The following is a 56,217-nucleotide window of genomic DNA, read 5'->3' as shown; positions in this document are numbered from 1 at the left end:
GGCTACATCGTTGAATTGTACGAACAATATGTGGAAGACCCAGAATCAGTCGACGCGGAGACGCGTCAATATTTTGACGAACACGGAGCACCTGAAACGAGCGCACCTGTTGCGCCGGCCGCTTCGTTTGATTTAGAAAAAGTCGTGGCAGCGACACGTTTGGTCAATGACATTCGGGCACTCGGTCATAAAGCGGCCGATATTTACCCGCTCAAAGACCATCCGCGCGAACACGGCTTGTTTGCGTTTGACCGCTACGGATTGAGTGAAGCCGACCTCGAGCAAGTACCGGCCCACTTGTTATCAGAAGATGTACCGAAACAGGGCGCGAACGCGCTCGAACTCGTCCGTCACTTGCTTGACGTCTATACGGGCACGGTCGCCATCGAGCTCCGTCACTTAGACGACATGGAAGAAAAACGTTGGATTCGTCGACGCATCGAGCAAGGCGCACTCCAAACGAAATACTCGAAGAACGAGAAAATCGAGCTTTTCGAGCGTCTAGCCGAGACAGAATTGTTCGAATCGTTCCTTCATAAGACATACGTCGGACAAAAACGCTTCTCGATTGAAGGACTCGACGCGATGGTGCCGCTCCTTGACGCCATGGTCGGGGGTCTCATCTCGAGCGGGTCAGAACATATCAACATCGGGATGGCCCACCGTGGACGCTTGAACGTGCTCGCACACGTGCTCGGTAAACCATACGAGATGATCTTTGCTGAGTTCCAACACGCCCCGAACAAAGAATTGATTCCGTCGGAAGGATCGATCGGGATTAACTTCGGTTGGTCTGGCGACGTCAAATACCACCTCGGTCTCGACCGCAGAGTGTTAGAAGAGAAGAAAGAAGTCCGTTTGAATCTAGCCAATAACCCGAGTCACCTCGAGTTTGTCGGTTCGGTCGTCGAAGGATATACGCGCGCCGCGCAAGACGATCGTTCGGAAAAAGGGATGGCCGTCCAACATGACGATAAGGCCGCATCGATCTTGATTCATGGGGACGCCGCGTTCCCAGGTCAAGGAATCGTCGCCGAGACGCTCAACATGACGAACTTGCAAGGGTATCGTACGGCGGGGACGGTCCACGTCATCGCCAACAACACGATCGGCTTCACGACCGACCCGAGCGACTCGCGTTCAACGCGTTATGCGAGCGATATCGCCAAAGGGTATGAGATTCCGGTGTTCCACGTCAACGCAGACGACCCGGAAGCGTGTGTCGCTGTCGCCAAACTGTGCAGCGAGTATCGCGCCAAGTTTCATAAAGACATCCTCGTCGACTTGGTCGGCTACCGCCGCTACGGTCATAACGAGATGGATGAGCCGATGAACACGAACCCGGTGCTCTATAAGGCCATCAAAGAACACAAATCGGTCCGTCACGTCTATGCGGACGTACTCGAAGCGGAAGGCGTCATGACGAAAGAAGACAAGGCGACGATTGAGCAATCAATCGAGGACCGTCTCAAGTCGGCCCGTGACCTCGTCCCGGCCGAAGAAGAAGATGCCGATATCATCTTGCCGGAAGCGGTCCATAAAGGCTTCCCGTTCGTCGAGACAGGTGTTGAACGTGACGTACTCCAGCAATTGAATGACGAACTGCTCGTCTGGCCGGAAGGCTTTGGCGTGTTCCATAAGCTGCAAAAAGTGCTCGACCGTCGTCGTGACGCGTTCGCGGACAACGGAAAAGTCGACTGGGGTCATGCCGAGACGCTTGCCTATGCGTCAATCATCTCGGACGGCACGCCAATCCGCTTGAGCGGCCAAGATTCGGAGCGCGGGACGTTCGCGCAACGTAACATCATGTTGAACGATGTCGAGACAGGCAAGAAGTTCTCGCCGCTCCATCAGTTGTCGACAGCGAACGCCTCGTTCTCGGTCCACAACAGCCCGCTCTCAGAAGGGTCGGTGCTCGGTTTCGAATACGGCTATAACGTGTTCGCGCAAGACACGCTCGTCTTGTGGGAAGCTCAGTATGGCGACTTCGCCAACTCGGCCCAAGTCATGTTCGACCAGTTCATCTCGGCCGGTCGCGCCAAATGGGGTCAAAAATCGGGCCTTGTCATGCTGTTGCCGCACGGCTATGAAGGTCAAGGACCAGAGCACTCGAGCGCCCGGATGGAACGTTACTTGACGCTCGCCGGAGAGAAAAACTGGACGGTCGCCAACTTGTCGACGGCCGCGCAGTACTTCCACATCTTGCGTCGTCAGGCGAAGATGCTCGGTACGGAACAAGTTCGTCCGATGATCATCATGACACCGAAGAGCCTGCTTCGTCATCCGCTTGCAGCCTCATCGGTCGAGGAATTGTCCGACAACAACTTCCGCCCGATCATCGAGCAAACCGGTCTCGGCGAGAATCCGGACAAAGTCGAACGTCTCGTCTTCTGTTCAGGGAAGATGGCGATCGACCTTCAAGAAGCAACGATGAAGTCAGAGGAGTCACTCGACTTCTTGCACATCATCCGCGTTGAAGAGATTTACCCGTTCCCGGTCCGTGAAATCCGTGACGTGATCAGCCGCTATCCGAACGCGAAAGAGATCGTTTGGGTCCAAGAAGAGCCAAAAAATATGGGAGCTTGGACATATATCGAACCGCGTCTCGAAGCGGTCACGTCGAACCGGTTGAACGTCCGTTACGTGGGACGCCGCCGCCGTTCGAGCCCGGCCGAAGGAAATCCGACGGCCCATAAACAAGAACAAGCACGCATCATCCGTGAAGCCATCTCACGTGACGCCGTCTCGGCTGCTGCCGGCACGAGCACATACCAAAAAGATCGTAAATAAGTTAAGGGGGAACTCATTGTGATCGAAATTAAAGTACCGGAATTAGCAGAGTCCATTACGGAAGGAACGGTCGCATCATGGCTCAAACAGCCAGGTGACCACGTTGAAAAAGGGGAAGCCATCGTCGAACTTGAGACGGACAAAGTCAATATCGAAGTGCCGGCGGATGAGTCGGGCACGCTCGACGAGCAATTGGCGGCTGAAGGGGACACGGTTCAAGTCGGACAAGTGATCGCCCGCCTCAGTTCAGGTTCAGGTGGTGGCACGGCCGTCGCGACGAAGACGAAAACGGAAACAGCCACAGAAGCTGCTCCGGCACCAGCCGAGACGAAAGTCGAGGAAGTCGGTGAAGCGAAAAAAGTCGAGCGCCGTGAAGAACACGTCGCGAGCCCAGGCAAAGGACCGATCGCGACACCGGCGGCCCGTAAATTGGCCCGTGAGAAAGGCATCGACTTGTCAGCGATTCAAACGAACGACCCGATCGGCCGCATCAACGTCCACGATGTGACGAACCACGAATCCAAACCAGCTCCGGCGCAAGCGCAACAGCAACAGGCGCCGAAAGCCCCGGCAGCGGCATCGCAAACGACAGCAAGCGGTAAAGACGAAGAACGCATCAAGATGACGCGCCGTCGTCAAACAATCGCCAATCGCCTCGTCGAAGTACAACAGACGGCAGCGATGCTGACGACGTTCAACGAAATCGATATGTCAGCTGTCATGGCGCTCCGCAAACGTCGCCAAGAAAAATTCATCAAAGACAACGACGTCAAACTCGGTTTCATGTCATTCTTCACGAAAGCGGCCGTCGCGGCACTCAAACGGATGCCTTACTTGAACGCTGAGATTCAAGGCAACGAAATCGTCTTGAAAAAATACTATGACATCGGCATCGCTGTGTCGGCTCCGGACGGCCTCGTCGTCCCGGTCGTCCGCGAAGCGGATCGCAAAAACTTCGGTGAGATCGAGAAAGACATCTTGCACCTCGCTGATAAAGCCCGCAACAACAAGCTTGGGTTAAGCGACCTCACAGGTGGCACGTTCACAATCACGAACGGTGGCGTCTTCGGCTCACTCTTGTCGACACCGATCTTGAACGGACCACAAGTCGCCATCCTCGGGATGCACTCGATCCAACTCCGCCCAATCGCCATCGACGCGGAAACGATGGAAAACCGTCCGATGATGTACGTGGCCCTCTCGTATGACCACCGTATCGTTGATGGTCGTGAGGCTGTGACGTTCCTCAAGCACATCAAAGACATGATTGAAGATCCAGAACAATTGTTGTTCGAAGCATAAGCCAAAAATCCATGTCGCCGATGCGACATGGATTTTTTATGTAAGCGATTCATCGAGCGTGATTTGATGTTTCCCGTTCGCTTTCGAGCGGTAGAGTGCCTGGTCCGCCCGCTCGATGGCAGCGTGCGGCACCGTCTCCGTCTGCCAAAGTGAAGCACCGATACTCACCCCGACGCTTGTCGTCCCACTTTCGATGGCGATCGGCTCGGATAGGGACGTGATGATCTCTTCCCCGATTTGAGTGATCAATCGATCGCTCTTTCCATTCCGTTCGAACATGAGGAAGAACTCGTCACCGCTCAAGCGGACCGGATAGGACCCTTCAAGTGTCACTTGTTTCAGTCGTTTGGCGACCTCAATCAAGACGTTATCCCCGGCGGCATGCCCGTATGTATCATTGATTGCTTTGAAGCCATCAAGATCGATATAGAAACAGACGTATTCGTTCTTCGTCGCCTGCGATTCGTTCAAATAGTGCCGAAGCGCCGTTCGATTGGCGAGACCGGTCAAGACATCGCGATGGGCGAGTGACTCGTAGCGGACCCTTTCCGTCTCGGATTCGGTGAGCGACGTGACGAGTGACTCGAGGGCGAAGGCGAGCGACTCGATCTCATGGATGCCCGACTGATGCGGGAACGTCTTCGCTTTGCCTTGCTCCATGAGCGTCGCGGTCTCCGTGATGCGTTGGAGCGGGCGAGTGATGAACGCGGCGAGCAACCAACCGAGGATGGCTGTCACGACCGAGGCGATGAGTCCGATCGACAAAATGTTGCGTTCGAGTGAGACGACCGGGGCGAACGCGACCTCTGTCGGCTGGCGGACGACGACGCTCCAACCGAGCCCGGCGTAATTCTCATAACCTTCACCTGTGGCGACACCGGTCAAATAGGATTTCCCGTCCGCCCACGTGTCGACGTGCCATCCGTCGTCCAGTTTCGTCGGGAGCGGTTTGCCGACGAGATGGTCCGGACCGAGCAGTACCGTGTTGTCGCGTCCACTGACGACGAACAAATCGGTGTACTCAGACTGGTGGTGAAGTGTCCGGTTGAAGTGGCGGAGCACTTCCTTGCCCCATTCCCAACTGAGGTGAGTCGCGAGCACACCTTGGAACGCACCGTCACGGAACAGCGGGACACTGATGTCGACGAACTGGAGGACTTCGCCATTTGGGTTCGGTAACAGTTCCGCGAGCAATACGGCCTCATGGACGTCCCCAATAAAGGGTTCATCCTGGGCTTCTAAAAAGACAGGACGCTCACTGATCGAAGCGCCTTCTAAAATCCCGCTTGTCGAAGCGACGACGTTTCCTGATGCGTCGGTCACGCCCATCCACGAGAAAGCGGGGATGTTCGTCTGGACTTGGTCGAGCAAGGGCCGGCTCGAGGCTGGGTCGTTCAAAGCTTCGAGTCCTTGGAGTAATTGGATCTCTTGATAGCGCGACCACATATAGAAGTCGAGCTTATCGACGAGCTGGTGCGATGTCATCGATAGCCGTTCCCCGATTTCCGCTTCGAGTGAAGCGGCGGAGCGTTGGCTGGTCATATACGTTAGCGTGATGGTGAGCAAAAAGACAAGTGTGGCGATGCTGAGCGCCAAGATTAGGCCGAGGCGCATCGAAAATGATTTCATGAACAAATTTCCTCCTACAGTGACAATCTCCACTCTGTTCATCGTCATCTTTTCCATGACATGAAGCAAAGTTGTGAAAAACAAGGTCGATTTCGTGGAAACAGATAACGCTTTCGTTATAATGAAAGACGAATCGATACAAATAGAGGTGAGACAGATGAAACAGAATAAACTTTTGGTCGTCGCGACGCTCCTTGCGGTTGCGCTCATTGCTGTCGTGGTCGTTCTCTTGAATCGGCCGGCCGAACAAGCCGAGACGGCTGCACCGGCTAAGGCAGAGCATGTATCAACCGAAGGCCAACCGACGCTCGGCGATGCGGACGCACCGGTCTCGGTCGTCGAGTTTGGGGATTATAAGTGCCCGTCTTGTAAACAATGGGGCGAGACGGTTTATCCGAAGTTGAAGGAAGATTATATCGACACAGGCAAAATCAGTTTCAGCTACATCAACGTCCTGTTCCATGGACAAGAGTCGATTTTGGCATCGCTCGCGTCAGAATCGGTGTATAAACAAGACCCGGACGCGTTCTGGGATTTCCATAAGGCGCTCTACGACGCGCAACCGGCGAGTCAGCAACACGACGAGGCCTGGGTCACGGTCGAGCGCTTGACAGAAATCGCGAGCGAGACGACATCGGTCGACGTAGCGAAGCTCGAGGACGATTTGAGTGAGAACTCGACGGTGCTCGACGAGGTGAGTCTCGATGACGGGCTCGTCAAAGAGCACGGGGTCCAGTTCACGCCATCAATCATGATTAACGGCGTCATGCTCGAAGACCCGTTCGACTATGAGACGATTGAGCGGTTGATTGAGCAAGGTACGCCATGAAGCAGTCGTTCCTGACCCGCTATGGCTTGTATCTCGCTTGGCTCGTCGCTCTCACGGCGACGCTCGGCAGTCTTTATTTCAGTGAGATTCGTGAGTTCGTGCCATGTGAGCTCTGTTGGATTCAACGCATCTTTATGTATCCACTCGTCATCTTGCTCGGGGTCGCCGTGTTCACGGACGACCGGGCGGTGAAGAAGTATGTATTGCCGCTGTCGATGATCGGCGGTCTAGTATCTCTTTACCATTACTTAGTTCAAAAAGTCCCTGGTTTCGCTGACATTAAGCCGTGCGTGCAAGGGGTACCGTGCAACGTGCAGTACATCAATTGGTTCGGGTTCGTGACGATCCCGTTCCTTGCCTTGACGGCATTTACTTTAATCACGCTCCTCGTTTGGCGCGTGAGACGCAACTGACAACGAAGGAGATGGAACGTGTGAAGAAATGGATGCTCATCGGATTGATCAGCCTCATGGCGGTGCTCGCTGCATGCGGCCAAGAGATTGAAGACCCGCTCAACTGGGAGATCGAGTCGTTCAATTATATGAATCAAAATGAAGAGATGGTCAGTCTCGATGATTTGAAAGGGAAGGTATGGATGGCCGACTTCGTGTTCACAAGCTGTGAGACGGTCTGCCCACCGATGACGTACAACATGACGAAACTCAATGAAACGCTCGTCGAGGAAGGCGTCGAGGACGTCCAGTTCGTGTCGTTTAGCGTCGACCCGACCGTCGACACGCCGGACAAGATTAAAGATTTCATGTCTGATTATGATTTGGCACAAGCCGACTGGCAGTTCTTGACGGGCTACTCGCAAGACGAAATTGAAGCGTTCGCGCAACAGAACTTCAAGGCGCTCGTTCGAAAGCCTGATGAAGGCACACAAGTCGACCATGCGACGTGGTTCTATCTCGTCGACCAGAACGGGAAAATCATGAAAGCGTATCAAGGATTCCAAGACGTGCCGATCGAGGACATCGTCAGCGATATCAAGATTTTACAGAAGTCTTAAGACGGCCACGTGCCGTCTTTTTCATATTCAAAAACAGGGGAATCGGTGCGAGTGGAGTATAATGAAAACGTAGAGGAGTGGATGAACTTGAAGAAGACGTTATTATTTTCACTGATGGGCATGGCTGCCGTGACGGGGACTGTGCTCACCCAATATAAACCGCTTGGTAAAAAGCCGAAAGCGCTCCGGTCGCCGAACCTCGTGAACGGCAAGTTCCGGAATCAGCTCGATACACCGATGCGGTTCTCATCGGACGATATGATTTCGATGTCGAAGGAATATTTGAACCCGGACTCGCTCCGGAAACCGAGCGTTGTGTTACCGGTCGTCCCGATCGACTTTAGCGAGAAACTCGGATCGAGCTTCACGCGTGTCTATTGGCTCGGCCATTCGGCGTTGCTCGTCCAAATGGACGGCAAAACGATGCTCGTCGACCCGATGTTCGGGCGAAGCCCGTCACCGCTCCCGTTCGCGAAGAACGAGCGGTTCAGTGAAGACTTGCCATTCGAGCTCAACGACTTACCGGACATTGATGTCGTGCTACTCACGCACGATCATTACGACCATTTGGACTATGCGACGATTCAAGCGATTAAAGACAAAGTTGCCGTCTTCATCGTCCCGCTCGGTGTCGGTAGCCATTTGAAACGATGGGGCGTCGGGGCGGAACGAATCGTCGAACGCGATTGGGGTGAGACGTACAACTTCGGTCCATGGACGTTCGTCTGCACGCCGGCCCGGCACTTCTCGGGCCGATCGCTCACGGACCGCAACGCGACGCTCTGGGCGTCTTGGGTCGTCCTCGGTGAGACGGACCGTCTGTTCTTCAGTGGGGACGGTGGATACGGACCGCACTTTAAAGAAATCGGGGACGAATACGGACCATTCGACTTCGCGGCGCTCGAGTGCGGGCAATACGACGAGCGTTGGCCGGACGTGCATATGCAACCGACTGAGACGGCACAGGCGTTCCGTGACGTGCGGGCCGACAAGATGCTCCCGATTCATTGGGGCGCGTTCACGTTATCGTTCCATGCCTGGTTCGACCCAGCTGAGCAGATGGTGGGGCTGTTGCCACGCGAGGACGTGCTCACGCCGCGAATCGGTGAACGGATCACGCTCGACGGACGCAACGACACGCGTGCGTGGTGGCGTGACATCGAAGACATGAACAAGCGCTGACCGAGTCCGGTCAGCGCTTGTTTTACGACGAGATTCGTTCGGTCTCGTCCGTTTCAATATGCAATTTGTGTTTTCGCGTATAGATGAGGAATGAAGCGGTCATCGCGATTGAGCTGACGCCGAACAAGACGACCATGAGCTGTAAGCCGATCAAGTCGAGGAAGAAGCCGGTGACGAGCAACACGACTTGGAAGACGATGCGGTCGAGCATGTTCCGGAACGAGAAGAAGCGACCGTGATAGTCTTTCGGCATCCGTGTCTGGAAAATCGTCACCGCCGTCGGGAAGAAGCAGCCGACCGAGAAGCCGAACAAGACGAACGCCGCGATCGAGACGGCCGGGATGTCCGCGAAGTAGAGCATGAGCTGGGCGACCCCAATCAAAAACGAGAACGTGAACAAGATCGAGAACACGGAGAACTTCTCACCGATCCGTTTGATGAGGAACGCACCGACCATGAAGGCAATTCCTTCGGCCGTATAAATCCATCCTTTGATCGCCGTCGAGTCCTGTAGCTCGCTAATGTTGATGACGAGCAAGTTGAACCCGCCGATAAAGAGGAGTGGGATGAGCGTCATGACGAGCGTCATAAAGATGACCGGAATCGATTTGATGATCGGGAAGACGTCCTTGAACCCGCCGGACGACTTCGCGTCCACTTTCTTCGCAGAGGGGACGGTCGTCTCGTCGATTTTCAAGAACCACGTCGCGACGGCGAGGAGCAGATAGGCGACGAGGGAGAGTGCATAGACGTCACGGAGCGAGATAAGCGTGAGTAAGATGCCGGCGATGGCCGTCCCGATGACCCGGGACAGTGTCGACACGTTCATATGCACCCCGTTCAAGGCGAGTAACTCTCGTTCTTTGACGATGAGCGGGATGGCCGCTTGGAGCGCCGGGAAATAGAACGCGGCCGACCCTTGCAAAAAGACGAGGAAGACGACCATCCACAGCACGCTTCCTGTCTCGATGGCGACGAACATGAACAGGACGCTTAGCGCCCGGACGACGCTCGAGATGAGCATGATTTTCTTTTTCGAGCCTTGATCGGTGAGGCGTCCCGCGAGCGGCCCGATGGCGACCCCGGCGAGCAACCCGCCAGCGAGGATGAGCGCCTTGACGAAGTCAGACGGCACTTTCTCCTGCATGAACTCCAAGTTGCCGATGATGCCAAGCCAAAGCCCGAGACCGGCCACGAACTCCCCGGTCAAGATGATCCAGACGTTGCGATTTTTCCACATATGGTTAAGTCCTCGATTCTTATTAGGTAATAATAATTATCCTTCAGAACGATTTAGAAAGCTACAAAAAGGAGCCAAGATTTCGAACTGACTGTATGAGCATTTCATTTCGTAATACAATGTGTATAAAGGAGGCTAATCGTGTGGGAATGATATCTGTACGACTCAATGAGGAGGATGAACGCCTCATTAGAGCGTATGCGAGGTCTAACAACCTGTCCCTCTCGACTCTCGTTCGCGATGCTGTCTTGAAACGAATCGAGGATGAGCACGACTTAAAACTTTATAATGAAGCGATAAGCGTGCACCAGAAGCATTCCGAGGCAGTTTCATTTGAAACCATGGTCAAGGACTTAGACAAGTAAATTGAATCTAAAAAGCATTCGTCCATATATGGGCGAATGCTTTGCTTTTATTCGTGTAACGTCAGATATCGCAGTTGTCGTCCGTGTACGTCGCACCGCCTGAGAGCACTTGAAGCGTCGGTGCCGATTCGGCCCACGTCTTCTCAAGCACTTGTGTGAACGCCTCGGTCGGTTGCGCGCCAGAGACGCCATATTTTCCGTCAAAGACGAAGAACGGGACGCCGGTGATGCCGAGGTCGCTCGCACGCTTCTCTTCAGCGCGAACGTCTTCTGTGTACACGTCTGAAGCGAGCACGTCTTTCACGGCGTCAGCATCGAGTCCGACACTTGTTGCAATCTCGACGAGGACGTCGTGGTCGCCGATATGTTTCGCGTCGACGAAGTACGCCTTAAGGAGCGCTTCCGACAAGGCTTTCTCTTTGCCGACCGTCTTCGCATAGTGCGTCAATCGGTGCGAGTCGAGTGTGCCCGTGACGACCATGTTGTCGAAATCGTACTCGAGTCCGACGGTGCGGGCCTGGGCAGCGACTTGTGCCGTCGTGCCTTTCGCCTGCTCGAGCGGCATGCTGTATTTCTTCGCGAGCGCTTCGTAAATCGAACGCGAGTCCGTCGTCGGGGCGTTCGGATCGAGCTCGAAGCTCTTGAACTCCACCTCGACGTTATCCGCATGCGGGAACTGTTCGAGTGCTTCTTCTAGACGACGCTTGCCAATATAACAGAACGGGCAGACGTAGTCTGACCAAACTTCAATTTTCATCATAAATCCCTCCTACAGTCAGTGTAGGATGTCTTTAATTCGAAGTAAATGAATGTGCTCAACAAAAAAAGCCCTCATGAGGAGGACTTAGAAGACATACCAGAACACGCAGACGAAGTGGGCGAAGCTGCCGAACAAAATGAATAAGTGGAACACCTCGTGGAAGCCCCAACCGCGCCAGTTGACGAACTTCGGCTTGAAACCGTAGATGAGTCCGCCAATCGTGTACATGACGCCACCGAGGATGAGCCAGAAGATGCCGGCGTTGCCAATCACGTCATGAAGCGGTCCGATGAAGAAGACCGATAACCAACCCATGCCGATATAGAGCGCCGTGGACAAGAAGCGCGGGGCGTGGAACCAGACGAGTTTGAAGATAATCCCGAACAAGGCGAGTGCGTGGACGGTGCCGAACAATACCCAACGCGTCGGTCCTTCTAGTGCGAGCAACGTGAGCGGGGCATACGTCCCGGCGATCAAGGCGTAAATCATCGCATGATCGATTCTTCGGAAGAAGGCGATGACGTTCGGTGAGGCGATGATGCTGTGGTACAGGCCGGACGACAAGTAAAGGAAGACGAGGCTAATGCCGAACAAAATCGCAGCCATGATGGCGAGCGGTTCGCCGAGCATTGACGCTTTCACCGTCATCGCAATCAACGCGATGAACGCGAGCACGGCCCCGGCCAAATGGGTCAGTGCGTTAATCGGTTCCCGAAAAATCGAATTCATATAAAACACTCCTTATTACGTCATGTAGTATCCATAACTACATGGTAAACTGTATAGGGGGAAACAACAAGGTTTTTGTTTCGACAAATCCGGTTTGTCCGTATACTGAAGGGGAGGTGATTCAATGAAACCGCACGAGATTGTAGAGACGGAAGGGACGCTCCCGAAGCAGGTGCTCCCGACAATCGACTTATATATGGACCAAGTCATCCAGCTGTTCGAGCAACATTACGGCAAGATGAAGCGGACTGACGACGAGACGATTTTGACGAAGACGATGATCAACAACTATGCCAAAGGCAAGCTGTTCCATCCTGTCAAAAATAAGAAGTATACGAACGAGCACTTGATGCTGCTCAGCCTGATTTATGAGATGAAAGGATTACTCTCGATCAATGACATCAAAGAAACGCTCCGGCCGCTAAACGAGTCGGATGAAGGGTTCTCGCTCGAAGACTTCTATGACGCGTATCAGGTCCAGAAGGAGCAGAACATGCAGGCGTTCGAGGCGCAAGCCGAGACGCTCCTCGCCAACGTTCGCACGAACGAGACGAACGGCAGCCAACAGTCGCTCGCCATCGCCTCGGCCGTCCATATGAGCCACTTGTTTCAACGGCTCGCCGAACAGTTGATTGATGAAGGTAAATGAAAATGTCCCCTAGAATCCGATTGGAGTCTAGGGGACATTTCATTTCAGACGTTCGCGTTCGAAGCGTTCACCTTTATTGTACAGTTTGATAACGAGAAGTGGTGCTACGTAACTGATGGTCACAAGAACGAGTAGCGTCCAGAAGAGATTATAATCCAACATGAGGCGTTCATACGCAAACGACAACAACAAGATGACAGCGATATGAATTACCGGGTGGAGGTGCCGGAGCAAGGCGTTGAGCACACTGCTGATGAATACAGTCAAAATCACGAGCATGAACAAGCCGAACGCAATCAACAGCCACATGTAGTCCATACGTCATCACCTAATTAGTTGTTGATGTACTTCTCGAACACGTCACCGAAGTCTTTCCGGTTCCACTCGTGATAGTGGCCTTTGAGCCAGTCGAAGCTCTGCTCGTTCAATTCCTTGAACGTCGAGGCGACGTTCATATCACCTTGGCGCAGCCCGCTCAAAATCGATACCGAATGCGTGAGTGAGGCGTTGGCGTACTCCATCATCTTTCGGCCTTCACGTTGTTTCTCGGCGATGGCGAGGAGCGATTTGTACAAGTCTTTCACATGCTCGATTTGTTTCTTGTTCACGTCAATCGAATACGGCTTGTCGCCAATCGTGAATTTGATCTCGACGTCCATATCGACCGTGCCAGCCGTCTCGAACATGACGTTATTTAATGGGAAGTGGGCATACGGATACCGGTACAAGACGCGTTTAGAACTCATCGCGCTCGTCCCGTCGAGGTGAATCATCGCCAAGTTCGTGAAGCAGTACTCGTCCGATTTCGATTTGATCAAAAAATAAATCTTCTCGTTGTCCTCATGCAGGACGTAATCATCCGAATCCGCTTTATCAAAATCTTTCGGATCGATGACTTCACCGATATCGCTGAAGCCCGTCAAATCAGAAGCTAGTTTTTTGAACATGTACAATCTCTCCTCAGTAGTGGATTTTGTGCATCTCGTTCGGGTCAGACCCGGTCCGCTCGTTTCGGTTGAGTCCGTCGATCGCGTGCATCTCTTCTTTCGTCAACGTGAAGTCGAACACCTCTATATTCTCACGAATTCGACTCGGCGTGACCGATTTCGGGATGACGGCGACACCGTTCTGCAAGTGCCAACGCAAGATGACTTGAGCTGGCGACTTCCCGTGCTTGGCCCCGATCTCAGTGATGACCGGATCCTCAAGAGCCTCGCGTCCTTTCATGAGCGGACTCCACGCCTGGATTTGAATATCGTAGCGCTGGCAGAATGTGATCAACTCTTTTTGGGACAAGTATGGGTGGATCTCGACTTGGTTCACCGCCGGGACGATCGAGCACGACTGGATGATCTGCTCAAGGTGGCTAATCTCGAAGTTTGAGACGCCGATGGCCCGGACCTTGCCTTCCTCATACAACTGCTCGAGCGCTTTATACGTCTCGACGAACTTGCCGAAGCGCGGCATCGGCCAGTGAATCAAGAACAGGTCGACATACTCGAGACCGAGCCGATCGAGGCTGTCTTGGAACGCTTGGAGCGCCTCGTCATAGCCGTGGAACTCGTTCCATAGCTTCGTCGTTACGAAGATGTCTTCCCGCGGCACGTTTGACTCGCGAATCGCTTGCCCGACACTTTCCTCGTTTTGATAGACAGCAGCCGTATCGATCAACCGGTAGCCGGCGTCAAGCGCCGCTTTGACCGTGTCGACCGTCACCGCACCGTCCTCCACTTTGTACACGCCGAGCCCGAGCATCGGCAGTTTCACATCATTGTTGAGTGTTGTCCATTCCATAAATTGATTCCCTCCCTCTCACCTCTTACGTTACAGAAAATCGTCCGGAAGTGAAAGCGAAAGCTACAGTCGAATGCTTTCGCCGTGGGCTTTGATCACGATTTGGTCACGTTCGAGCTTGGCCGCGGCAACGAGTCGCTCATACGGCTCTTCGACCGGTTCGTACGATAAGACGAACGTGTCCCAATGCATCGGGAAGAAACGCTTCGCGCCGCTCTGCTTGAACATCGTCCACGCCTGTTCCGGCGTGCAGTGCGCTTCCTCGAACGACTCCGGTTGATAGGCGCCGATCGGGAAGAAGGCGAGGTCGATCGGTTCTTTGTTCGCGAGCCCGTTGAACGAATCGGTATACGCCGTATCCCCGGCGAACAACATGCGGACCCCTTTATATTTCAAGACGTAACCGTTGTAGCCCATATGTTTGTCCCATGGGAAGCGATTGCCCCAGTGGGCGACGGGGATGGCTTGGACGTGGAGCCCGTTCGCGAGCGTCAATTTATCGTGCGGATGCATCTCGAGTGTCTGCAGGCTCGGATACTTGCGTAATAGCTTGCTCGTGCCGGGGGCCGAGATGACGACCGTGTCGCGAGTGATGAGCCGTTTCAAGCTCTTATGGTCGAAATGGTCCATATGGGCGTGACTGAGCAAGATGACGTCGACGTGTCCAATCTCCTCGATCGAGAGGGCGGGGGCGGTGTGGCGTTTCATCCCGAACGTGACGGGCCCGACATGGACCCCGATCCGGTTCGAGAACACCGGGTCGGTCAAAATCTTTAACCCGTACCAATGGATGAGCACGGTCGAATGGCCGACCCAGATGGCACCGACCATCGTCTCATCGAACGAGGCGAGGTCCGGTTTGACCGTCGGGACTTTGAAGGCGGGGCGAGGCAGTCTTCGTTTGAATCGTGTGTATAGGAACGTACCGACGCTCGCTAGGACAGCGCTCGGGACGAGTAGGTTTCGTAATCGCATAGTAGTCACCTCATCATCTAAGATACTTTCATCATAACGCTCACGGGAGGAGGTTACATCCGCCGGAAGGTGTAGAAAAAATGGGAGATTGTGGGGCATCACTTGCGAATCCGCTTACAATTTGGTACGGTGGCAGTAACTTAGGAAAGGAAGGTACACGGTGCCATGAAAAAGTCACACGCACTCAACTGATGAAACGAATCATCACTGTTCGCACGAACAGTCACGGGTGAAGTGTGTCCAATTTCAGGCTAAGGGGTAACCCTTCTTTCTGCTTGACCGGAACTCTTCACACCATCGCTTTTGGGCGGATGGTGTTTTTTGTTTCATCGCGTATCGGAACAATCAGCGAGGTGAAACAATATGTTATCAATCCAACAAGTCCGGTTCGATCACGACCGGCAACCATTATTGAATGACGTCTCATTCGAGGTGGCGGCGGGGGAACGGGCTGTCTTGTTCGGCCAAAACGGGTCCGGCAAGACGACGTTGTTCAAACTGCTCGAAGGCGTTCTGACCCCGCAGGCAGGCATCATCGACGTCTTCGGTACGGTCGGTGTCGTCGAACAGACGGTGTTTGACGGAGAAGAGACTGTTCTTGACTACGTCATGCAAGGCGACCCACAGCGCTATCCGCTCTACATGGACGTCACATCGGGTGACACGGCGCGGGTGCTCGAGGCGTATGATAAGGCGCTCGTATCCGACGCCTTCGGACTCGAACTTGAAGCGAAACAAGCACTCAAACGGCTCGGCCTTGACGCACACGATTTGACACGACTCCGAGAGTTGAGCGGCGGTGAACAGACGCGGGCCCAACTTGCCCGGCTGACGATGCGACCAGTCGACATCGTCCTGCTCGACGAACCGACGAACCATCTCGACGTCGACTCCATTAAGTGGCTGACGCGCTGGGTGAATGAGTATCCGGGGACGGTGCTCGCCATTTCCCACGACCGCCAGTTCATCGACGATGTCGCGACGGTCATCCTTGAACTAGATGAAGGGAAAGTCGTCCGTTATCCGGGTAATTATACGGCCTATAAACACCAGAAGGCCGAGGAACGAGTGCGCGACGAGCGGGCCCATGCCCGCTATGTGGCTCGGAAGTCGGAACTGCTCGACATGATCGCCCAATATAAAGGCTGGCATTTGAAAGCGAAAGCGACGGCGAGCGTACGGAGTCCCGGCGCCCAAAAAGGAGCGGCAAACCTCGCCATCAAGATGAAGGCCAGGGAACGTAAACTTGAACAGCTCGAAGGGGCGCGACCGGATCGGCCGAAAGACAAGGAATCCATATCGGTCCGCTTTCAAGCCGACCCGCTCGAGGCGAAAACATGGATCTCGGTCGACGACGTCTCGTTCGGTTACGAGGACCTTCTTTTGGAGCGACTCTCGTTCACGGTGAACCGGAGTGACCGTATCTCCATCGTCGGACCGAACGGGAGCGGGAAGACGACGCTCTTGAAACTATTGATCGGTGAGCTCGTCCCGACATCAGGGAAGATTCAGCGTCACCCAAAACTGAAAATCGGCTATTTCTCGCAAACGCTCGCCCGATTGCCAAAAGACGGGACATTGCTCGACGCACTCCTCGCGGGCAGTGAGATTACGGAGACGGAGGCACGGACACTTTTGGCGCACTTCTTGTTCCGTCGTGACGAGGTATATAAGCCGATCCATGACGCGAGCATGGGGGAAAAATGCCGCATCGCCTTCCTCATCCTCTACTTTTCGGATGCGGATCTGCTCGCGCTCGATGAGCCGACGAACTATTTGGACGTGGCCACACGCGAGCAAATCGAAGCCGCACTCGATGTGTACCGGGGCGGGTTGATTCTCATCTCGCATGACCGGACGTTCCACCGCTTGACGAATCGGACGATCGAGCTCGGGGAGACGGTACGTGTCTTTGAAGCGGGAGAGGGTATGCCGCCGGTCGACGTCGATGCGACGCTCCGGACGCTCGAGACGCTGACGAGCGAGCCGCAAATTTTCTTCGACGAGGCAGGAAACGGGATCCCCCTTGCCGAATCCGAGAAGGGACGAAACAAATAGGGGTGGAAGATCATGAAAGAAGAAATACGGGTATCACGGGCGGCATCACGAAAACGGAAACGGTTTTGGCAATCGGTGACGGTGGTGTTATTGATCGCCTCGCTCGTCGGCGTCATCGCTTTCGCGGCGCTCATGGACTCGAAGAAGTCGGCGCTGCCGGAGACGGACGACATCGCGACCGAATCGGTCAACAGTGACACGGAATCGACGGATGAGACCGAGGATGAAGCAGAGGCTGACGAGAAAGATGGGACGTACGTCTATATCATGGCACCATACACAAAAGTGTTCGCCGATGACCGCGTGACGGTCATCTATGAGGCTGACCTCGGCGACCGTTTCGAGCAACTCGAGGCCGTCAGCGGTTTCGTTAAACTCCAACTGAACGAGCAGACGACCGGCTGGGTGACGGAAGAACAAGTGACGGGTGAAGCGACGAGCGTCTCGGATGAGGACCTGGCGGAGGCGTGGAAAGCGGTCGTCCCGTCGGCCGATCCTACGACGCTTGAATGGCTCGGCCAAGACATCGCGAGCGTTCGCGCCACGCTCGGTGCCCCGAAAGCGGTCCAGCGCGACCAAGTGAACGAATATCATTTCTATGACGGTTTCTTCCTGATGGTGCGTGACCAGCAGGTGAAGGCGATCGACTGGGACCGCCAAGTGGTCGCGACGCCGGATATGACGGCGACGAGCGGTCAAAACGCCGGCAGTTGGTATGAAGGGGAGACACGTCAATTGAAATTGTTCCCTTATGACGGGGTCATGCGGGTCCGGGTTGAACAAAAATGAGGTGAATCGTCGAGAGGGTGTTCCTTTCGGCGATTGTTTTAGTTCTTCATTCAAACGAACGTTTGAATGTTAGAGGGGAAAGGTATAGAATGAAAGGGAGAGGAGGGGATGGTATGGGTGCACATCACGACCACCACGGACATGACCATCATCATCATTCGACGAATCAACGGGCATTATTCTGGTCCTTTTTGCTGATTGCGACGTTCATGGTCGTCGAGGTCATCGGCGGATTGTGGACGAACAGTTTGGCATTGTTATCGGACGCGGGCCATATGCTCAGTGACGCGGCCGCGCTCGGACTCAGTTTCCTCGCCGTCCGGTTCGGGTCACGGCAGGCGACACCGGAGCGGACGTTCGGCTATCGGCGGTTCGAGATTTTGGCGGCGTTCGTCAACGGGTTGACGCTACTCGCCATTTCCATTTACATCATCATCGAAGCATATCAGCGGTTATTCGCACCTCCTGAGATTTTAAGCGGCGGTATGCTAACGGTCGCCGTCATCGGGCTGCTCGTCAACGTGCTCGCGGCTTGGCTGCTCATGCGGGGAGAACGCGACAACTTGAACGTTCGCAGTGCGTTGTTGCACGTGTTCGGTGATTTACTCGGCTCGGTCGGTGCCATCACGGCGGCCGTGTTGATCATGGCGTTCGGCTGGACGCTCGCCGATCCGATCGCAAGCCTGTTCGTCGCCGTTTTGATTTTGTTGAGCGGTTATCGCGTGACGCGAGAGGCGATTCACATCTTGATGGAAGGGACGCCTGACCAAATCGACGTCGTGGCGATGCAGCGAGAACTCGGTGGTGTTGACGGCGTCAAGGAAGTCCACGACCTACACGTCTGGTCAATCTCGTCAAATGAACTCGCCGTCACGTGTCACGTCTTGATTGAAGCGGACACGGACGACCAACGCGTCTTGCGTGAGGTGACGAAACGGATTCGTCAGTTCGCCACGTTCAATCGCTCGACCGTTCAAATTGAGCGGGAAGCGCAGTGTTGTGAGGAACGAACGATCTGGTAAACAAACAAGCGGTCCCTGACAGTTGTCGGGGACCGCTTGTTGTTATGGCTTCAAGACGACTTTGACACAGTCGTCCAAATGATCGTTAAAGATTTTGTACGCGTCGGCCGCTTGTTCGAGCGGCAAGCGGTGCGTGATGATGTCGGTCGGATCGAACTTTTTGTCTACGATCATTTGGAACAGTTCGGGCATATAGTGAATGACCGGGGCTTGTCCGGTCTTCAAAGTGACGTTACGTGTGAAGAAGTCACCCATCGGGAACTGGTTATAGTTCATCGGATAGACGCCGGTCAATTGCACGGTCCCGAACTTGCGGACGGCTTCCTTGGCGACTTTGATGGCGCTGAGCGTGCCGCCTTGGACCATGAGTTTCTGCTCGACTTTCTCGATCGGTGATTTCTTCCCGTCAATCCCGACACAGTCGACGACGATATCGGCCCCGCCACCTGTAATCTCGCGGATGTATTTGCCGGTCTCGACCGGGTCTTTCAACAGGACGGTCTCGACGTTGTTCGACAGCTTGGCCCGATTCAAACGATAAATCTCTGGATCGACGGCGATGACACGTTTCGCACCGCGCACCCAGGCGAGCTTTTGCGTCATCAGACCGACCGGCCCCGATCCGAGAACGACGACGGTGTCGCCGGCCTTCATACCCGCGTTGTCGAGACTCCACCACGCGGTCGGGATGACGTCCGATAAGAACAGGAGCGCCTCATCATCGAGCTCACACGACTCGGGGATGACGAGCGGCATGAAGTTTCCATATGGCACTTTTAAATATTCGGCTTGGCCCCCAGGATGGTTCCCGAACTGCTCGGTGTAACCGAATAAGCCACCTGCGTCTGTATGCGGGGCATGGTTCGAGTTGTCGCACTGGCTCTCCATGTCGTTCTCACAATAGAAGCAATGACCGCACGAGACGTTGAACGGCAAGACGACCCGGTCGCCTTTTTTCACTTTCGTCACGTCGGACCCCACTTCTTCGACGATGCCCATCGGCTCGTGGCCGATGATGAATCCATGTCGGGCCGGCATGTTGCCTTGATAGATGTGCAAATCCGAGCCGCAAATGGCCGTCGACGTGATTTTGACGATAATCTCTTCCCGGTTCTCGATCTCCGGATCTTTTACATCCTTGACCTCGATGTTCTTCGTTCCTTGATAGGTGACAGCACGCATATGTCCACTTCCTCCTTTTTTCAAAAACAGGTAAGTCACAACATGAGTACTGTACCCGCACGCCGTGCATGCGAATCCGATTTTTGGGGAAAATAGGAAAAGGGGCTCACTGAGGAGCCCCGGTCCCAGCGACGTCGATGACGACGATCTCCGGTGGATTGAACACACGCGGTACGCTGACGCTGTAGTTGAAGCCGCGCCCGATGACGTGGGTGAACGTCTCATGTTCATACAGCCCGCCGGCGTACTTCGGGAAGAAACCCTGATCCGGCGCGTACAGTCCGTTCAATAGATAAGGGATTCGGACTTGCCCGCCGTGGGCGTGGCCCGAGAGGACGAGGTCGAACGGTAAGGCGGCATATGTGTCGACCTGTTCGGCCCGATGTGACAAGAGCAGGCTGAACGCCGATTCGGTGTCGACATCACCGAGCGAGGTCATGGCCGTCTCTTCCCAGCTCGCATGAATATTTTCGGTGTATGTCCGGAGTGGGTCTTCGAGCCCGCCGACGAGGACGTCGACGCCGTTGACGTTCACTGAGGCCATCTCGTTCTCGAGCACGGTCACGCCATAGGAGCGAAACACGTCTTTGACGTCGTGGCGCACGAAATCGTCCGAGCCGTCAATCTCGTGGTTCCCGGTCACGAAATACATCGGCGCAATCCCTTGCAGTCCCTCGATCAATTCGAACGAGGCGTCGGGTGAGCGGAAGCGGTCGAGGATATCGCCGGGCAGGGCAATCAAATCCGGTTCTTGTTCCCGTACTTTGTCGATCAAGACGCGCTGGTCGTCCCCATACGAGTACCCGTGTAAGTCCGACAACAGGACGACCCGGAACGATTGACCCGTCTCGAGCTTGTCGGACTCGACCGCATAATTGCGGACGGTCAGACCGTTATAGAAAGCGGCGAGGAGAAACGCCACCCCGAGGCCGAACGTCACATATTTACGTTTTCCTTTGAACATCGTCCGCCTCCTCTCATTGCTGTCGTTCGTTTCTTCAGTTTACTCTGTTGATGCTCCGGACGCAAAAAAAAGCCCGCTCGGAAGCGGGCCATCGAATTATGCTGCTTTTGCTGTCAACTTGACGTCGACGTTGCCGCGTGTCGCTTTCGAGTACGGGCAAACTTGGTGTGCCGCTTCGACGAGGCGATCCGCTGTCGCTTGATCGACACCTTTGATCTCGACTTCGAGTTCGACCGAGATGAAGAAACCTTCATCGTTTTGGTTGAGCGTGACGTGACCGGTTACGCTCGTGCCGTCTGTCTTGACGCGTTCTTTGCCGATGACGAGGTTCAAGGCGCTACCGAAACATGCCGCGTAACCTGCTGCGAAGAGTTGCTCCGGGTTCGTCGCTTCGTCAGCGTTTTTAGAACCAGGCATAGAGACGTTCAAGTCGATCACGCCGTCCGTAGATGTGACGCGACCTTCGCGGCCACCGATTGCAGTTGCAGAAGCTGTGAATAATGATTTCATGATTCAATTCCTCCATTTCGTTTTTAGGCAATTAAGTTGTGCACAATTCAATTATAGGGCAGTCAAACAGATAAGCAAATGATATGCTTGTCCTAAGACTATAGCCGGAGGAAATGACATGAAAAGTTCGTTAACATTAGAGCATCAAATCTGTTTTCAGCTCTATACCGCTTCAAAAGAGCTTACACGATTATATCGCCCAATCTTAGCACCGTTAAACCTGACATACAGCCAATACTTGGTCATGCTCGTCTTGTGGGAAGAAGACGGGATCGACATGAAGCAACTCGGCGACCGACTAACGCTTGATTCGGGCACGCTGTCACCGCTCGTCAAGCGATTGATGCAACTCGATTACGTGGAGAAGGTCCGAGCGACCGATGACGAGCGTCGCGTCCTCTTATCGCTCACACCGTCCGGTAGCGCACTGCGTGAGCAGGCCGAGGACGTACCGGTCAAAGTGAGTGGTATGCTGAATATAGACGAAGCGACGTATATCGCTTATATGGAGATGCTCATCGATATAAAGGCGCGACTGCGTGACTTCGGTGAGCGACAGGAGTAGGTTTCTCGAAAGGAGACGCGATGTTTCGTAAACTAGTGATTCTATTGCTCGCGATCGGCATGTACGCGGCCTGGAAATTTGAAGTGCCGAACGTGTCGGCGCCGACGAGCATTCAAGTGAAGTCGACAGAAGTGGCAGAAGAACAGCAGGAACGTTCGACCGACGCGCCACGCTTCACGAGCCAATATGCCGGGCATGACTGGTACTTGCTCGAGAAGAACGGGGACCGTAGCCTCGAGTTGATCGATGAAGATGGTTCAAAGCAAGGCTACTATCAGTTCGAGACGGGAAGCGTCTATGAAGGACTCGTCGTCGGTGAGACGACACGGCAACAAGTCGAGCAGATCGGTTTCGACGAGGTCAAGTCGTACAATAAGGGACTCAAACGCTATTTGATCCCGGATGACCCGTCCTTCAACGTCTATGCGATTGACGACGATTACGTGACGTTCTTCTTCGATCAGCACGATGAGGACAAGCTCAAGGCCGTGCTCACCGTCGACCGTGACGTCGAGGAGTCGAGTGATGGCTACTACGGCGACGTGTCGGAAGACAACCTCGTCGCGAACGAGCAGTTGATGCGGATGCTCATGAACTGGGACCGTCAGAAGTTCGGTTTGTCGGCGCTCGCCGACTATGAACCACTGCTCCCGGTCGTGCGCGCCCATAGCGAGAATATGGCACGAAACAACTTCTTCAGCCATACCGATCCCGAGGGCCGTGACCCGTTCGAGCGGATGGACGAGGCCGGAATCGCTTACTCGCTCGCCGGGGAAAACTTGGCGATGGGGCAGATGAGCGTCTTCCACGCCCACTGGGGACTCATGAATTCGCTCGGTCATCGGGAGAATATTTTGAAAGACGGGTTCACACATGTGTCGGTCGGCCTCGTTTACAACGAAGAGTCGAGTCCGTTCTACACGATCAACTTCATCACGCCACGTTAAAAAAGGATGGCCCGCCGGATTTTGGCGGACCATCCTTTTCCCTTATAACAGGCGTTTGACCGCCGTCTCGATCTCATCCGGTGTCGTCTGTGGCGAGAACCGTTCGATGACGTTACCGTTCCGGTCGACGAGGAACTTCGTGAAGTTCCATTTGATCGTCTTCGAACCGAGGAGACCCGGTGCTTCTTTTGATAAGTATTGGAAGAGCGGGTGGGCGTCTTTCCCGTTCACGTCGACTTTGGCGAACATCGGGAACGTCACGCCATAGTTCAATTGACAGAACTCGCTGATTTCCTCGTTCGAGCCCGGATCCTGATTGCCGAACTGGTTACACGGGAAGCCGAGGATATGGAAGCCTTGCCCCTGGTAACGTTCATATAATTTTTCGAGCCCGTCGAGCTGTGGTGTGAAGCCGCACTTGCTCGCCGTGTTGACGATCAATAGGACGTCCCCTTCATATTTTGATAGCGGTTGGAGCTTGCCGCTCATGTCGGCCGCTTCATATTGATAGATCATGCTGATTCCCCCTTTTTGTATGTATTATACCAAGCAAGCTTTGCAGACACGACTTTGAACCAGTCGTCCGCAATCAAATTGTCACGAAACGATGAAGTCGTTGTTACAATGAAATATGTTGGACGGCGTATAATGAGACTCGTTGTAGAAAGGAAAGGTGTTATGTACATACTGAAAAATGAATTTATATGGATCGGTTTGATCCTGATTGGCTTATTCTTCTCAAGTGCGACCCCATACTCGGACCAGAGTATCGTCTCACCGCTCGAACGGTTTGACTGGACGTGGGCCGAACCGGTGCTGTCGACCGTAGACTTCGAGTACGCCGGGGGAGCGGTGTCGCTCGATGCGAAAGGGAGCGTCGGATTGATTGAATTCTTGATCCGGAAAGCGGCGCACTTCACCGTCTTCTTCGTCCTCGGGGCACTTCTCGTCAAAGCGGTGTCACGGACGCGACTTCATGTCGGACTGACCTTATTGTTTGCATGGGCGCTCGCGAATACGGTCGCCATCTTCGATGAGTTCCATCAAAGTCTGACACCTGAGCGGACACCGCTCATCCAGGACATCCTGCTCGATAGTTTTGGGGCGGCTTGTGGCGTCCTTCTCATCGGCGGTTATTATATGTGGAAACACGGTCGGACGAAACGATCACGGTCGGGCTACGTCTCCCCGAGATGGTAAACAAATGATAGAGGTAGTTATGTGAAAAGCACTTTCGAGAAGTGCTTTTCTTTTTATTTATTACGTATTTGTGACTGAGGTAAATGGAAAATCCCTTTATACCCCCGTTTTTAAACGTATAAAACCTAAATCAGGTCAATGTAACGCGAATGAAATATAAGTGTAAAATAACTTTAGGTTTAGATTGCTATAATGAGTCACAGAGCGATATCGAAATTCGCCTTCTAACTTTAGAAATTATTCGATCTATATGATATAGAAATTCAAAGAACTCAGCGGAGGGAAGCACATTGGTTAACTTGAAGAAACTTGCAGCAACCGTCACTTTAGGAGCTCTTCTCATTAGCGGCACGACACCTGGCTATGCAGCGTCATTGACAGACAAACAGAAAAAGGTGCAGCAGCAACAACAAAAGAATAGCAGTGAACAGAGCAAAGCGAACGCTTCGATCAAAAACCGTGATCAAGCGATTAGCAAAGAACAGCAAGAAATCAACAAGTTAGATGCTGAACTCCAAGACGTCATCAACGACGTCGCGCAAAAGAAAGCTGAGATTCGTGCGACACAAGAAAAAATCGCAGCCCTTCAAAAGCAAATCAAACAATATGAAGCGAAGATGAAGGCACAAGAAGAACTCATGAAAGAGCGCATGGCTACGATGCAAAAAAATGGCGGCGGCTCGATCGACTGGGCAGAGTTCATCTTCGGATCGAAAGATTTCGCTGACTTGCTCACACGCATGATCACTGCGGGTACAATCCAAGAGAACGACAAGCAGATCTTTGAAGAGTACCAAGCGACAAAAGAAAAATTGGCGAAAGCGCAAGCTGAATTGAAAGCTGAGCGCGACGCTCTCGTGAAACAAAAAGAAGAACTTGAACAACGTCAAAAGACGCTCAACAAGAAAATGAAAGAGCGCGCAGCGAAGATCAAGAAACTCAACGCTGAAAAAGTGAAGTTCGAATCGAAATTGGTGAGCCTCCAAGAAATGGAGTCAACACTCAAGTCACAAGAAAAAGCGATCAAAGCTGAAATGGAAGCACAACGTCGTGCGGCCGAAGAAGCGAAACGTGCGGCAGCGGCAGCAGCGGCTGCGAAGAAACAACAGAGCTCGAACTCGTCTGCGAACGCGGTCAGCACGCCGACAGCAGCGCCAACAACTTCAGTACCTGCAAGCGGCGGCATGTTCCAACGTCCGTCAGGCGGTCGTCTCACGCAAGGATGGGGACCGGCGAGCGGTGTGAACGGCTATACGTTCCACAACGGGATTGACTTGGCAGCTCCAGTCGGTACGCCGATCAACGCAGCGCAAACCGGTACGGTCACACGTGCTGGATGGGGCGGTGCCTACGGGAACCACGTCATCATCACGCACGTCTTGAACGGTCAAGTATGGACGACTGTATACGCGCATTTGAGCTCGGTATCGGTATCAGCTGGCCAACGCGTGACACAAGGTCAACACATCGGCGGCATGGGTAGCACAGGCAACTCGACTGGCTCACACTTGCACTTCGAGATTCACCGTGGCGGTTACTCGTACTCATCTTCGAGCGCGGGCAACACGGTTAACCCAGCTTCATTCTTCTAATAAACGTATACAAAAAGTGATCGACGAACGCGTCGATCACTTTTTTGTTGCCCTGTACGCGATAAAGGTCAAGAGGGCGGCGCCGATCACGCTCAACCAGAGCGTGTCCCAGTTCGGGTCGTCGAGCATGCTCCGCCCTCCGAGGAACACCATATAGCCGAGTACGGCGAGCGTGACGAGCGTCAAGGCGGTCACCCGGACCCGGCGCGGGATGCGGAGCCACCAACCGAATAATCTGTTCATCAAAAATCGCCTCCATCTATAGTATAGGGGAGGCGAAACGAATCAGCTAGGCAATCGAATCCATGCCGAAGTGAAGATTTTTTGATAACCTACTTCTTTGTAAATCTTGTTCGATGTCGGGTTACTCAAATCCGTATAGAGCGTACAATACTGTTTCGACGTCAAGAGCTCCCGGCTCAGCTCGGCGACGAGGGAGCGGGCATAGCCGCGCTTCCGCAACGCTTTCGGGGTGTAGACGAACGAGACGGTGACGCCGTTCGCGGTCTCACGCGACTTCTTCGCACACGAGACGACCTTGCCGTCGACTTCCCAGACGTACACTTCATTCTTGTCGAGCATTACGGCGATTTTGTGCCGCGCCTCGTCTTTCGAGGAGGCCGGAAGACCGGTTTCCTTTTCAAACGCGTTATACGCCTTGACGAGGAACGTCTCATCGTCCTCGGTCGCAAGTCGCATCGACCCTTCCGACAGCGGGATGTCGTTGACGTGATCGAGACGATACAGCCCTTGCTCCATGAAGACTTTCGGCTCTCTCGCCGTCAGGATGTACCAGAGTGTGTAGAAATTCATCGCTAGATCAGCTTGCGAGACGACCTCGGTGAATGGGATATCACCATTTAATAGTTCAGGCACGAGCAGACGAAGGACGTCATCCTCTCGCTCAGGCTTCAGGAGCACATAGTTGAGCGGATGAGGCGGAGTCACTTGCAGGATTGCGAGCACATCACCGTTATCTTCGACGGTCAGTTGATGATACGTCTCGTATCGACCTTGCTTGATGGCATCGAGCACGCCAATCATCAAGCTGTTCTCGGCCTCATGTTCGAGTAGGTGGGGCATGACACGTTCTTCAAATCCGGGTAAGTCGTTCCAAGAAATCAGTTCCATGTAAACACCCTTTCAGCGTATGTATGCAAAACGGGCAAACCGTATGGCCTGCCCGTTTTCCTCATTCTATCAAATTTTGGAGCGAATTATGCGATTTCTTCGCGCGCTTTCGCGTCGTCGAGGAGTTTCGTGTTGCGTTTGAAGTAATGAACGATCTTGGCGATGGCCCCGTCTCCCGTGACGTTCGTCGCCGTACCGAAGCTATCTTGTGCCAAGTAGAGGGCGATGACGAGACTTTGCATCGTCGCGTCGAACCCAAGGATCGAACCGAACAAACCGAGTGAGGCCATAACGGCTCCACCTGGTACGCCTGGTGCCGCGATCATCGTGACGCCGAGGGCGAGGATGAACGGGAGCACGATCGCGTAAGACATCGGCATGCCGTTCAAGTACATGAGAGCGACACCGACCGATGTGAGTGTGATCGTCGAGCCTGACAAGTGGATCGTCGCACAGAGCGGGACGACGAAGTTCGCGACGCCCTCGTCCGTGTTGTTCGCTTTCGCTTGACGAAGCGTGACTGGGATTGTCGCCGCTGACGACTGTGTGCCGATGGCTGTGAAGTAAGCCGGCATCATTGTCTTGAGCAGTTTAAGCGGGTTCTCTTTGTTGAGGCCCCCTGCGATCGAATATTGAATCAAGAGCATCGTCAAATGAAGGACGATGATTGTGACGAAGACGAGCGAGAACACGGAGAGAATCTCAGCGACTTGTCCGGCGTACGTCATGTTCATGAAAATTCCGGCGATGTGAATCGGTAATAGTGGAATGATGACTTTGCTGATGAGTAGTTCAATGATATCGCGGAAATCCATAGCTAGGTCGAGCGAGCGCTTGCTTTCGGTGGCGGCAATCCCGATGCCGATGACGAATGCGAGCACGAGTGCCGTCATGACGCCGAATACCGGTGGAATCTCGAATCCCAAGAAACCTTTCAAGAGAGCCTCTTCCGGACTTTCGGCTGACGCGTTCGTGCGTGTCAAAATTTGTGGAAACAGGTTGCTCGTCGCGAAGTAGGCGAGCGTCCCGGCGACGATTGTTGATACATAAGCGATGGCGGCCGTCAAACCGACTAATTTCCCGGCGCCTTTTCCAAGTTCCCCGATTCCTGGAATGATGAAGGCGAGAATGATGAGTGGGATGGCGAAGCCTAGGAACTGTCCAAAGACCGTATTGAACGTGACGAATGTCCGGACAATCCAGTTCTGGCTTTCTGGTACGATGCTACCGAGTAAAATCCCGAATGCGATAGCAATGATGATGCGACCTAGAAGGCCAATGCGTAATTTCAAAAAAATCATCCTTTCTTAATGTTTGAATTGTTGCTATTTTCGCACATTTCATGCGAGGTTGCCACCCTATCTTTCATTTTTCAATGAAGATTGACGTTTGACAACTTTGAAATAGGGTATCACAAAATGTTGGAGTGGAAAAGGGAGGGACCTTCTTCTTTTCCTAATATACAAACGATGTTATGATTAATTTTGAATAGACGGAAAGGAGGGGTGACGCGTGCAGGTACAACGAACAACAATTCATATCGCGGGTCAAGACTATACGATCGTTAGCGAAGAGCCAGCCGATCATGTGAGGGAAGTGGGCTTTCTGGTCGATAGCAAGATCCGCGAGATTCGTGAACAGTCCCCTCATCTAGACGCTCGTCAGGCGGCGGTGCTCGCCGCTATCCAAATTGCGAGCGATCACGTCAAAACTAAACGAAATACGGGAGAATAAATCACTCTATGGTTACTCTACTTATACTGTTTTTCTTGTTCATCGGGATCGTCAACGGATTCCGTCGCGGGGCGATTTTGCAGCTCGGCCATTGGGTCGCGCTCATCATCAGTTTCCTCGTCGCCAATGCATACTATCGTGATCTTGCCGAAGCGTTCAAGCTTTGGATTCCATATCCGTCGCAACTCGATGGGACGCTTCCGAAAGGTGTCATCGATTTAAATGCGCTCACAGGTCTCGAGATGACGTTTTATAACGTCTTTTGGTTCGTCGTCTTGTTTGTCATCACGAAACTCGTCCTGCATCTCATTTTGTCGATGCTCGATTTCTTGACGGACTTGCCGATCTTGCGCCAATTGAAAGGCATCATCGGTGCCGTCCTCGGGTTCTTCGAGGCGTACGTGATCACGTTCTTCATTTTGTGGGTCATTGCCTTCGTACCGATGGCCAGCGTCCAAAGTGCGGTCGACAACTCGTCACTCGCCACGTACATCATTCAAGACACGCCATATCTCTCTGAATGGTTCTCGAATAAGATGTTGTAACACGACAGGCCGGAATGCAAGCTAGTGCTTGTATCTCGGCCTTTTCTGTATGGAAAAGGGGGAAGCATGATGAATAAAGTCGAAGCAATGATGCTGTTAGAAAAAATCGCGCAATACATGGAGATTAAAGGGGAGAACCCGTTTAAAATCAACGCCTTCCGCAAAGCCGCGACGGCACTCGAGAACACGGAGCTCGAACTCGAGGACATCGAGGACTTGACGACGATCTCTGGCATCGGCAAAGGGACGGCCGCCGTCCTCGAAGAGTGGCGGGACACGGGGCGGAGCGAGGTGCTCGAGTCACTCCAAGAAGAGATTCCGTACGGTCTCATGAAACTGCTCAAAATCCAAGGGCTCGGCGGCAAGAAGCTCGCCAAGCTCCGCGAAGTCGGCGTCGTCGACCTCGAGACGCTGATCACGGTATTAGAGGACGGTACGGCCGCGAGTCTCCCGGGCTTCGGAGCCAAGAGTGTCGAGAAGTTGCTCGCAGCGGCACGGAACCTCGAGTCACGTCCGGAACGCCTGGCGTACGCCATGATGCGTCCGGTCGTCGAAGAGATTGAGGCGGTACTCGAAGCGGAACCGCTCGTCTTGCGTCATTCGGTCGGCGGCAGTTTCCGCCGGGCCGAGGAGACGTGTAAAGACCTCGACTTCATCATCGCGACCGAAGAGCCTGTCGCCCTCCGTGACAAACTGCTCGCCCTCCCGTTCATCAACGAGGTGATCGCGGCCGGCGAGACGAAAGTGTCGCTCGTCCTCGAACGTGAGGAGATGGTGTCGATCGACTTCCGCATGGTCGAACCGGGCGCCTTCGCCGCGACGCTCCACCACTTCACCGGCTCGAAAGACCATAACGTGCGCATGCGCCAGCTCGCCAAAGCAAAAGGTGAGTCGATTTCTGAATACGGTGTCGAGACGGCGGACGGCCTCTGGCAACCGGAGACGGAAGCCGAGCTGTTCGAACGTTACGGCTTGCCGTTCATCCCGCCGGAGCTCCGAGCAGGCAACCTCGAGTTCGAGCATGACATCTCGAAGCTCGTCACACTCGACGACATCAAGGCCGACGCGCATATGCACACGCTCTGGTCGGACGGGAAGCTGACGGTCGACGAGCTTGTCGCAGCGATGAAAGCACGCGGCTATGAATGGATCGCCATCACCGACCACGGTAAATACATGTCGTTCGTCAACGGCTTGACCGAGGAACGACTCGAAGCGCAAGGGGAAGAGATTCTCGCTGCCGCGAAGAAACACGACATGCACGTCCTGCGCGGTGTCGAGATGGACATCCGTCCGGACGGGACGCTCGACTATGAGCCCGAGTTCTTGGCGACGCTCGATTACGTCGTCGCCTCGATTCACTCGAAGATGGACCAATCCGTCGACGAGATTATGGCCCGGCTCGAGAACGCCTGCCGCTCGCCGTACGTCAACGTCATCGCTCATCCGACCGGTCGCCTCATCGGGCGCCGTGACGGCTATCCGATTGACGAGGAGCGTTTGATCGCCCTCGCCAAAGAGACGGGGACGGCGCTCGAGTTGAACGCGAACCCGAACCGACTCGATTTGACGGCCTCGACGCTGAAGAAGGCGAAGGCGGCCGGCGTCAAACTGATGATCAACACCGACACGCACCACCCTGATATGATGGAAGATATGGCACTCGGCGTCCTGCATGCCCGGAAAGCCTATCTCGAACCGTCAGACATCATCAACTGCCTCTCGTTCGAGGACGCCAAGGCGTTCATCGACGCGAAGCGACAGAAAGGAACATGCTAGATGGATCACGCGTTACGCGTTTTAGAATATGAAAAACTCCGCCAGCAGCTCGCCGCCCACGCCGCGAGCTCGCTCGGGAAAGAACGGGCACTCAACATGCAACCCGACTATACGTACGACCGGGTATTGTCGAACTTGAACGTCACCCGCGAGGCGACCGAGGTCGTCCGTCTCCGTGATCGGTTGCCGCTCGGCGGATTGACCGACGTCCGCAGTGAAGTGAAACGGGCCGCCATCGGCTCGGTCCTGTCGACGAGTGAACTGCTCGCCGTCGCCGCCGTCATGTACAGCGGCCGCCAAGTGAAGAACTTCTTCGAGAAGCTGCATGAGGACAATGAAGACCTCCGCATCCCGCGCCTTGACGAATACGCCGAGCGTTTGACGAAATTGATCGAGGTCGAACAGTCGATCCGTCACGCCATCGACGACCAAGGCACGGTCCAAGACTCGGCGAGCGACCGGCTCCGTGGTCTCCGGACCCAGCTGCGCAGCTTTGAAGGCAGTGTCCGCTCACGGATCGACAACATCCTTCGCAACAACGCGAAGATGCTGTCAGACGCCATCGTCACGATTCGGAACGACCGTTACGTCGTCCCGGTCAAGATGGAGTACCGCCAAGCGTTCGGCGGGATCGTCCATGACCAATCGGCATCGGGTCAGACGCTCTTCATCGAGCCGCAGGCGATCGTGTCAATCAATAACGAGATTCAAGAAGTTCGTTTGAAAGAGCGCGCCGAAATCGACCGCATCTTGAGCGAACTGTCGAACCTGGTCGGCGGTGTCGCCGATTCGGTCGTGATCAATCTCGACGTCCTCGCCACGCTCGACTTCGTGTTCGCGAAAGTCGCCTACGGCCATCAGCTCAAAGCGACGGAACCGAAACTGAACGACGAACGCGAGATCAAGTTGAAACAAGCGCGTCACCCGTTCATTCCACAAGATGAGGTCGTGCCGATCACCGTCGAACTCGGTGAGGCGTTCACATCGCTCGTCATCACTGGACCGAACACCGGCGGGAAGACGGTGACGCTCAAGACGCTCGGACTGCTCCAACTGATGGTGCAGTCAGGTCTGTACGTGCCGGCCGAGTTCGGGACGGAGCTGTCCGTCTTTGACGCTATCTATGCCGACATCGGCGATGAGCAGTCGATCGAGCAGAGCTTGTCGACGTTCAGCTCGCACATGACGAACATCGTCAGCATGCTCGACAAGATCGACTTCATGTCGCTCGTCCTGTTCGATGAGCTCGGTGCCGGGACAGACCCGCAAGAAGGGGCGGCCCTTGCCATCGCCATCCTCGATGAAGTGAAACGTCGTGGCGCCCGCGTGGCGGCGACGACGCACTATTCGGAACTGAAAGCGTACGCTTATAACCGTGAAGGCGTCATGAACGCCTCGATGGAGTTCGATATCGAATCGCTCAGCCCGACGTATCGCCTGTTGATTGGCGTACCGGGCCGTTCGAACGCGTTCGAGATCAGTCGACGTCTCGGCTTATCGGAACAAGTCATCGACAAGGCACGGAGCCACGTCGGCACCGACGCCGAGTCGGTCGAATCGATGATCAATGAGCTCGAGGCGGCCAAGCATCGCGCCGAGCAGCTCGAGAAAGAACTCATCGTCAAACGCCATGACCTCGAGGCCGAACAGGCGGCGTTCGAGGCGAAGCTGACCGATTTCGAGCGCGAGCGCGACACGATGTATGGTGAAGCCGAGGCCCGTGCCGAGAAGGCCGTCGAACAGGCGAAGCGCCAGGCGAACGAAGTCATCGACCGCTTGAAGAAGCTTCGTGAGGAAGGGATCGTCAAAGAGCACGAGATTATCGCTGCGAAGAAACAGCTCGAATCGGCCAAACCGACGCTCCAAGATAAAAAGATCCAAAAAGTGAAACAAAAAGCGCAACAGAAACGTACGTTCAGTAAAGGCGAAGAAGTGAAAGTGACGACGTTCAACCAAAAGGGCTATATCGTGAAGCAATTGAACGACAACGAATATAACGTCCAAGTCGGAATCATGAAAGTGAACGTCAAAGCGGACGACCTTCAGAAAATCGGCCCATCGAAAGAGCAGTCGCTCCAATCAAAAGGTAGCTCGCTCAAGCGTCAGAGCTCGACGAAGTCGGAGCTCGACTTGCGCGGCGTCCGGGTCGAAGAAGGGCTTTCCCGCCTCGACAAATATATCGACGAGGCACTCGTCTCCGGGTACGACAACGTCCGCATCATCCACGGTCTCGGGACCGGGGCGATGCGCCAAGCGACGCAGGAGTATCTGAAAGGACATCGTCACGTGAAGAGTCAGCGCCCCGGTGGGATGGGGGAAGGCGGACTCGGTGTCACGGTCGTCGAATTGAAGTGAGGGGAACAGACGAATGGGGCATGTGAACGTGAACGTATTGCTTGAGTCGCTCGGCTTGTATTCCATCGCCGGACTCATGATTGTCGTCGGTCTCGCCATCTTTGAGGTGACGACCCCGTACAGCAATTGGCGCGAGATTCAAAAAGGAAATATCGCCGTCGCGCTCGCGACCGGTGGGAAAATCGTCGGTCTCGCCAACATCTTCCGTGTCGTCGAGAGCCATCACGACCAGACGATGGACGTGTTGGTCGGAGGGAGCTTCGGTTTCGTGCTCTTGTTGGTGACGTATTGGTTATTCGAATTTTTGACGCCGTCGCTCAAAGTGAACGAGGAGATTGGGAAAGGGAACATCGCCGTCGGATTGATGGCGTTCCTGCTCTCGATTGGGGTCTCGCTCGTCGTCGGCGCGGCGTTGGTGAGGTGAAGACATGGTATATGAGAGACTAGCGAAGATTCTCTTCATCGGGGCCGGCCTGTTTTTAGTGGCAGCGGCACTATGGTTTATCTTTTATTGAGGGAAAGCGACGTTCTCGAACGTCGCTTTTTTTGAAAGGAGGAGACAAGTGTGGCAATCGATTTGAATTTTTTGATGACGACGGAAGACTATGTGCTCGAGACGGAATCGTTTCAGATGAAAGGTGTCACCTATTATCCACTTGAGTGGACGTTTTTCGGGGCAAGTGACCCGACGATGTTGCTGACGTGGGACACGGAACGCGACCGAATCCTGATTCGTTTTGAGCAATATGCGGTGTTTCTCGGGACGATCGAGGACCATAGTATGCATGAAGAAGGACTACGAAATGCTTACCCAATCGTGAAACTGAAGACGTCCCGATTTACCCGATTCGCCGCAGAGAACATGGGTACTGAGCGAGTCAACACGTATCGAGGCGAACTATCGCATTATGTGATTCGGACGTTCGAGCAAGAGTTTCACGTCTTGGCATACGAAGATCCGACTGTGATCGATTTAGGGAAAGTCGGGGATACAGGGGTTGTGGTCGAGACCATAGATGAAATCTCGTAAGAAAATCTAACAGATGCGAAGGAGAATCGATGATGAAAAAGTTGCTTTTATCCGTCTCTCTGTTCGCAGGAACCATGATGCCGTTATCCGCTTGCGGAGGAGTGGGCACGGTTGAACCGGTTGACGACAGACCTATCATTCATTTTGATGCGGCTTCCATCATTTCGGCAGCCCGCGACCATTATCTCAAAATGCTCACGTTATCGAGCATTCCGAGAGATGACGTGAATGTTCCGGGTGCGATTGAAGAGTTGCAGGCCATGCGAGCAGACAACGACACGTATTTGGCCGAACTGAAGGACATGCGTCATGAAGATTCCTCGGCCGATGAATATAAAGACCTCATCGTCGAATATCTAGAAGCGGAAAACGTGTATATTGATCAAACCATCGAGAACGTGTACGCGGGAAGCATAAGTCTCCCTAACCGATTCTCGATGGACACGCTCTACTCGCGAACAAATGCAAAAGTGTCAGAATTTCGATATGAGCCAAAATGATGTAAACGCAACGGAGCGTCATCCCAGGAAGGGACGACGCTCCATTTTTTTTGGTTTATGGCACTTCAATTTTAACTGTATACACTTTCGGCATGGCGCCGCTTGAAGCATACAAGACGAGCGTTTTCTCTTTCTCTGGAACGAGGAAGACTAAATCAATTTCAGATTTCTCGCCTGCGAAATAACGAAAACCGTTTTTGAACGCTTTTTTATTGTGGTTGACCATATCGACTGGACTATATTTTTTCCCGTCTGACGTGTACATGCGGAACCCGTTCGGTCGATAGTCCATAGTGCCACCATATTCATCATCCTCATGAAAGAGAGAGAGGGGCAGACTGACGAATCGTTTCCCAGCTTCCGGTTCGGTTCCATCCGGTGAAGCGTAGACCGGTTCCCCGACTTGGAATTCACGTTTCTTCATTTGTGGATCCCCGATAAACGTTTGGAACGTACCGAGGTTCATGATTTTTTGAAGGTTATCTTCTTTTGGTGTGGTAGCTTTGGCTTCTTTCGGTTTATCCGCTTTTAAATCAGCCTGTTTCGCACCCGTTGTCTGTGCGGTCGGGGCTGGTGTCGGCTTCGCCTCTTCCGTGACCGGTTTGACTTCTGGTGACGTGAAGACGAACAAGCTGATGATACCGACGACGAGAGCGGTCGCGGTCGTCCCGAGCACGAGTCGGAACCGTTTTTCGACTTTCTTCTGGTTGACGACGTGTCCGCCGATGGCCTCAGCCGGTGTGATGCGGACCGCCCGCTCTGCCGGGAGGAGCGCCCCGAGGACACCGGTCACGACCGGGATGAGGATGGTCGCGAACAGGAACGGCAACTCGGACGTCGGGAACTTCTGATACATGATGGTGACGATGATGATGGTGACCGTCACGCCGAGCAGTCCGGCGAAGAACCCGGTCAACGCGCCTTCCGTCAAGACGAGACGACGGATGGACGTGTTCTGCCAACCGAGCGCTTTCAAGACGGCGAGCTGCGGCTTACGCTCCGAGACGTTTTGCCACATGATCTCGGTCGTCGTCAGCATCGCGATGAGCAAGGCGACACCCATGGCGACGTAATGCATCGTGCCAACTTCAAGGGCGACGAACTCGCCAATCCATGTCGTATACAAGACGCCTTGAAGGCGGAAGGTGACGAACAGGAAGAAGCCGAACAGGCTCGTCGGTAAGGCGATGGCGAGAATCGACAACGTCGTCCGCGGCCAATACGTCACGAGCTGGTTCAAGCTCATGCCGACGCTCGAGCGGGAGCGGAGCAGTCGGCGTCCTTTCGACACTTCGCCAGACTGCATCGTCTCATACGGTTTGATGCGTCGAACGAGTCGAATCGGGATGAGCGTCCCGAGCCAATAAATTAAGAGACCGGCCAAGCCGATCAACAGGATGCGCGTGATCGACGTCGAGCCGGCTGCCGTCCAAAGGAATGTGCCGAGAATCATCCATGAGATGAGCGCGACCATCGAGCCGAGAATCGTCGCTTCTAGGAATAAGAGTTTCGATAGTTGGCTCGGACGCCATCCGAGCGATAGCAGAATGGCGAACTCTTTCTTCCGGGCGTACAGCATGATGATGTTCGAGCTGAACACGTACAGCATCGCGACGAGGATGACGCTCACGACGACGCCGGAGAAGCCGAGTTTCGCTTCTTGGAAAATCGTGATCGACGAGCCGAGCTTGATCCACGGCTGTTGAATCCAGCCGAGGGCGCTCTCGCCTTTGAGTCCTGGCAAATAGGTGACGGCATATTGCGGAGATGAGCCGAGCGTGACGTCCGTGATGAGACCGGTCTGATCCTCAATCTCTTTGGCGACCGCTTGGAGTTTCGCTTCACTCTCTTCGTTTAAGACGTCAACGCCTTTCACGTTGACGCGAATCGCCGAGATGGCTTTGTCACCGGCGATGGCGAAAGCGGCATCGAGCGTCGTCAACATCGAAGGTGGTTTCGTGAGGAAGCTGTACGGGTTGTTCGTCGGCTTGACGGTCGTCGGTGGGTTAACCGGTTCATCCTTCGAGCTCATGACCCAATCGGCGCTGGCCGGGAAATACGTCTCCATCGGTAGTTCCGTCAGCGGGTCTTTCGACAATTTCAGTTTCGACGGGTCGAACAAGCCGATGTAGTTATATTTTACCTTCGGCGCATCGTTGAGGTCTTCCGCGTATTTATTTGACTTGCGATACATGCTTTCTTGTCCATAAGTCACTTCACCCTCAGCGAGGAACGGTTTGATTTGATACGAGTACGGCCAACGTTTCGGGAACGGGCTCGTCACGCCTTCGTATACGAGAGGTGAAGCTTTCTCGGCAAGCCAAGTATAGTCAACTGTGACACGAGGGTCTTGCGGTTGTGGTGTCCCTTCTAAAATGTGTTTCGTGATATTGTCGTGCATTTGTTGCGCTGTAAAGTCGTATGAGGCGACTTCCGTCCCTTTCAAGCTATCGAGGTATTCATCTTTCCCTTGATCGAGATAGGTTTTGATGAACGCCTCTTGATCAGTTGTATCGACATCTACTTCTTCAATCGTGTAGTTGATTGATGCATCGACGTAGTCTTTTGAACTCATCAAAATCGGAATGGTCGTGATGTCCTCATCGTAAGGCTCTGGAACATCCTCATCATTGAAATAACGACTGAACTCTGTCGCTTGTACGGCATCGTCTAAGCCAACAAGTTTCGCTTCGGCAACCGGGTCAATCCCAGCCAACATGACATCGCTCCCGTAAGAGAGGGGAAACTCTTCGTACAGGGCGGTCGGACCGATTCCGATGTGGGTCGAATCACCGTTCGGCATCCAGCCGACCCAAAAGTAGGCTTTCAGATCTTGGAAGTCATTGATTTTTTCAATGCCCGTATCGATAAGTGTGTTCATCTTGAGGCGATAAAGACCCGCTTTATCAAACGTATACGTTTGAGTGAATGAACTAGAATAAGTCGACCCAATCATCGCGATCGGGGCCGCGACATCGACGTCGGCAATCTGTTGAACCGTCTCGTACTGTTCGCGCGTGATGCCGCCCTCGAGCCCGCTCATATAGTTTGGTTCGAGCAGGTTCAAATCCTCGGTCACACTGCGGCTGCCTTCTGGCCGGACGACGATATGGTATGACGAATCCCAACGTTTCTGGAGCTCGTTGACGACCGTCCCGTTGTTCGCCTGGGTCACCCCGAGTAGATAACTGAGCCCGGTACTGACGATGAGCATCCCGACCATGAGCAGAATGAACCGTTCCTTATTCCGCCACCATGAGTTCCAGATGAACTTAAGCATGATGGACGTCGCTCATGGCGACGACCTGCCCGTCGCGCATCTCGATTTTTCGGTTCGCCCGGTCGGCGAGCTCCGGGTCGTGCGTGACGAACAAGACGCCACAGCCGTTGTCCCGATTCAGACGCGTCAACAGGTCGAAGATGATATCACCCGTATGCGTGTCGAGGTTCCCGGTCGGCTCATCCGCGAGCAGCCACTTCGGACGGTGGATGAGAGCGCGGGCGACGGCGACGCGTTGTTGCTGACCGCCGGACAGTTGCGACGGCAGCGAGTTCGCCTTGTCACTCAAGCCGACTTCTTTTAAGAGTTCAAGGGCACGTTCTTCCCCGTCATAGTCGACTTTGCGTCCGAACAGCGATGCCATGACGTTCTCGAGCGCGGTCAACGTCGGGATCAAATGGAACTGTTGGAAGATGAAGCCGATGTTGTCGAAGCGGAAGTCGGCGAGCTGTTTCGCGGACAAGGTCGAGATCGGTTCGCCGCTGAATAAGAGCGTGCCATCGGTCGGACGATCGAGCGTGCCGATCAAGCTGAGTAGCGTCGATTTCCCTGAACCGGATGGACCGATAATCGAGATGAAGTCGCCGTGGGCGAAGTGGAGGTTCACATCGTCGAGCGCGAGCGTCGCGACGTCGCCGTTATCAAAGCGTTTCGTCAAGTGTTTGCATTCAAAGTCATAGGCCATAGGAATGCTCCTCTCTAAGTTGGAATACAATAGCCATTATTAAATATGTAAGAACACGTAATTTTCTGACTATTTATCATAGTGTATAGGAAAAACTTTCCTGTGGGTAGCCGAGAAAATTTTCGTCTTGGTTTCGAGAGGAGTCTGGGTCGGAATGGGGAAAAGGGTTAATAGAATTCGGAATTGAATGAAAGGGAGTGGGAACAATGAAACAGTTCGAGATTGAGTTCCATATGATCAATGATGAGGTGTTGACGCAAGTGGTGGAGGCGGAGAGTCGTTATGCGGCGCTGGAGTCGATTTATCAATCGTTCCGTCATGCGACGGACGGGTTCGTCCAGTTTGAGGATGAGTGGATCATCTTCCTCGACCATGTCGTGTACGTGAAGGCGTTTGAGATTGTGGAGTAAATTTCAATTTTCAAAAAGCCATTAGCTACCAAGAAAGTTGAGAGACAACTCAATTTAATTAACAAATAACTAGGTTAAGAATTTAAAATATGTTCAATTTATTCGGATTCAAAATTATATAAATCATATCCAATTATTTGATATAATTTCATTGGTATAATAATAATTTACTTATTTAAAATTAATTCTATGTTACTAAAAGTTTTGTGGAGGATGATTGTATAATGGCGACAGCGATTGAAGTAAATAAGCAAAGTGTAAAGCAACTTTTAGAGACTGGAAAAGAGCATAAATTTGTTATTCCTGAATATCAGCGACCGTATGCATGGACGGATGAACAAATTCAGACACTATTCGACGACTTAGTAGAGTATACGGGAAATAATAACGAAAGCACTTATTTTCTTGGTACAATCGTTTCCTATGAAAATGAGAATAGGGAACAAGAGATTATCGATGGACAACAAAGACTTACTTCTTTATTTCTATTATTGCGGGCAATATATACAAAATTAGATTCGATGACAGAAACAAAAGAAGTGCGAAATTTTAAAAGACAGATTGAATCTGCGTTATGGCAGCAAGATGAACTGACTGCGGAAGTTGATTTTGATAAAACCCTCATTGAATCTAGAGTGATGAGAGACAAAGGCAATATAACGTTCTCGAATATTTTAAAACAAGGCACGTACGAAATAGGGGCAAAAGATAATTATTCATTGAACTATAAACTTTTTCAAGAGTTGATTGAGAAGTTTGCAACAAACGAACCAGAGTTATTCTTTTGGTTTACACGGAACTTATTAAATAAAGCAATCTTGTTGCCAATTACCGCAGATTCACAAGACACAGCCCTTACTATTTTTTCGACTTTAAATGATCGAGGTCTAGCATTATCGGATGCAGATATTTTTAAAGCAAAAATTTATAATCGATTAGATTTGATGGAGAAAGCAGATTTTATTGAACAATGGCAACAATTGGACGAGGATGCCCAAGATGCAAACGAGAGTATTCAAAAGTTATTTTATTATTATATGTTTTATTTAAGAGCATTAGAAAATGACAGAAATACGACTACCCCTGGTGTTAGAAAGTATTATTCAAGAAATAACTTTGAGCAACTATACAAAGATGATGTTATTAAAAATCTAACATCAATACTGAACTTGTGGATAGTTATTAATAATAATGTTGAGATTGAAGAAGATTGGTCAAAGAATGTTAAGGTAAAACAGATACTGGATAGTTTAACCTCTTATCCTAATGAATTTTGGAAATATCCTGTTGTTATTTACTATCTAAAGCATAAGGAATCCCAAAAATTTGATGAGATGTTTTTACAATTTCTAAAAAAATTATTGGCAACTCTTGCAGCTAGGTACGTTGTAACTCCTACAATAAATGCTGTAAAGAGAGGGATACTCAATTTAAATGCTGAAGTTGTTAATTCACCTACTCCTAAGTTTGATTTCCCTAATGTAGATGAAAAAGAATTTAAAGACAAAGTAAAAGTTGCTCATCGAAATACTGTTCGAATGTTATTAAAAGTTCTAGCGTATGAAAAGCAGCAAGAACTATTGCCCGATAGATGGGAAATTGAACATATACTTCCGCAGAAGTGGCAATCGAGCTATTTCCCTTCTAGTTCCGAGGAAGAAGTTAAAAAGATTGTAGAACATATCGGAAATAAAATACCATTTGAAAAAAAATTGAATATCGTTGCTAGCAATGGTTATTTTAAAAAGAAACAAGAAAGTTATAAAAAATCTAAAGTTATCGCATTGTTAAATTTATCAAATCAACATAGCGATTGGGGTTTAGATGAAATTCGAGAGAGAGACATTCGTATTTCTGACGAATTGTTGATTATTTTTAACGAGTGGGGACTAAATCAATTACAATTTTCAATTCAAGATGACTCAAAACCGATGCCGACAGCAGAAGACTTGAAAAAAATTGATGAGTTACGAAGTAAAGGGTTTATTTGACTCCCCAGTACTAATCATTCTGTATATTATATAACTAATACATATACGAATATGAGAGGAGAGAGTTCAATGACTCAATACAATAAACTAATCCGCGACCGTATTCCTGAAATCATCCATGAAGCAGGGCAGATTCCTGTTGTCAAACATCTCAATCAAGCCGAGCATTTCGAACAGGCACGCTTGAAACTCTATGAAGAAATCAAAGAGTACGAAGAGACGAACATCGATGAAGAATCGCTTGAAGAACTTGCTGACATTCTGGAGCTCGTCTATACGCTCGGAAAGATGCACGGTGCGAGCTTTGAAGAATTGAATCGCATCCGTGAGGAGAAGCGAGAGAAGCGGGGCGGTTTTGAAAAAGGTCTCTTCTTAGAAGAGGTCCTTGATCATGAGTGAGTTACGTCTGCATACTAGTCATTTACGAATTCCATTACAACACCAAATCGACGCGGCGACTGAAATATATATGGTCGTCGCGTTTGCGCAAGTATCAGGTGTTCAAGAAATCGCTGAGGCACTAAAAAGCGCAGTTGAACGAGGGGCACAAGTTCGGATTTTGATTGGGGATTACCTCTATTTGACGAATCCGGATGCACTCGAGATGCTCATGAAGATTGATGGCGTTGAACTGCGACTGTATCGTTCGAAGGGCCAGTCGTTCCATCCAAAAGCCTATTTGTTCCGTACCCAGGATGGCGGGACGTTCTTTGTCGGCTCGTCCAATCTATCACATAGCGCCTTGAATCGAGGTGTTGAATGGAACGTCGAGATACCGGCGAGCATCTCGGAGGACGTGTTTGAACAATCCGTCGACGCGTTTCATGACCTGTTTTATAGTGACTATGCCCAAATCATGAACGCCGTCTCTTTACAGCCTTATCAGGAAGAGTATATGGCCCGCCAAGAGCGGATGAAGGAAGCGGAGCTGATTGCAGAACCACCACCGGTTTATATCGAGGACGATACGATTACGCCGAACACTGTGCAAGACGCTGCCTTAAAGGCGTTACGCGAGACGATGAACGAGGGTAGACGCAAAGCGATGCTCGTGCTCGCCACTGGACTAGGGAAGACGTACTTGAGTGCCTTCTTCGCCCGTCAGTTCAAGCGGGTGCTCTTTATCGCGCATCAGAAAGAAATCTTGCTCCAAGCGGAAGCTTCATACAAAAGAGTATCGAGTGACTGGAAGACAGGTCTGTTACTCGGTGGTGACTCGAGAGATGAGCAGTCAGCCGACGTGCTATTCGCTTCAATTCAAACATTGGCATCCAAACATCGAATGCAACAGCTTGCGCCTGACCAATTCGACTTGATTATTGTCGATGAGTTCCATCATTCGGCTGCACCATCTTATCGCCGCGTCCTGGACTACTTCGAGCCGAAGTTTTTGCTCGGATTGACTGCGACGCCGGACCGACTAGATGGGGGAGACGTCTATGCTTTATGTGATGACAACGTTGCGTATCAGATGCACTTTACCGAAGCGATTGAAGAGTCGTTTTTGACACCATTCCATTACGTTGGGATTTATGATGAGATTGACTATTCGCAGATTCGACTGATCAACGGCCGTCGCTATGATCAGGACGAACTGTTGGCTGAACAGTTGAAGGAAAGTGTCGCTCAAAAAATCTTTGAAGCCTGGCGGATGCATCACCAGACGCGAGCGCTTGGCTTTTGCTCGTCGGTCACTCAGTCTGAATACTTGGCCGACTATTTCCGCCTGCAAGGTGTTCAAGCCGTCGCGTTACATAGCCAGACCGAATATAACCGCGCCGATGTGATGCGTCAATTGAAGCAGGGCCATCTCGATATCATCTTCGCGGTCAACTTATTCAATGAAGGTGTCGATATCCCGGAGATTGATACGTTATTGTTCTGCCGCCCGACCGAATCGTTGACGGTGTTCACCCAACAGATTGGTCGTGGATTACGTCTATTGAGCGGTAAGACGCATTGCACCATCATCGATTTGATTGGGAACTATAAGAACATCGATAAGAAGTTGGCGCTGTTGACGACGAAGCGGCAGCCGATTGTCAAAGCACTTCCTACAGATGTGGATTTACCAGGCGAATGTACCATCGAATTTGATTTACATGCAATCGATTTATTGAAGCAAATGGTCACCCGTTCTTCGACACGGCGACAACAGTTGGAGCGTAACTACTTCATGGTGAAAGAAGAACTTGGAAGACGTCCGAGTTACCTAGAGTTGATCCAGCGAGGTGAATACTCAATAGATGCCTATCGTTCTGAATGGAAGAAAGACGGAGGGTATTACGGATTCCTAAATCGGGTGGAGGAGCTGGATGATGAAGAGAGTCACCTGTTTGAAGAGGCGAAGTCGCTGTTGCTTGAAGTAGAATACACAGACATGACGAAGAGCTATAAGATGATTGTGTTATCCATCATGTTAAGTCGTGGGGTCGCGGGATGGCTTCAACCACTCTCAGCTAGCGAGGCGGCTCGTCCATTCTATGAGTTCATCAATGAATTCCCATATCGTCAGCAGATTGACGGACAGACGAAAGACTTCCAATCCCCGTTCCATCAACAAAAGATTGAAAAGTTACTGTTGCGGATGCCATTTGATAAAATAGCTAAAGGACCGTTCTTCGTATCAGAGGAGTCATTACACATCGAGCATAATGAAGCGTATGCTCATCCTTTGGTTTACGAATGGGTCAGTCAAATCGTTGAAGTGCGACTACATCACTACTTTAGTCGTAAAGCTTCAGAATGATTGGGAAAGGAGTCTTTAACTTGAAACGCGCACTACTTCGCAAAATCCAATTCGCCCTCCAGCATCATGGCGGCACGGCGTCATTGAAAGAAATCAACGCATATATCGAACGGTCGTACTATCAACTCGAACTCGATCGCTATAAAGATTGGAAGGCTCACGTCAATAAACAGATTCGGGCCCATTCGAGTGATTCGGCCAGCTTCGCGGGGAAAGAGGACTTGTTCTATTCCACGGGAAATAAAGGCGTTTGGGGCCTTCGCCAATTCAATAATTAAGCGAAAGCGGAACCATTTCAGTTGGTTCCGCTTTCAATGTTTACAATCCGTCACACCCCCTTGTCACAGAATGTTCAATCCTGTAAACTTCGAAACAGTGTGAAAAAAATGTATAAGGGGTTTATCCATGGAAATCGTTCAGCAGTTATCACAAGTACAATTACTCAACCAATTCTGGTTGCTCATGGCCTTCGTCATCCCGATGGTCATTTTATCGCGGATGGTCGTGGCTGGTTCACGGTTCTCACCAATCCTCGTCATCGTCATCTTCGGTCTTGGACTTGGCTTCGCCATGGTCGAGATGGGCATCGCGACACCGGGTCTCCCTGAGTTCCCGCTCGTCGACTTCCTATCACGGACGACCATCATCGCACTCGTTGTCTCATTCTTCGTCGGTGGCCAAGAGCTCCGCAAGATTTTGAGCAAACAAGAGCTCGATATGAAAGACATCGTCGTACCATCTACAGAAGAGATGTTTCTCGGGACAGGACGGACACAGTTCATCTTCATCCTCCGTTCATTCTTCTTGCTCGTCGGTCTCGAAGGGTTCTTCCGCATGATGATTCAACCGGGCGCGGCAGAGGGCATCATGCTCTACTACCCGATCCTCGCGTTGATCGGTCTCGCGGCGTCGTTCCTCTTAATCGACCACAAGGCACAAATCGACGACAAGAAGGTATATATGCGTAAAGGCGTCATCGAGACGGTATTGATGCTCGTCATCTTGTTCATCTCGTACGCAATCGCTATGGCTGTTCAACCGGTCATCGCATTGCCGCAGATTTTCTTCGCCATGTTGCTCTCGTCAGCACTCGGTGCCATCTTCCACAACTGGACGTATGGACCGACCGTCCGCGCGCTTCTATTCGCCGGGATCCCGGTCGTCTTGGCCGCCAACTTCATGGTCGGTGGTTCACGAATCGGTGATGCGTTCGCCATCGAAGGCATGAACTCGATTCTCGTGTACGGTTTCTTCGGTCAATTGTTCTGGATGTTCGGTGGGATTGCGCTCCTTATGTGGTTCGCCCGCACAGGACACATCCGCAACCTCGCACCAGGTATGGCCGGCTCGCTCTCGCACAGTGGTCTCACAGGCGCATGTACAGCTGGTGACTTCGGTCAAGTGGCAGCGAAACGTGCCCCAATCATGATCAACATCCCGTTCTTCGGTCACATCTTCGTGTTCTCGATTTTGGCAGTCAGTGCCGATAACGGGGCGCTCTGGATTTGGCCGACAGCAATCATCGTCTTGGTCGGTCTTGTGCTCACGGCGCTCTCGCTCAAAAACTTGCGCGGTGCCAACGGAGAAGACTTCAAAGAAGTGAAGGCGCTCATGCAGTTCTCGTTCGGTTGGCAGATGATGGCGGTCTTTGGTGGACTCGTCATCCTCAGCTTCAGCACAATCGCGTTCGATTACACGACGATGGCTCAATCATCAGCCATCTCGCACTTTGGTCTCTTCGCAGCCGTCCAAGGTGGCATGTTCGGGACAGAAGCGTCGCTTCTCATCCCACTCATCTTCTCGATGCCGTTCCTCGTTCACCCGATCGTGTTCTACATGTTCGGGAAGGCGCTCGATAACAACGGTGAAATGCCACGCGTACCGGTTTACGCGATGGCGCTCATCGGTGTCGTCGGCGTATCGTTCGCGATTCTCGGCGTATAACAAACAGCCGCTTCTACCAATGTGTAGAAGCGGTTTTTGTGTGCTTATTTTTCTGCGAACGGTCGCCACTTCGGGTCTTTGACATCGTGGTCAGCTGGTTGACGGACAGAATCGCTAAAGAGGAGCTCACTTACTCCGAAGCGGATGTAATTCTGTTGCGCTTGCCGGAGCGACACCGTATTGGCACCACCCTCATAATCCGGGTCGCTGAACTGAACGCCGTCGTCTTCCCAAAAACAGATGCCGCAAATATCATACGTGCCGGGTGGTTCTTCGTTAAGCGTCTTGTACCCGCAGCAAGGACATGTGTATGTCATCGAACCTCACCTCATCATTATTAAAGTGCGAAACAAAGTGCTCATGCTGTTTCATTAGGTTCATCTTACAATCACTCACGTCTAGTTGTGTGATTTTGATGAATCGGACTTCACGTTTATTTCGCCGGATTGACAACGAACAGACACAAAGAAAGCGGTCGCAATAAGTGTGAGTGAGTACAATTAGTCTGTTCACATAATGGACACATTACATAATCGGGGGAACGTTTATGACATCATCTTCAGCGAGTCGCGATTGGTACCGTGCCGTCTGGCGCTGGCATCTCTACGCAGGACTCATCATCGCACCATTCCTATTAGTGCTCGCGGTGACGGGAGCCGTCTATTTATTCAAGCCACAGATTGAGCAAGTCATTTATTCCGATTACTATCAAGTCGAACCGGCCGGGGATCGCTTGAGTGCGACCGAGTTGTATAATCAGGTCCAAGCCGAATATCCGGACACACCCATCACGCGCTATCGGCCCGGAGAGAGTGCGAATCGCTCGACCGAATTCCGTGTCATGACAGAAGAGGGAGCAACGACGGTGTTCGTCGATCCCTACAACGGAGAGGTCATCGGGAGTCAATTGAATGCTGACCGATTCATGAGCCAAGTCGAACGGATTCATGGTGAATTGATGATTGGTCCGCTCGGAGACCGCATCGTCGAACTCGTCGCCTGCTGGACGATTGTTCTGATGGCGACCGGATTATATCTATTTTGGCCACGAAACGGGCTACAGGCGTCTGGGACGGTGTATCCGCGACTTCGGAAGGGGAAACGGATTTTGCGCCGTGACCTGCATGTCGTCCCTGGTTTTTGGGTGACGGCAGGACTGTTGTTTCTCGTCTTGACTGGTCTGCCATGGTCCGGTTTTTGGGGAGCGAACTTCCAAGCGATTGCGACGAATGCAGGCGTCGGCTATCCACCGTCGATTTGGGGTGGAGAGGCTCCGACTTCAACCGTGAAGACTGAGGATGTCGCCGACGTCCCGTGGGCGGCCGAGACATTGCCGGTGCCGAACTCGGAAGTCGCCGGGTACGTACCGCTGTCGCTCGATCAAGTCGACACGATCGCCATAACGGTCGGGATGGACCCGAGTTACACGATCAGCTTACCGAGTACACCAGATGGCGTCTATACGTTATCCGCGTATCCGGACCGGGCCCAGGACGAGGCGACGATGCACGTCGACCAATATTCCGGTGCCGTCCTCGCCGACTATCGTTACGACAATTACGGCATTGTCGGGAAAGCCGTCGCGCTCGGAATCACGCTACACAAGGGGACACAGTTCGGGCTGCCGAACCAATTGATCAGTCTCGCGATTTGTCTCGGTGTCATCCTTGTCGTCGTGAGCGGGGTGTATCTCTGGTACTCGCGTAAACCTGTCGCGAAAAGTGGGGCACCATCGGCTCCGAGTCGGACGAGACGAAACGTATTGATCGTCTTGCTCGTCGGCTTCGGAATCATCTTTCCACTCGTCGGGCTGTCGCTGCTTGTCGTCGCGCTGCTCGATTGGTTGATTGTTCGTCGTTCGACGAAATTGACACGCTTTTTGAACGCAGGGTGAGGGGGAATGACGATGAAACGAATCATACTAGCAATCAGCCTCACTGCCGTCGTGGCACTATCCGCCTGTACGGTCAACCCGGATGCGGCTGAGCGATACAAACAAGAGACGCCGCTCCAAGCGACGCTCGATATTCCGGGAGTCGTGGAGGCGGGAGAGCCGATCACGTTCGAAATCGACTTGCGGATAGAAGGCGATGTCGAACCTGACTTCGTACATTTGGAGTTACAAAAGGCAGACGGGACAATTTCCTACGGCATGCAGGAAGCGACGCGAACCGCTGACGGTACGTATGAACTGACGACAAGTGTCAAACAGGACGGATTATATATCGCCCGGGTCCATGCGCAGGCGAACGGCTCGACCATCTTTCCGGCAAAACAGTTTATCGTCGGTGAATTGACTGACGATGAATGGGCCGCTTTATATGACGGGGCTGCACCAGTCGAAGCTGTGACGGAACCGCACCATTAAAAAAGTTCTCCTTCCAATTCCTTGGAGGGAGAACTTTTTGGTTTCACACCAACATGGACAACAGCGTTAAAATCGCCAATCCACCTTGCGTGAGGATAATCTTTTTATTACTCGTGATGCTGCCGTACAACGCGACGAGGACGATATAAACGAGGAGCATCGTGACAATCTCCGTCGATTGGCTGACGAACAGACCATACAACAACCCGACGCCAATCAATCCGTTATAGACGCCTTGGTTCTTGAATAGCACCGACACGGAGTCGCGCGCGAGCTCTTGTTCCGTCATATTGAAGACACGGGCCGTCGTTTTCGAACGAGTGGCGAACGTCTCGAGATACATGATGTAGAAGAACTCGAGTGCGACGAGCGTTCCGAGGACGAGGGTGAGCCCGGACATGTTAGTTTGCCGTTGCGACTTCCGTCACATGGATGACCGGCTTCGCCGTCACGTAGTTGCCTACGCTTTGAGCGAACGCGATGAGATCCGGGTTTTGGTTGTGTTGCTCGACGGCCGCTTGGTCGGCCCAATTCTCGATCATAACGAAGCGGTTCTCCGCCGTCGTTGATTGGAAGAGCTCATAGCTCAAGCAACCCGCTTCTTGTTTTGATGAGTCGATGAGCTTGTTGATGTCTGCCAAAAAGTTGTCAAATTCCGTTTCTTTTACTTCGAAAATAGCATTGATTAAGATCATGTAGGTGTCCTCCGATTATTTGAATGATGTGATTTTTTCAGCGTCGAGACGTACCGATTGGTAGCCTTCTTCTGCAGCTTTACCGACCGAGAGAATCATGACCGGCACGTAACGGTCTTTGTCTAAGCCGAACGCTTCCGCGAGTTGATCTTTCTCGAAACCGCCGATTGGGTTTGTGTCATAACCGTGGGCACGGGCGACGAGCATAAATTGCATCGCAGCGAGGCTCGAGTCGATTTTGACGATGTCGTTCATCTCTTGTGTCGACAAGTTTTGGTAGTACGGGAGAATGGCCGCGAGCTGTTGATCGCGTACTTCTTGCGGCATCTTGCCTTCTGCGACGGCTTGGTCGTAGATGTCTTCACCGAGCTCGTAGCATTCCATATCGCCGAAGATGAGGACCATCGCGGCCGACGTGTCGTTTTGACGGACGTTGAAGCGGATGAGCGGCTTGAGCGTTTCTTTCGCCTCAGGGCTCTCGACGACGACGAAGCGCCACGGTTGCATGTTCACTGAAGAAGGAGCCGTTGTCGCTTCCTCAATCATTTGAAGCATTTCAAGTTGTGAGATTTTGACGTTCTCGTCGTAGACACGGATCGATTTACGACCGAGCATCACGTCAGTGAATGTGTTGTTTTCGAATGTAGTTGCCATGGTTATTACCTCTTTCTCTCTTGTTATAGTTGGTTCAACTTTTGTAGCAGACTCGATAGCTGATTGATTTCTGACTCGGACAGCACCTTCGTGATCAAGTGCTTGCTGCGGTCATGGTCTTGTTCACAGCTCGTCAAGTCGTGCTTGGCTTCGTCGGTCAAGTGGACGAACACTTCGCGATGGTTCGCCGTGTTCCGCTCCCGTCGGACGTAGCCTTTTTCTTCAAGGATCTTCAAATGGCGGGTGATGGCCGCATGATCGATTTTCATCGTCTGCTGAATCTCACTTTGCGGACAGACGCCTTTGTCATGCACGATCATGAGCATCTCGTAGCGGGTCAGGCTGAAGCCCGTCTCTTTTTCGAACGAGGTTGCGACGCGTTGGTCCGCCAGTTTGATTTGGTACAGCAGTCGGCTGATATCTCGTAATTCCATCTGTGATGTTTCACCCCTCTCATTTGATAAGTCAATTGTTGACTCGTCAAATGTAAAACATTCATGACGCGTTGTAAAGAAGAATGCTCACAAAAAAACCATCCGCTTTGGCGAATGGAATTTACTCTTCATATTTCGTGCCATCAAAGTGATAGTCATGGATGAACGTCGCCTCATCGAATCCGTACAGTCGATCGTGGCGATTCAAGTCGTCAATCGTCTGCAGCTCATGCATCGCCGGTTCGCCGGGGAACGAGTCGTGAGAGACGTTCATATATCGCTCGGTGAAATCGTCGTCTTCGTTCGGTGTGCCGTCGAATGAGAAGTGAATCGAGTAGACGTCATCTTCCAAAGCGCGTATCACGCCGAGCATCCGCTCTTTCTGGGCGTCCGTGTTGGACCACTTCTCATGGAACATGATCGACACGTCCAAGAACTCTTTCGACTCGACGTCGAAGACGGACGTCGGGGTAGGGGTAAGCGTTGTCTCATACTCTTCATCGACCCCTGAGGCGATACTTGCGCGGACCGTCTCCGCCTCGGTTAACAAGTCGAGCTGTTTGAGCCGCTCTTTGACCGTGTCTTCAGCCTCTTGTTGCCAGACGTGTTCGAGCACGTCATCATGGATCGACTCGTCGCTTCCATACGTCTCGGCCCAATAGTCACCAGCGAGCTCTGGGCTCGTCAACGTAAACTCGGCCGCATACCCGCCCATCTTCCAATCACGCCTTAGTGTGACATCTACGTTTTCTCCATATGTATCTTCGACGTATGTTTCATACCGTGTCTCTTCTTCTTGTTTGGCGCCTGTCGACCAGACGACCCCGATTACTGTCATCGTACCTAAACCTGCTAATAGCCATCGTCTCTTCATGTTCAATCACCTCTATCCCAATTTACCCGAAATGGGAGTCGTCCACCTCGGTCCAAAGTCGTATTCAATTTATTCCCAATTCCCTGTAAACTGAAAGTGCCCTTTAAGAACTATTGTCTTTACGTGTACTAATACATATAATACACTTATACTACGTACACAAGAGAGGGTGTGACCCATGTTATATAAGATTGATATGAAAAGCGCGGAACCTTTGTATGAACAAATCGTCAATCAGACGAAGGCACTCGTCATCCGTGGGATTTTACGGCCAGGCGATAAGGTGATGTCCGTGCGCGAACTCGCGACCGACCTCGTCATCAATCCGAATACGGTCAGTAAGGCGTATCAGGAGCTCGAACGACTCGGCTTGCTCGAGATGCACCGCGGTCGGGGGACGTTCGTCTCCGAGGACTGGATCGACCAGGACTCGCCGCGCGCACCGATCCTAGAGGCGATCAAGAAGCTCGCCATCGATTGCCATTATGCGAACATCGCGCTCACCGAAGCGCTGACGCTATTTGAGATAGAATATAAGAAAGTAGGGGAGAACCATGCTGACAGTCCAGCAACTGAGTAAGAAAATCGATCGACAGCAAGTCCTAGATGATATCGATTTCACCGTCGGCGCCGGGGAGATCATCGCCCTCGTCGGACGGAACGGCGCTGGTAAGACAACGCTGCTCCGGACGATGGTCGGCATCATCCGACCGGACACGGGCGACGTCCGCTACGGTCCATCGAGCATCTTTGAAAAAGCAGAGTTGAAACGCGACGTCATTTTTGTCCCGGATTCGGCCGACGCGCTCAAACATTACACAGTCAACGAGGCGGCCGCGCTCTATGAATCGATCTATCCGACGTTCAACCGGTCAACGTTCAGAGAGACGCTCACGCGTTACAACATCGATAACAAGAAGATTCGCCAGCTCTCGAAAGGACAGAAGGCGATGGTGACATTGTCGCTCGCCTTCGCCGTCCAAGCGAAATACTATTTGCTCGATGAGCCGACCGACGGACTTGACGTCGTCGCAAAATCCGACGTCTTGAAACTGATGATCGCCCAAGTCGAGGTACGCAACTGCTCGATTATCGTCTCGAGCCACCAGTTGCATGAGCTCGAGCGGATCGCCGACCGCATCATCATGATCGAGAAGGGTCGCGTCAAAGCGATCATGTCTCTCGAAGAGGCGCGCGAGACGAGCGTCAAACTGCAAGTCGTGTTCAACGACCAAGTTCCGGTCGAACTGCTCGAACGAAAAGATATCGACATTATCAACGTCACAGGTCGGGTCGCCTTGTTTATGGCAAAAGAACGGACGAAAGAACTCGATACGTTCGTCGACGCGCATGACCCGATGCTCGTCGAAGAAATCCCGATGTCGCTCGAAGACATCTTCCGGGTCCAATTAGGAGGTGAGGCAAGTGTCTTTTAAGGTGCTGCTAAAGAAAGATTGGAAACAAGTGTCGTTGTTATGGATGTTGCTCGTCTTCCTCGGAATCGTCGCCCATACGCTTCCGGTATGGACACAGATTCAATCGTTCGACGAACAAGTTCGGGAAATCCAAGAAAATCCGGCGGATTATGCCGAATGGTATGGCGACAACGTGACGAATCCGTCGCTTGAAGAGCTATTTAGCCCTGAGTATAGCTATTTTATTGGTGACTTACAGACACTCATCCCGTATGGTGGCGTCATTTTCCTCTATATCATCTTCGGTTTCTTGATGGCGTCCGTCTTGATTGGAAGTGAACGCAATAGCCAAATGTCTGACTTTGCGATGTCTCTCCCGTTCAACCGCAATCAGCTATACATATCGAAGTGGTTGATCGGAGTGAGCGGGATTGTCGTCTCGTCGCTCCTCGGCAGCCCGCTCATGCTTTGGGTCATCCAGACATCTCGCTATTCGTTTTTGATGGAAGGACATGCGTTGCAAGTCGCAGGGCTAGCCGGCTTTATGTTGTTGACTGGCATTGCCGTCTTCTCGCTGGCGTTATGGATGGGTTCATTCGGTGGGGAGGCCGTCTCGCAAGTGCTCTGGTCGGTCGTCGCCCTGTTATTCCCTGTCGGCATCTTACTGTTGATTCAAGGATCAATTTATTCGATCACTCAAAATACAGCAGGAGTCTACGATTTATTCGAACGTGCCATGGAAAGTGTGTTTTTACGATTGATTTCTCCGCTCGCGAACTTGTTAAATGTCGATACGTTCAACATGTTCACGGACGATACAGTGTGGGAAAACTTTATGACGGTAGCGATTATTAGCTCCCTCGGATTCATCGTCCTCTCGTTCGGTATCGGCTTATGGACGTTCAACCGGGTCCCACAAGAAAACAACGGCCGCTTCTTCATGTTCACGAACTGGCTTTGGCTCGTCCATGTCATCATGGTCATCTGTTTCGCCATGCTCGGTGGGATCGTTCTGGCTAATCTCTCCTACCCGACGAATAGCATCCTCTATTTTGTTGGATTTGCAATCGGTGGCTTCCTCGCGCATTTGCTCGCGAAACGTCTGCTCTATCGCTTCAACTTGAGACTAAAAGTGTAAAAGGAGAATTCTCATGAAACGACTCAGTTTGCTCATTGTCATGCTCATCGTTCTCGCAGGATGCGGGGATACCCAACAACCGAGAGCGTTCCAATACAAAGGGTCTTATGTCGGTGACAACAGCGCTGTTGCCGGCATTGCCCAGACGTTGCCGATGCATGACTGTTACAAGTCGATCGAGCTCCAGACGAAAAAACGTCCATACGGCTTGACCGTTCGATACGATGATCCTGAACTCGAGCGAATCGAGCAGGAGCGGCTCGCGATTCGGAACGCGGCGACGTACTTCACGCTCGTGCAAAACACGGAGATCGTCCGCTTCGCTTTCCCGAACCGGACGTATTCGTTCTCGCGCCCAGAGATGGAGGCGTGGCTCGACATCGATTTCTCGACGATCAAGTGGGAAAAAGATTTAAATGAGCACTTGGACGAGAAAATTAGCAACAAAGAGCAGACTGAAGCCTATTTCAAGAGAATCTGAACGTGTGCGGAAACTTTCATCCGCACACGTTTTTTCGATATTTTCTGAAAATTATTGGGTAAAGGGTAGATGAAAGCGTTTTCTTGGCATTATAATAGAGGTAACTGAATGACTATTCATTTCAAGGAGGAGAATCGATGAACAAACCGTGGTTGCAAGATTATCCAGCTGACATGCCAGAAACGATTGATTATGAGGTGAAGCCGCTCTATGAGGCGCTCTCCCGGGCCGCTACAGACTATCCGGACCGGACCGCCGTCTCCTTCATCGGCAAAGCGTTGACGTTCGCCGAGGTCGACGATGCGGCAAAACGGCTCGCGACGATGCTCCAATCGAAAGGGCTGCAAAAAGGAGACCGCGTCAGCCTGATGCTCCCGAACTGTCCACAATACGTCATTTCGTTCTACGCCGTCCTGTACGCCGGTGGGACGGTCGTCCAGACGAACCCGCTCTATACCGAGCATGAGCTCGAGAACTTGATTACCGACTCAGGTGCGAACATCCTCATCACCCTCGACCTGCTCTATCCGAAGTCGCTCCGTGTGAAACAGAAGACGGACATCAAGACGATTATCACGACAAGTATCGCCGACTATCTGCCATTCCCAAAGAACAAGCTGTACCCGATCAAAGTGAAACGTGAGAACAACATCGTCATCGACACGACGGGTTCGGTCGCGTTCAAAGACTATAAAAACTTCGGACCGATCACACCGGTCTCAATCGAGCCGAAAGAGGATGTCGCTGTCTTGCAATATACCGGCGGGACGACAGGGCTGCCGAAAGGCGTCATGCTGACCCACTTCAACTTGACGGCGAACGTCGATCAAATTTCGAACTTCTTCTATAAATATAATCGAGGAGACTTAAAGCGTGTCTTGAGTGTCGTCCCGTTCTTCCACGTCTACGGCATGACGTGCTGTCTGAACTTTGGGATGGCGAACGGATATGAGCTTGTCCTCGTCCCGCGTTTCGACGTCACCGACGTCCTGAAGACGATCCACAAGAAGAAGCCACACTTCTTCCCAGGTGCACCGACGATGTATGTAGGTATCCTCAACGACCCGAAATTGAAAAAATATGACCTGTCATCGATTGAGGCGTGTATTTCCGGATCGGCGCCACTCCCAGTCGAAGTGCAGGAACAGTTCGAAAGCATCACGGGCGGTCGTATCGTCGAAGGGTACGGGTTATCAGAGACGTCACCGGTCACGCACGCGAATTTCCTATGGGATAAACGGATTGTCGGCTCGATCGGCGTGCCGTTGTCGGACACTTCTGCTAAGATTGTAAAAGCAGACGGGGAGACACCAGCCGATGTCGGTGAAATCGGGGAAGTCATGCTCTACGGCCCGCAAGTGATGAAAGGGTATTGGCAGAAGCCGGAAGAGACGGCCGCCGTCTTGAAAGATGGATGGCTCGCGACCGGTGACCTCGGCTATATGGGCGAGGATGGTTTCTTCTATATTGTCGACCGGAAGAAAGACATGATCATCGCCGGGGGCTTCAACGTCTATCCGCGCGAGATCGAAGAAGTGTTATACGAACATCCGGCCGTCAAGGAAGCGGTCTGTATCGGCGTCCCGGACCCGTATCGCGGGGAGACGGTCAAGGCGTTCATCGTCATGCGTGATGGCGTCAGCGTGACGGAAGAGGAGCTCGACAAGCATTGTCGTGAGAAGCTCGCGGCGTATAAAGTGCCGAAGTTGTACGAGTTCCGTGACGAGTTGCCGAAGACGTTCGTCGGTAAGATTTTACGTCGCGTCCTCGTCGACGAAGAGAAGGCGAAACAAGTGAAACAAAGCAGTTGACACAACCGTGTCACATGATAGAATAATAAATGAATGAACCATCATTCATTTTTATGCAGCGGTAAGGAGCTTGGGTGTTTATGACAAAGAATGGATCAAAAAGTGACCGCATTATCGATGCGGCAGTGA

Annotated in this window: 59 protein-coding genes (2 of these 59 only partly in view); 36 read left to right on the top strand and 23 right to left on the bottom strand. The window is 52.3% G+C overall.

Annotated elements, in window-relative coordinates:
* Together EVJ34_RS03815 and odhB are read left to right on the top strand one after the other, a co-directional pair.
* Positions 1 to 2,790: the 3' portion of a 2-oxoglutarate dehydrogenase E1 component gene (locus tag EVJ34_RS03815; protein WP_131437521.1), read on the top strand. It extends 57 nt beyond the left edge of the window; the window shows 2,790 of its 2,847 coding nt (coding positions 58-2,847); its start codon lies beyond the left edge, outside the window; it ends in the stop codon at positions 2,788 to 2,790.
* Between the two features lie 18 nt (positions 2,791 to 2,808).
* Positions 2,809 to 4,092, top strand: coding sequence for a 2-oxoglutarate dehydrogenase complex dihydrolipoyllysine-residue succinyltransferase (gene odhB, locus EVJ34_RS03810; RefSeq protein WP_131484735.1), 1,284 nt, complete (start codon positions 2,809 to 2,811; stop codon positions 4,090 to 4,092).
* Positions 4,093 to 4,128: 36 nt separating this feature from the next.
* Here odhB and EVJ34_RS03805 read toward each other — a convergent pair whose 3' ends face one another.
* Complete coding sequence (locus EVJ34_RS03805; protein ID WP_131484734.1) at positions 4,129 to 5,721, bottom strand: diguanylate cyclase domain-containing protein; 1,593 nt, start codon at positions 5,719 to 5,721, stop codon at positions 4,129 to 4,131.
* A 157-nt stretch (positions 5,722 to 5,878) separates the two neighbouring features.
* On the opposite strand from EVJ34_RS03805, the gene EVJ34_RS03800 reads away from it, so the two are divergent.
* The 4 genes from EVJ34_RS03800 (at position 5,879) to EVJ34_RS03785 (ending at position 8,744) form a co-directional block, all read left to right on the top strand.
* On the top strand, positions 5,879 to 6,550 hold the full coding sequence (locus EVJ34_RS03800) for a DsbA family protein (RefSeq protein WP_131484733.1): 672 nt from the start codon (positions 5,879 to 5,881) through the stop codon (positions 6,548 to 6,550).
* Entirely contained in the window at positions 6,547 to 6,963 is a 417-nt protein-coding gene (locus tag EVJ34_RS03795; protein ID WP_131484732.1) for a disulfide oxidoreductase, read from the top strand. Before EVJ34_RS03800 ends, EVJ34_RS03795 begins: the two co-directional genes overlap by 4 nt.
* 11 nt (positions 6,964 to 6,974) lie before the next feature.
* Positions 6,975 to 7,562, top strand: coding sequence for an SCO family protein (locus EVJ34_RS03790; RefSeq protein ID WP_131484731.1), 588 nt, complete (start codon positions 6,975 to 6,977; stop codon positions 7,560 to 7,562).
* Between the two features lie 81 nt (positions 7,563 to 7,643).
* The gene (locus EVJ34_RS03785) at positions 7,644 to 8,744 is read left to right on the top strand and encodes an MBL fold metallo-hydrolase (RefSeq protein ID WP_483297320.1); all 1,101 of its coding nucleotides are present in this window, start codon (positions 7,644 to 7,646) and stop codon (positions 8,742 to 8,744) included.
* Between the two features lie 22 nt (positions 8,745 to 8,766).
* Here the strand turns inward: EVJ34_RS03785 and EVJ34_RS03780 are convergent, their stop codons facing one another.
* Complete coding sequence (locus EVJ34_RS03780; RefSeq protein WP_131484730.1) at positions 8,767 to 9,984, bottom strand: MFS transporter; 1,218 nt, start codon at positions 9,982 to 9,984, stop codon at positions 8,767 to 8,769.
* 95 nt (positions 9,985 to 10,079) lie between these two features.
* On the opposite strand from EVJ34_RS03780, the gene relB reads away from it, so the two are divergent.
* A complete protein-coding gene (gene relB / locus EVJ34_RS15865) occupies positions 10,080 to 10,349 on the top strand; it encodes a type II toxin-antitoxin system RelB family antitoxin (protein ID WP_330857572.1) in 270 nt (89 codons plus the stop codon).
* Between the two features lie 61 nt (positions 10,350 to 10,410).
* On the opposite strand, the gene EVJ34_RS03770 is transcribed toward relB, so the two are convergent.
* Both EVJ34_RS03770 and trhA read right to left on the bottom strand, forming a co-directional pair.
* Positions 10,411 to 11,106 carry a DsbA family oxidoreductase gene (locus tag EVJ34_RS03770; protein WP_131484729.1) on the bottom strand — a complete coding sequence of 232 codons (696 nt, stop codon included), beginning with the start codon at positions 11,104 to 11,106 and terminating at the stop codon, positions 10,411 to 10,413.
* 87 nt (positions 11,107 to 11,193) lie between these two features.
* The gene (gene trhA / locus EVJ34_RS03765) at positions 11,194 to 11,838 is read right to left on the bottom strand and encodes a PAQR family membrane homeostasis protein TrhA (RefSeq protein ID WP_131484728.1); all 645 of its coding nucleotides are present in this window, start codon (positions 11,836 to 11,838) and stop codon (positions 11,194 to 11,196) included.
* A gap of 124 nt (positions 11,839 to 11,962) precedes the next feature.
* Between trhA and EVJ34_RS03760 the strand changes: the two genes are divergently transcribed.
* Positions 11,963 to 12,487, top strand: a complete 525-nt coding sequence (locus EVJ34_RS03760) for a DUF1836 domain-containing protein (protein ID WP_131484727.1) — start codon at positions 11,963 to 11,965, stop codon at positions 12,485 to 12,487.
* 39 nt (positions 12,488 to 12,526) lie between these two features.
* Here the strand turns inward: EVJ34_RS03760 and EVJ34_RS03755 are convergent, their stop codons facing one another.
* The 4 genes from EVJ34_RS03755 to EVJ34_RS03740 form a co-directional block, all read right to left on the bottom strand.
* Positions 12,527 to 12,805 (bottom strand): hypothetical protein, encoded by a 279-nt coding sequence (locus tag EVJ34_RS03755; RefSeq protein ID WP_131484726.1) that lies wholly within the window; start codon positions 12,803 to 12,805, stop codon positions 12,527 to 12,529.
* 14 nt (positions 12,806 to 12,819) lie between these two features.
* The gene (locus EVJ34_RS03750; RefSeq protein WP_021066768.1) at positions 12,820 to 13,434 is read right to left on the bottom strand and encodes a PH domain-containing protein; all 615 of its coding nucleotides are present in this window, start codon (positions 13,432 to 13,434) and stop codon (positions 12,820 to 12,822) included.
* Between the two features lie 13 nt (positions 13,435 to 13,447).
* The gene (locus EVJ34_RS03745; RefSeq protein WP_131433331.1) at positions 13,448 to 14,281 is read right to left on the bottom strand and encodes an aldo/keto reductase; all 834 of its coding nucleotides are present in this window, start codon (positions 14,279 to 14,281) and stop codon (positions 13,448 to 13,450) included.
* 63 nt (positions 14,282 to 14,344) lie between these two features.
* Positions 14,345 to 15,256: an MBL fold metallo-hydrolase gene (locus EVJ34_RS03740; protein ID WP_131484725.1), complete on the bottom strand. Its 912-nt coding sequence runs from the start codon at positions 15,254 to 15,256 to the stop codon at positions 14,345 to 14,347.
* Between the two features lie 363 nt (positions 15,257 to 15,619).
* Here EVJ34_RS03740 and abc-f point away from each other — a divergent pair, with 363 nt between their 5' ends.
* From abc-f to EVJ34_RS03725, 3 genes are all read left to right on the top strand, one after another.
* A complete protein-coding gene (gene abc-f / locus EVJ34_RS03735; protein WP_131484724.1) occupies positions 15,620 to 17,314 on the top strand; it encodes a ribosomal protection-like ABC-F family protein in 1,695 nt (564 codons plus the stop codon).
* Positions 17,315 to 17,326: 12 nt separating this feature from the next.
* Positions 17,327 to 18,103, top strand: a complete 777-nt coding sequence (locus EVJ34_RS03730; protein ID WP_131484723.1) for a hypothetical protein — start codon at positions 17,327 to 17,329, stop codon at positions 18,101 to 18,103.
* Between the two features lie 113 nt (positions 18,104 to 18,216).
* Complete coding sequence (locus EVJ34_RS03725) at positions 18,217 to 19,125, top strand: cation diffusion facilitator family transporter (protein WP_131433335.1); 909 nt, start codon at positions 18,217 to 18,219, stop codon at positions 19,123 to 19,125.
* 42 nt (positions 19,126 to 19,167) lie between these two features.
* Here EVJ34_RS03725 and EVJ34_RS03720 read toward each other — a convergent pair whose 3' ends face one another.
* The 3 genes from EVJ34_RS03720 to EVJ34_RS03710 form a co-directional block, all read right to left on the bottom strand.
* A complete protein-coding gene (locus EVJ34_RS03720; RefSeq protein ID WP_131433337.1) occupies positions 19,168 to 20,307 on the bottom strand; it encodes a zinc-dependent alcohol dehydrogenase in 1,140 nt (379 codons plus the stop codon).
* Between the two features lie 106 nt (positions 20,308 to 20,413).
* Complete coding sequence (locus tag EVJ34_RS03715; protein ID WP_131484722.1) at positions 20,414 to 21,271, bottom strand: metallophosphoesterase; 858 nt, start codon at positions 21,269 to 21,271, stop codon at positions 20,414 to 20,416.
* A 96-nt stretch (positions 21,272 to 21,367) separates the two neighbouring features.
* A complete protein-coding gene (locus EVJ34_RS03710) occupies positions 21,368 to 21,781 on the bottom strand; it encodes an organic hydroperoxide resistance protein (protein ID WP_131433341.1) in 414 nt (137 codons plus the stop codon).
* A 118-nt stretch (positions 21,782 to 21,899) separates the two neighbouring features.
* On the opposite strand from EVJ34_RS03710, the gene EVJ34_RS03705 reads away from it, so the two are divergent.
* The gene (locus EVJ34_RS03705) at positions 21,900 to 22,346 is read left to right on the top strand and encodes a MarR family winged helix-turn-helix transcriptional regulator (protein WP_131433343.1); all 447 of its coding nucleotides are present in this window, start codon (positions 21,900 to 21,902) and stop codon (positions 22,344 to 22,346) included.
* A gap of 20 nt (positions 22,347 to 22,366) precedes the next feature.
* Complete coding sequence (locus tag EVJ34_RS03700) at positions 22,367 to 23,293, top strand: CAP domain-containing protein (RefSeq protein WP_131433345.1); 927 nt, start codon at positions 22,367 to 22,369, stop codon at positions 23,291 to 23,293.
* A 42-nt stretch (positions 23,294 to 23,335) separates the two neighbouring features.
* On the opposite strand, the gene EVJ34_RS03695 is transcribed toward EVJ34_RS03700, so the two are convergent.
* Positions 23,336 to 23,809 (bottom strand): glutathione peroxidase, encoded by a 474-nt coding sequence (locus EVJ34_RS03695; protein ID WP_029595900.1) that lies wholly within the window; start codon positions 23,807 to 23,809, stop codon positions 23,336 to 23,338.
* A gap of 162 nt (positions 23,810 to 23,971) precedes the next feature.
* Between EVJ34_RS03695 and EVJ34_RS03690 the strand changes: the two genes are divergently transcribed.
* Together EVJ34_RS03690 and EVJ34_RS03685 are read left to right on the top strand one after the other, a co-directional pair.
* Entirely contained in the window at positions 23,972 to 24,493 is a 522-nt protein-coding gene (locus EVJ34_RS03690) for a VanZ family protein (protein WP_131484721.1), read from the top strand.
* A 290-nt stretch (positions 24,494 to 24,783) separates the two neighbouring features.
* Positions 24,784 to 26,085: a murein hydrolase activator EnvC family protein gene (locus EVJ34_RS03685; protein ID WP_131484720.1), complete on the top strand. Its 1,302-nt coding sequence runs from the start codon at positions 24,784 to 24,786 to the stop codon at positions 26,083 to 26,085.
* 36 nt (positions 26,086 to 26,121) lie between these two features.
* Here EVJ34_RS03685 and EVJ34_RS03680 read toward each other — a convergent pair whose 3' ends face one another.
* The 3 genes from EVJ34_RS03680 to EVJ34_RS03670 all read right to left on the bottom strand — a co-directional run bounded on the left by EVJ34_RS03680 (position 26,122) and on the right by EVJ34_RS03670 (position 28,517).
* On the bottom strand, positions 26,122 to 26,328 hold the full coding sequence (locus EVJ34_RS03680) for a hypothetical protein (RefSeq protein ID WP_131484719.1): 207 nt from the start codon (positions 26,326 to 26,328) through the stop codon (positions 26,122 to 26,124).
* Between the two features lie 42 nt (positions 26,329 to 26,370).
* On the bottom strand, positions 26,371 to 27,216 hold the full coding sequence (locus EVJ34_RS03675) for a GNAT family N-acetyltransferase (RefSeq protein ID WP_131484718.1): 846 nt from the start codon (positions 27,214 to 27,216) through the stop codon (positions 26,371 to 26,373).
* An 86-nt stretch (positions 27,217 to 27,302) separates the two neighbouring features.
* Positions 27,303 to 28,517 (bottom strand): dicarboxylate/amino acid:cation symporter, encoded by a 1,215-nt coding sequence (locus tag EVJ34_RS03670; RefSeq protein WP_131484717.1) that lies wholly within the window; start codon positions 28,515 to 28,517, stop codon positions 27,303 to 27,305.
* Between the two features lie 211 nt (positions 28,518 to 28,728).
* On the opposite strand from EVJ34_RS03670, the gene zapA reads away from it, so the two are divergent.
* From zapA to EVJ34_RS03635, 7 genes are all read left to right on the top strand, one after another.
* Complete coding sequence (zapA, locus tag EVJ34_RS03665) at positions 28,729 to 28,950, top strand: cell division protein ZapA (protein ID WP_021066785.1); 222 nt, start codon at positions 28,729 to 28,731, stop codon at positions 28,948 to 28,950.
* A gap of 8 nt (positions 28,951 to 28,958) precedes the next feature.
* Complete coding sequence (locus tag EVJ34_RS03660) at positions 28,959 to 29,495, top strand: CvpA family protein (protein ID WP_034776712.1); 537 nt, start codon at positions 28,959 to 28,961, stop codon at positions 29,493 to 29,495.
* 69 nt (positions 29,496 to 29,564) lie between these two features.
* Entirely contained in the window at positions 29,565 to 31,274 is a 1,710-nt protein-coding gene (gene polX / locus EVJ34_RS03655) for a DNA polymerase/3'-5' exonuclease PolX (RefSeq protein ID WP_131484716.1), read from the top strand.
* Complete coding sequence (locus tag EVJ34_RS03650; protein ID WP_131433358.1) at positions 31,275 to 33,629, top strand: endonuclease MutS2; 2,355 nt, start codon at positions 31,275 to 31,277, stop codon at positions 33,627 to 33,629. It abuts the gene before it with no gap.
* 13 nt (positions 33,630 to 33,642) lie between these two features.
* Positions 33,643 to 34,053, top strand: a complete 411-nt coding sequence (locus EVJ34_RS03645) for a DUF350 domain-containing protein (RefSeq protein ID WP_131484715.1) — start codon at positions 33,643 to 33,645, stop codon at positions 34,051 to 34,053.
* Positions 34,054 to 34,194: 141 nt separating this feature from the next.
* Positions 34,195 to 34,659 carry a hypothetical protein gene (locus EVJ34_RS03640; protein ID WP_131484714.1) on the top strand — a complete coding sequence of 155 codons (465 nt, stop codon included), beginning with the start codon at positions 34,195 to 34,197 and terminating at the stop codon, positions 34,657 to 34,659.
* Between the two features lie 32 nt (positions 34,660 to 34,691).
* A complete protein-coding gene (locus EVJ34_RS03635) occupies positions 34,692 to 35,159 on the top strand; it encodes a hypothetical protein (protein WP_131484713.1) in 468 nt (155 codons plus the stop codon).
* Between the two features lie 55 nt (positions 35,160 to 35,214).
* Here EVJ34_RS03635 and EVJ34_RS03630 read toward each other — a convergent pair whose 3' ends face one another.
* Entirely contained in the window at positions 35,215 to 38,439 is a 3,225-nt protein-coding gene (locus EVJ34_RS03630; protein WP_131484712.1) for an ABC transporter permease, read from the bottom strand.
* On the bottom strand, positions 38,432 to 39,124 hold the full coding sequence (locus EVJ34_RS03625; RefSeq protein WP_131484711.1) for an ABC transporter ATP-binding protein: 693 nt from the start codon (positions 39,122 to 39,124) through the stop codon (positions 38,432 to 38,434). Before EVJ34_RS03625 ends, EVJ34_RS03630 begins: the two co-directional genes overlap by 8 nt.
* A 206-nt stretch (positions 39,125 to 39,330) precedes the next feature.
* On the opposite strand from EVJ34_RS03625, the gene EVJ34_RS03620 reads away from it, so the two are divergent.
* The 6 genes from EVJ34_RS03620 (at position 39,331) to EVJ34_RS03595 (ending at position 46,218) form a co-directional block, all read left to right on the top strand.
* On the top strand, positions 39,331 to 39,534 hold the full coding sequence (locus EVJ34_RS03620) for a hypothetical protein (RefSeq protein ID WP_021066795.1): 204 nt from the start codon (positions 39,331 to 39,333) through the stop codon (positions 39,532 to 39,534).
* Positions 39,535 to 39,758: 224 nt separating this feature from the next.
* Positions 39,759 to 41,525, top strand: coding sequence for a DUF262 domain-containing protein (locus tag EVJ34_RS03615; RefSeq protein WP_131484710.1), 1,767 nt, complete (start codon positions 39,759 to 39,761; stop codon positions 41,523 to 41,525).
* Between the two features lie 69 nt (positions 41,526 to 41,594).
* Positions 41,595 to 41,924: a nucleoside triphosphate pyrophosphohydrolase gene (locus EVJ34_RS03610; protein WP_131471048.1), complete on the top strand. Its 330-nt coding sequence runs from the start codon at positions 41,595 to 41,597 to the stop codon at positions 41,922 to 41,924.
* Positions 41,917 to 44,274 carry a DEAD/DEAH box helicase family protein gene (locus EVJ34_RS03605; protein WP_131484709.1) on the top strand — a complete coding sequence of 786 codons (2,358 nt, stop codon included), beginning with the start codon at positions 41,917 to 41,919 and terminating at the stop codon, positions 44,272 to 44,274. The genes EVJ34_RS03610 and EVJ34_RS03605 overlap by 8 nt, the downstream gene beginning before the upstream one ends.
* A gap of 20 nt (positions 44,275 to 44,294) precedes the next feature.
* On the top strand, positions 44,295 to 44,552 hold the full coding sequence (locus tag EVJ34_RS03600) for a hypothetical protein (protein ID WP_131484708.1): 258 nt from the start codon (positions 44,295 to 44,297) through the stop codon (positions 44,550 to 44,552).
* Between the two features lie 127 nt (positions 44,553 to 44,679).
* Entirely contained in the window at positions 44,680 to 46,218 is a 1,539-nt protein-coding gene (locus tag EVJ34_RS03595; protein ID WP_131484707.1) for a hypothetical protein, read from the top strand.
* 44 nt (positions 46,219 to 46,262) lie between these two features.
* Here the strand turns inward: EVJ34_RS03595 and EVJ34_RS03590 are convergent, their stop codons facing one another.
* Positions 46,263 to 46,535, bottom strand: coding sequence for a CPCC family cysteine-rich protein (locus EVJ34_RS03590; RefSeq protein WP_131484706.1), 273 nt, complete (start codon positions 46,533 to 46,535; stop codon positions 46,263 to 46,265).
* Positions 46,536 to 46,765: 230 nt separating this feature from the next.
* Between EVJ34_RS03590 and EVJ34_RS03585 the strand changes: the two genes are divergently transcribed.
* Both EVJ34_RS03585 and EVJ34_RS03580 read left to right on the top strand, forming a co-directional pair.
* Positions 46,766 to 48,112, top strand: coding sequence for a PepSY-associated TM helix domain-containing protein (locus EVJ34_RS03585; RefSeq protein WP_131484705.1), 1,347 nt, complete (start codon positions 46,766 to 46,768; stop codon positions 48,110 to 48,112).
* Between the two features lie 12 nt (positions 48,113 to 48,124).
* Complete coding sequence (locus tag EVJ34_RS03580; RefSeq protein ID WP_131484704.1) at positions 48,125 to 48,586, top strand: hypothetical protein; 462 nt, start codon at positions 48,125 to 48,127, stop codon at positions 48,584 to 48,586.
* 43 nt (positions 48,587 to 48,629) lie between these two features.
* Here the strand turns inward: EVJ34_RS03580 and EVJ34_RS03575 are convergent, their stop codons facing one another.
* The 5 genes from EVJ34_RS03575 to EVJ34_RS03555 all read right to left on the bottom strand — a co-directional run bounded on the left by EVJ34_RS03575 (position 48,630) and on the right by EVJ34_RS03555 (position 51,243).
* Entirely contained in the window at positions 48,630 to 48,986 is a 357-nt protein-coding gene (locus tag EVJ34_RS03575; protein WP_131484703.1) for a DUF1304 domain-containing protein, read from the bottom strand.
* A gap of 1 nt (position 48,987) precedes the next feature.
* Positions 48,988 to 49,281: a putative quinol monooxygenase gene (locus tag EVJ34_RS03570; protein WP_131433411.1), complete on the bottom strand. Its 294-nt coding sequence runs from the start codon at positions 49,279 to 49,281 to the stop codon at positions 48,988 to 48,990.
* A 15-nt stretch (positions 49,282 to 49,296) separates the two neighbouring features.
* Positions 49,297 to 49,935 (bottom strand): nitroreductase family protein, encoded by a 639-nt coding sequence (locus tag EVJ34_RS03565; protein WP_131484702.1) that lies wholly within the window; start codon positions 49,933 to 49,935, stop codon positions 49,297 to 49,299.
* 23 nt (positions 49,936 to 49,958) lie between these two features.
* Positions 49,959 to 50,369, bottom strand: a complete 411-nt coding sequence (locus tag EVJ34_RS03560) for a MarR family winged helix-turn-helix transcriptional regulator (RefSeq protein WP_131433414.1) — start codon at positions 50,367 to 50,369, stop codon at positions 49,959 to 49,961.
* Between the two features lie 121 nt (positions 50,370 to 50,490).
* Positions 50,491 to 51,243 carry a hypothetical protein gene (locus tag EVJ34_RS03555; protein ID WP_131484701.1) on the bottom strand — a complete coding sequence of 251 codons (753 nt, stop codon included), beginning with the start codon at positions 51,241 to 51,243 and terminating at the stop codon, positions 50,491 to 50,493.
* Positions 51,244 to 51,421: 178 nt separating this feature from the next.
* Between EVJ34_RS03555 and EVJ34_RS03550 the strand changes: the two genes are divergently transcribed.
* The 6 genes from EVJ34_RS03550 to EVJ34_RS03525 form a co-directional block, all read left to right on the top strand.
* Entirely contained in the window at positions 51,422 to 51,823 is a 402-nt protein-coding gene (locus tag EVJ34_RS03550; RefSeq protein WP_131433418.1) for a GntR family transcriptional regulator, read from the top strand.
* Positions 51,798 to 52,679, top strand: a complete 882-nt coding sequence (locus EVJ34_RS03545) for an ABC transporter ATP-binding protein (RefSeq protein WP_131484700.1) — start codon at positions 51,798 to 51,800, stop codon at positions 52,677 to 52,679. Before EVJ34_RS03550 ends, EVJ34_RS03545 begins: the two co-directional genes overlap by 26 nt.
* Entirely contained in the window at positions 52,669 to 53,796 is a 1,128-nt protein-coding gene (locus EVJ34_RS03540; protein WP_131433422.1) for an ABC transporter permease subunit, read from the top strand. Before EVJ34_RS03545 ends, EVJ34_RS03540 begins: the two co-directional genes overlap by 11 nt.
* A gap of 13 nt (positions 53,797 to 53,809) precedes the next feature.
* Positions 53,810 to 54,277: a DUF4825 domain-containing protein gene (locus EVJ34_RS03535; protein ID WP_131433424.1), complete on the top strand. Its 468-nt coding sequence runs from the start codon at positions 53,810 to 53,812 to the stop codon at positions 54,275 to 54,277.
* Between the two features lie 137 nt (positions 54,278 to 54,414).
* Positions 54,415 to 56,088: an AMP-binding protein gene (locus EVJ34_RS03530; protein ID WP_131484699.1), complete on the top strand. Its 1,674-nt coding sequence runs from the start codon at positions 54,415 to 54,417 to the stop codon at positions 56,086 to 56,088.
* An 80-nt stretch (positions 56,089 to 56,168) separates the two neighbouring features.
* On the top strand, positions 56,169 to 56,217 hold the beginning of the coding sequence (locus tag EVJ34_RS03525) for a fatty acid metabolism transcriptional regulator FadR (RefSeq protein ID WP_131433428.1). 530 nt of this gene lie beyond the right edge of the window; the window shows 49 of its 579 coding nt (coding positions 1-49); it begins with the start codon at positions 56,169 to 56,171; its stop codon lies off the right edge, out of view.

The organism is Exiguobacterium sp. SL-9, from assembly GCF_004336985.1.
Classification (GTDB): domain Bacteria; phylum Bacillota; class Bacilli; order Exiguobacteriales; family Exiguobacteriaceae; genus Exiguobacterium.
Note: the sequence above shows the minus strand (reverse complement) of the source record. Positions and strands in the feature narration are given on the sequence as shown.

Bases quoted from the DNA above. Each gene is read 5' to 3' on its own strand.
- EVJ34_RS03805 (WP_131484734.1), bottom strand. From the start codon at position 5,721: ATGAAATCATTTTCGATGCGCCTCGGCCTAATCTTGGCGCTCAGCATC.
- EVJ34_RS03800 (WP_131484733.1), top strand. From the start codon at position 5,879: ATGAAACAGAATAAACTTTTGGTCGTCGCGACGCTCCTTGCGGTTGCG.
- EVJ34_RS03795 (WP_131484732.1), top strand. From the start codon at position 6,547: ATGAAGCAGTCGTTCCTGACCCGCTATGGCTTGTATCTCGCTTGGCTC.
- EVJ34_RS03790 (WP_131484731.1), top strand. From the start codon at position 6,975: ATGGAACGTGTGAAGAAATGGATGCTCATCGGATTGATCAGCCTCATG.
- EVJ34_RS03785 (WP_483297320.1), top strand. From the start codon at position 7,644: ATGAACTTGAAGAAGACGTTATTATTTTCACTGATGGGCATGGCTGCC.
- EVJ34_RS03780 (WP_131484730.1), bottom strand. From the start codon at position 9,984: ATGTGGAAAAATCGCAACGTCTGGATCATCTTGACCGGGGAGTTCGTG.
- relB (WP_330857572.1), top strand. From the start codon at position 10,080: ATGAGCATTTCATTTCGTAATACAATGTGTATAAAGGAGGCTAATCGT.
- EVJ34_RS03770 (WP_131484729.1), bottom strand. From the start codon at position 11,106: ATGAAAATTGAAGTTTGGTCAGACTACGTCTGCCCGTTCTGTTATATT.
- trhA (WP_131484728.1), bottom strand. From the start codon at position 11,838: ATGAATTCGATTTTTCGGGAACCGATTAACGCACTGACCCATTTGGCC.
- EVJ34_RS03760 (WP_131484727.1), top strand. From the start codon at position 11,963: ATGAAACCGCACGAGATTGTAGAGACGGAAGGGACGCTCCCGAAGCAG.
- EVJ34_RS03755 (WP_131484726.1), bottom strand. From the start codon at position 12,805: ATGGACTACATGTGGCTGTTGATTGCGTTCGGCTTGTTCATGCTCGTG.
- EVJ34_RS03750 (WP_021066768.1), bottom strand. From the start codon at position 13,434: ATGTTCAAAAAACTAGCTTCTGATTTGACGGGCTTCAGCGATATCGGT.
- EVJ34_RS03745 (WP_131433331.1), bottom strand. From the start codon at position 14,281: ATGGAATGGACAACACTCAACAATGATGTGAAACTGCCGATGCTCGGG.
- EVJ34_RS03740 (WP_131484725.1), bottom strand. From the start codon at position 15,256: ATGCGATTACGAAACCTACTCGTCCCGAGCGCTGTCCTAGCGAGCGTC.
- abc-f (WP_131484724.1), top strand. From the start codon at position 15,620: ATGTTATCAATCCAACAAGTCCGGTTCGATCACGACCGGCAACCATTA.
- EVJ34_RS03730 (WP_131484723.1), top strand. From the start codon at position 17,327: ATGAAAGAAGAAATACGGGTATCACGGGCGGCATCACGAAAACGGAAA.
- EVJ34_RS03725 (WP_131433335.1), top strand. From the start codon at position 18,217: ATGGGTGCACATCACGACCACCACGGACATGACCATCATCATCATTCG.
- EVJ34_RS03720 (WP_131433337.1), bottom strand. From the start codon at position 20,307: ATGCGTGCTGTCACCTATCAAGGAACGAAGAACATCGAGGTCAAGGAT.
- EVJ34_RS03715 (WP_131484722.1), bottom strand. From the start codon at position 21,271: ATGTTCAAAGGAAAACGTAAATATGTGACGTTCGGCCTCGGGGTGGCG.
- EVJ34_RS03710 (WP_131433341.1), bottom strand. From the start codon at position 21,781: ATGAAATCATTATTCACAGCTTCTGCAACTGCAATCGGTGGCCGCGAA.
- EVJ34_RS03705 (WP_131433343.1), top strand. From the start codon at position 21,900: ATGAAAAGTTCGTTAACATTAGAGCATCAAATCTGTTTTCAGCTCTAT.
- EVJ34_RS03700 (WP_131433345.1), top strand. From the start codon at position 22,367: ATGTTTCGTAAACTAGTGATTCTATTGCTCGCGATCGGCATGTACGCG.
- EVJ34_RS03695 (WP_029595900.1), bottom strand. From the start codon at position 23,809: ATGATCTATCAATATGAAGCGGCCGACATGAGCGGCAAGCTCCAACCG.
- EVJ34_RS03690 (WP_131484721.1), top strand. From the start codon at position 23,972: ATGTACATACTGAAAAATGAATTTATATGGATCGGTTTGATCCTGATT.
- EVJ34_RS03680 (WP_131484719.1), bottom strand. From the start codon at position 26,328: ATGAACAGATTATTCGGTTGGTGGCTCCGCATCCCGCGCCGGGTCCGG.
- EVJ34_RS03675 (WP_131484718.1), bottom strand. From the start codon at position 27,216: ATGGAACTGATTTCTTGGAACGACTTACCCGGATTTGAAGAACGTGTC.
- EVJ34_RS03670 (WP_131484717.1), bottom strand. From the start codon at position 28,517: ATGATTTTTTTGAAATTACGCATTGGCCTTCTAGGTCGCATCATCATT.
- EVJ34_RS03660 (WP_034776712.1), top strand. From the start codon at position 28,959: ATGGTTACTCTACTTATACTGTTTTTCTTGTTCATCGGGATCGTCAAC.
- polX (WP_131484716.1), top strand. From the start codon at position 29,565: ATGAATAAAGTCGAAGCAATGATGCTGTTAGAAAAAATCGCGCAATAC.
- EVJ34_RS03650 (WP_131433358.1), top strand. From the start codon at position 31,275: ATGGATCACGCGTTACGCGTTTTAGAATATGAAAAACTCCGCCAGCAG.
- EVJ34_RS03645 (WP_131484715.1), top strand. From the start codon at position 33,643: ATGGGGCATGTGAACGTGAACGTATTGCTTGAGTCGCTCGGCTTGTAT.
- EVJ34_RS03635 (WP_131484713.1), top strand. From the start codon at position 34,692: ATGAAAAAGTTGCTTTTATCCGTCTCTCTGTTCGCAGGAACCATGATG.
- EVJ34_RS03630 (WP_131484712.1), bottom strand. From the start codon at position 38,439: ATGCTTAAGTTCATCTGGAACTCATGGTGGCGGAATAAGGAACGGTTC.
- EVJ34_RS03625 (WP_131484711.1), bottom strand. From the start codon at position 39,124: ATGGCCTATGACTTTGAATGCAAACACTTGACGAAACGCTTTGATAAC.
- EVJ34_RS03620 (WP_021066795.1), top strand. From the start codon at position 39,331: ATGAAACAGTTCGAGATTGAGTTCCATATGATCAATGATGAGGTGTTG.
- EVJ34_RS03615 (WP_131484710.1), top strand. From the start codon at position 39,759: ATGGCGACAGCGATTGAAGTAAATAAGCAAAGTGTAAAGCAACTTTTA.
- EVJ34_RS03610 (WP_131471048.1), top strand. From the start codon at position 41,595: ATGACTCAATACAATAAACTAATCCGCGACCGTATTCCTGAAATCATC.
- EVJ34_RS03605 (WP_131484709.1), top strand. From the start codon at position 41,917: ATGAGTGAGTTACGTCTGCATACTAGTCATTTACGAATTCCATTACAA.
- EVJ34_RS03595 (WP_131484707.1), top strand. From the start codon at position 44,680: ATGGAAATCGTTCAGCAGTTATCACAAGTACAATTACTCAACCAATTC.
- EVJ34_RS03590 (WP_131484706.1), bottom strand. From the start codon at position 46,535: ATGACATACACATGTCCTTGCTGCGGGTACAAGACGCTTAACGAAGAA.
- EVJ34_RS03585 (WP_131484705.1), top strand. From the start codon at position 46,766: ATGACATCATCTTCAGCGAGTCGCGATTGGTACCGTGCCGTCTGGCGC.
- EVJ34_RS03580 (WP_131484704.1), top strand. From the start codon at position 48,125: ATGAAACGAATCATACTAGCAATCAGCCTCACTGCCGTCGTGGCACTA.
- EVJ34_RS03575 (WP_131484703.1), bottom strand. From the start codon at position 48,986: ATGTCCGGGCTCACCCTCGTCCTCGGAACGCTCGTCGCACTCGAGTTC.
- EVJ34_RS03570 (WP_131433411.1), bottom strand. From the start codon at position 49,281: ATGATCTTAATCAATGCTATTTTCGAAGTAAAAGAAACGGAATTTGAC.
- EVJ34_RS03565 (WP_131484702.1), bottom strand. From the start codon at position 49,935: ATGGCAACTACATTCGAAAACAACACATTCACTGACGTGATGCTCGGT.
- EVJ34_RS03560 (WP_131433414.1), bottom strand. From the start codon at position 50,369: ATGGAATTACGAGATATCAGCCGACTGCTGTACCAAATCAAACTGGCG.
- EVJ34_RS03555 (WP_131484701.1), bottom strand. From the start codon at position 51,243: ATGAAGAGACGATGGCTATTAGCAGGTTTAGGTACGATGACAGTAATC.
- EVJ34_RS03550 (WP_131433418.1), top strand. From the start codon at position 51,422: ATGTTATATAAGATTGATATGAAAAGCGCGGAACCTTTGTATGAACAA.
- EVJ34_RS03545 (WP_131484700.1), top strand. From the start codon at position 51,798: ATGCTGACAGTCCAGCAACTGAGTAAGAAAATCGATCGACAGCAAGTC.
- EVJ34_RS03535 (WP_131433424.1), top strand. From the start codon at position 53,810: ATGAAACGACTCAGTTTGCTCATTGTCATGCTCATCGTTCTCGCAGGA.
- EVJ34_RS03530 (WP_131484699.1), top strand. From the start codon at position 54,415: ATGAACAAACCGTGGTTGCAAGATTATCCAGCTGACATGCCAGAAACG.